The organism is Nocardia pseudovaccinii (assembly GCF_050942345.1).
In the GTDB taxonomy this organism is placed as follows: Bacteria; Actinomycetota; Actinomycetes; order Mycobacteriales; family Mycobacteriaceae; genus Nocardia; species Nocardia pseudovaccinii.
In genome coordinates this window covers 2,120,262-2,177,932 of record NZ_CP192074.1, presented here as the reverse complement: position 1 = coordinate 2,177,932, position 57,671 = coordinate 2,120,262, and the positions used below count along the sequence as shown (strand labels likewise).

Genomic DNA, 57,671 nt, shown 5'->3' with positions numbered 1-57,671 from the left:
TCCGTCGCGCGTGAATCCGCGGCATGCTCGCTCGACTTCGGAGTACCGGCAGGCTTTCGTGGGCGCTTGGCGTGCGGGGACAGGCCGCCGAACAGTGAAGCCAGCAGGATCCGCTGAGCGTGACCGGTGTCCTGGTATTCGTCGAGCAGGACCAGGCGGAAGCGGGTGCGTTCGGCGGCGGCGACCTCGGGATGTTCAGTGGCGAGGCGGGCGGCCAGCGACATCTGGGCCCCGAAATCCAGTGCGCCGCGGCGGCGCAAGGCCTCGGCGAGCTGTTTGACCAGCGGAAGCAAGGCGACGCGTTCGCGCTGCACCTGGACGATGTTCTGCAGGGCCTGACTCGGTCCGCCGCGTTGACGCGGGCCTGCGGGCAGGGTGTGGACCAGTTTTTCGAGTTCGGTGTGGGCCTCGGCGAGTTGTTCGGGTTCCACCAGATGTTCGGCGAGTTGGCCGGACAGCGCGAGCACCGCCTCGGTCACCGAGACCGGGGTGCGATCGGTATCGAGGTCACCGTCCCAGTTGCGGACCACCTGGTGAGCGAGCTGCCAGAGCTGGGTTTCGGTCAGCAGCGTCGCGGCGGGTTCCACGGGCAGCAGCAGACCGTGCTGGGTGAGCAGGCGGCCCGCGTAGGAGTGGTAGGTGCTGATCTCGGGTTCGGCGCCGGAGAGTTGGGCGCGCAGCTCACCGCCGGTATCGAGGTCGCGCAGCAGCGGTGAACCGGCCAGCCGGGCCAGCCGGGTGCGGATGCGGGAGGTCAACTGCTGGGCGGCTTTTCGGGTGAAGGTCAGGCCGAGTACCTCGTCGGGCAGGACGAGACGATTCGCGACCATCCACACCACGCGGGCGGCCATCGTTTCGGTTTTGCCCGCGCCCGCGCCTGCGACGACCAGGGTCGGTCCGGGTGGTGCCGCGATCACCGCGGCCTGCTCCTCGGTGGGTGGTGGCAGGCCCAGCGCCTCCGCGAGCCGGTTCGGCGATACGGCGCCGCTCATGCCCGCGCCTCGCTGCCGCCCGGCTCCGGCATGCGCGGTGCGCGCTGGCATATGGTTCGCTCACTGCGTTCGCTCACTCGTCGGTCACCTGCCTTCCGGTGTCCTGGACGGGGCAGCTGCCCGCGACCGAACAGTGCCTGCAGCCATCGTTGCGCATGGCGAGGTAGCTCGGGCCCTGGGTCGCGGCCGCGGCATCATGAATCGTGCCACGCCATTTGTCGAGTGCCTCGGCGTCGAGCGCGGGCTGCATGCGCTGAGTGGCGCCTTCTTTGCTGCTCGGCTTGGCGACATAGACCAGTCGTGCGCCGCCGGGTTCGGGTGAGCCGGATTCCCCTGTGGCGGGGTCGGTATCGTCCACGGTGATGTCGAGCGCGCCCGCGGCGGCCGCTACCTGGTAGGTGGCGAGCTGGGCGTGGTCGACGGCGGCCTGCTTGGTGACCGGCGACTTCCCGGTCTTCACATCGACGATGACGAACCGGCCGAAGGCATCGCGCTCCAGTCGGTCGACCCGGCCGCGAATCCGCACGGCGGGTTCGTCTTCCGAGCGCGGCGGCAGTACACAGTCGACCGGGACCTCCACACCCGCCTGGGTCAATTCACCGCGGGTATTTTGCACCCAGGCCATGAAGGTCTCCAGCATGGCCTCGGTGCGACGCAGTTCCTGACGGGAATGCCAGCCGGTGCCGGGATCGATGGCCTGCCATGCCTTGTCCAGCGCGGCGCGGACCTGCGATTCCGGCACCTTGCCCGCCAGTGCCTGGACGAGGGTGTGCACCAGATTGCCCTTGACGGCATGGGGGTTGTCGCCGTCGGTGCCGCCGTGGCGTTCCAGCGCCCAGCGCAGCGGGCAGGTGCGCAGCAGCTCGACGGTGGACGGAGACAGGGCAACCGCCGTCTCGTCGTCCTCCCAGAGGGAACGCGACGAGCTGAGATCGGCTGTGCCGTACCACTCGTCGGGATGTGTACCCGGCACCCCGGCCTTGGCCAGCCGGGCGAGTTCGTGGGCAGCGCGACGTCTGCGCTCCGGTTCGGCCTCGGAATCGCAGACGACACCGCGCAATTCGGCCACCAGCGCATGCATGACCAGGGCGCGGCCCGGGTCGGCGACCGGGAGTGCGCCGGGTTCGCTGTCGTCGTCGTGGCCGAGGAGTTCGGCGAGGAATCGTGAGGGTACGAGATCGCGTTCGCCCGATACCGATTCCACCGCAGTGACCAGCAGCGAGCGCCGCGCCCGGCTGCACGCGACCAGCAGCAGTCTGCGTTCCTCGGCCATGATCGGGGCCGCGCCGCTCACCACCGCACCCGCGTCGACGATGCCCGCGGTGAGGTCGACCAGATCCTCGGTCTGCAGCAGGGTGCCGCGCGGGCGCGGATTCGGCCAAATACCTTCCTGCACAGCGGCAACCGCGACCACATCCCACTCCCGGCCCGCGGACGCGTGCGCGCTGAGCAACGCGACCGCCTCCCCCGCCGCGGTCAGCGATCTGGTGTCGTGCGGAATCTCCTGCTGCACAAGAAATTCGACAAAGCCCTCGATGCTCGCGCGGGGCAGCCGATCCACGTAAGCCGCTGCGGCATCGAATAATCCGACAGCGGCATCGAGATCGCGATCGGCCTGCATACCCGCCGCCCCGCCGCGCTCGGACTGCGCCACCCACCGCCGCTCCAGCCGCGACCCGGTCCACAGCGCCCACAGCACATCCTCGAGACCGGTGCCGCGCCGCCGAGTCTTTATGGCCCGGTCGAGCGCGCCGAAAACCCGCTTCAGCGGCGCCGCCTCGACATCGGTGAGCCGCTCCATGATTCGACGATCCGCGCGGCCGACCAGCAGGTCACGCAGTACCTCCGCGGAGGATTTGTCGACATAGGCGCGCCATGGGGAATCGCTGTCGTCCGGTTCTGTGGCCGACGAGTCCCCATCGGGATCCCCATCGCCCCGCTCGGAAGCATCCGCGCGCCCTTGGTCGGTTCGCAGTGAGTTCCGCTGGGCCTCGCCTGCGCCCCGCTCGACGCCATCCGCGCGCCGCCCGGCTTCATCGGCGGCGTCCGACTCGGCGCCATCCACCCGCCGCCGCGCTTCGTCGGCGGCCCGCTCCGAGGCATTTGCGCCCAGTTCGGCCTGGTCTGTGCCCCGTTCAGTGTCACCGACGCCTCGCACGGCGTCGTCATCCGCGCTCCCTTCAGCGCCATCTGCGCGTTGAGGTGTCGCACCACCGTGTTCAGGGTCATTGATATCCGGCTCGGAATCGTCGAATTCCGATTCGGGCCGATCGCTCTGCCATTCCAAATCTCGGCTGCTGAAGTCCGGTTCGATGCCATACCAATCGGCATCGTCGGTGATCCGCTCGACTTGGCTGATATTCCGTTCGGCCGTCGTGACATTCCGTTCGGAGCTGTGCGCCCCGGACGCGAAGTCTTCGTCTTCCGGCGCGAACGCCTCCTCATCGGGAGGCAAACCGGCCCAATCGGTCTCATCGCCCGATACGGAACTCGCACGTGCCCGTGCGGCCTTGATTTCGCCGCGTGCGGACTCCAGCACACCGCGGCGAATACCGCGGCGCAACCGGCGCAGAGTGATCTGATCGGCGCCCCCGAGCGGTCCGGCAAGCAGATCCAATGCGTCTTCCGCCGAGAACATCGCCTCGGCCGAACGCCCGCGCCCGCCCCGCTGCGCATCCTCGGCGAGCACCGCGCGCAGTGCGAGCAGCATCCAGGCCGCGCCGCGCCGACGGGCCAGTGGCGCGTCGAGTGCGGGCTGTTGTACGGGCACTCCGGCCGCCAATAGGGCGCGGCGCAGCGGAGCCAGTGACAACGGCACCGAGCGGACGATCACCGCCATGCGCGACCACGGCACACCATCGGTGAGATGGGCGCGGCGCAAATGGTCGGCGATCAGGGCGGCTTCCTTCGCCGGAGTCGCCAGTACCCGCACGCGCACCTCGGTGTCGTCGGCCTTCGGTGCCGCCGCGTGCTCGGGTGCCGAAAAACGTTGTGGCGCACTGCCGGGCAACTTGGCCGCGATCCGCGCGACGGCCAGTTCCACCGCGCCGCCGGATCGATGGTTGTCCCGCAGGATGATTCGCTGTCCATCCGCTGCGGCGAGTTCGGCGACAAAGCGCGAATCCGCACCGCGGAAGGCGAATACGCCCTGATCCGGATCGCCCGCCACGACCGCCGTATGCGCTGCCGTACCCATCACCCGCACCAGCAGCGCGGCCTGCGGATCCAGATGCTGGGCATCGTCGACCAGCAGGTATCGGATCCGATTCCGTTCCGCGGCAAGCAGATCGGCATCTCCGGCCAGCGCGTCCAGCGCGGCTCCGACGAGTTCGGCCGCGTCCAGCGCCGGTGCGGTCGCCTCGGGCGCTTCCACCCCGACCGACCAGCGCAGCAGCATCGACTGCTCGTAGCGGACCGCGAATTTACCCGCCGCCACCCACTCCGGCCGACCGTGCTCGCGGCCGAGCCGTACCAGATCCTCGGGTCCGAGGCCGCGTTCGGTGGCCCGCAGCATGAGATCGCGCAACTGCTCGGCGAATCCGCCGAGCCCCAGTGCTGGTTGCAGCCGCTCCGGCCACAGACCGCTCGCACCGGCCGCGATATCGATCAGATCGCCGCGCAGCAATTCACGCAGCACGGCATCCTGCTCGGCACCGGTCAGCAAACGCGGCGGCGGATTACCGTGTGCGCTCGCATGTCTGCGCAGCACCGAGAACGCGTAGGAGTGCAGTGTGCGCACCAGCGGTTCCCTGGTGGCACCGGGCACCCCGCCCTCAGTGGAATCGGGATCGGTCAGCCGGGCGGTAATGGCGTCGCGCAGCGTGCTCGCCGCCTGCTTCGAATGGGTCAGTACCAGCACCGATTCCGGATCGGCTCCCGCGGCGATACGCTCGGCGGCCAGATCGATCAGCAGTGCGGTCTTGCCGGTTCCCGGTCCGCCGAGCACCTGCCACGGCCGCCAGTCCGGCCGGATCGGGCCGACCGTCGCCGCGGCTTCGAACAGCGCGCGGACATCGGCACCCCAGGTCCGAGCCGGGGGTGCCGCCACATTCCGGCGAACAAGTCGCACCGCGCTATCCGATCGCACCACGCGGGCTATTGCAACAGACACCTCCGACACGCCACGCGGGCGATTCACCGATCGGTGAGGTCCGACACACGCCTGGATCTGCGACGGATTTCCAGATGCGTCAATATGAGACTTGTGTCGCCTCTCCATGTGTATCGATTCGGCCCCGCCGACGGGCCGAAAGTCCTGGCCCTACACGGTGTCACCGGCCACGGCAAACGCTGGGAGGAACTGGCCACCCGACATCTGCCCGAGGTCCGGCTCATCGCCCCCGACCTGCGCGGACACGGTCGCTCGACCTCATTGCCGCCGTGGAACTTCGAGACCATCGTCGATGATCTGGTCGAACTGCTCAACGCGGAAACCGACGAGAGGGTGGTGGTCGTCGCGCACTCCTTCGGCGGCGCCTGTGCGCTGCACCTGGTGCAGCGGCATCCAGACCTGGTGCGCAAGCTGATCCTGCTCGATTCGGCGATCGCGCTGGAGCCCGAGCGCCTGATGGATATCGCGTTGTCCAGCCTGGCCTCACCGGACTACGACACCGTCGAGCACGCCCGCCAGGACAAAATCGCGACCGGCTGGGGCGAGGTCGAGCCGCGCCTGCTCGATGCCGAACTCACCGAACATCTGATGCCCACCGCCGACGGCCGGGTGGGCTGGCGAATCAGTCTGCCCGCTGTCAACTCCTACTGGGGTCAGCTGGCCCGGCACTATGTGCTGCCGCCCGTTGACCTGCCGACGATCCTGGTGCAGGCCATGAAGGTGGTGCCGCCCTTCGTCACCCCGGAGTTCCGGGCCGCCCTCACCGCGCGCCTGGGCGAGAATCTGACCGTGCTCGAATGGGACTGCGACCATATGGTCGCCCAGGCGCGGCCGGCCGAGACCGCGGCGCTGATCCGATCGGTGCTGTAGTCGGATGGCCACCACCGATGCCGAGGTCGAGCGGGTGCGCGCGCTGGTCGCGACCGTGCCGCCGGGCCGCGTCGTCACCTACGGCGATATCGCCGCGGCGGCCGGATTGTCCACCCCCCGCACGGTCGGCTGGATCATGCGCACCGACTCCGCCGATCTGCCATGGCATCGGGTGATCGGCGCGGGCGGCAAGCCCGCCGCGCATCTGGCCGATCGCCAGTTGCGCCTGCTGGCCGCCGAGGGCGTACCGATCCGCGACGGTCGAGTCGACCTGCGCGCCGCGCGTTTTCCGCTCCCGTAAACGCCCCGCCGCCGTCGATCGGCGGTTAACGTTGAAGCATGTCCACCCGCCTGGCGTGTGTCGTCTTCGATGCCGACCGGCCCCGGTTCGTCGCGGATTTCTGGGCCGAGTTGCTCGGCTGGACGGTGACGATCGATCGTTCCGATCAGGTCGATGTGGCGGCCCCCGATCCGGACGGCCTCGAGCTGGCCCTGACCTTCCGGCCCGAGGCGCGCGCCAAGGACTGTAAGAACCGGATGCATCTGGATCTGGCCAGTCGCTCGCTCGATCATCAGCGGGCGCAGGTGGAACGCGCACTGGCGCTGGGCGCCCGGCACGTCGATATCGGCCAGGGCGCGGTGCCGTGGGTGGTGCTGGCCGATCCGGAGGGCAACGAGTTCTGCGTGCTGGAGCCGCGCGAGGAGTACGTGGATACCGGTGCGGTCGCCGCCATCGTGATCGATACGCACGATCCGGCGCGGCTGGCCGAGTTCTGGTCCACCGCCTCCGGGTGGCCGATCGCCTACGGCGGCGCGCGGGTGGCCGGGCTCCGCTCGGCGACGGGGCTCGGAGCCTGGTTGGAGTTCGTCCAGACGCCGGATGTGAAGAGCGACCGCAATCGACTGCGTCTGGATCTGCTGTCTTTCCCCACCGACGATCCGGCCGCCGAGGTGGCCCGACTGCGCGCGGCGGGCGCGACCCGGCTCGCTGCCGACGGCACACCCGGGGTGCTGCTCGCCGATCCGGAGACGAACGAGTTCTGCCTGCACCGACCGGCGTCGGACTATTCGACGGTCTAGGCCCTGCGACCGCTGGAACCGGACCGCCCTCCCCGGATCTGTACAGCCGACGAATTAGCATGTCGGCCATGCCCTCTCTCGCGCCAGGCGCTGACCGGTGACCACCGCCGACGCGATCGTGCTCGCGGGCGGACGCGCCAGCCGCATGGGGGGCGTCGATAAGCCCGCCATCATCATCGGCGGTCGATCCATGCTCGATGCGGCCCTGGCCGCGGTGGCGCCGTGTGCGCAAACCGTGGTGGTCGGACCGCATCGGCCCGAATTGGACGTGCGGATCGCCCAGGTGCGCGAGGTGCCCCCGGGTTCGGGTCCGGTCGCGGCGGTGGGCGCCGGATTGCGCGCGCTCGGGCCGACCGCCGCGCCGCTGGTGGTGGTGCTCGCGGCGGATCTGCCGTTCCTGTCGCAGACGACGGTGACGGAACTGATCCGGCGCGGCACCGAATCCGGCGCCGACGCGGTCTTCGCAGCCGACGAGTCCGGTCGGCCGCAGTATCTGATCGGCGTCTGGCGACGGACGGCGCTGGCGGAAGCGCTGGCGCGGCTGGATTCGCTGATCAATCAGCCGATGAAGGCGCTGATCCCGGCCGATACGATTACCGTCGCCATGCCCGGTATCGCCGATTGCGATACCGAGGAGCAGGTGCGAAGCGCCAGGATGGCTTGGGACGCCGTCGGTGGGCCTCGTCCCGCACCGGCGGCCGCGGTTCCCGCAACGCCGCTGCTACTCGACGAGGCGCGGGATAGCCTGCGTACCAACATCTCTCGACTCACCGAGTATCGTGCCGAACTGGCTTCCGTGCGCGGTGCAACCCTCGCCGCGCCGCTGACGGCCGTCGGAGCACTGCCGCGCTTCGACGTCTCCGCCATGGATGGATACGCGGTCGCCGGTGACGGACCATGGCGGTTGCGGCGCGATATCGGGTTCGCGGGCGGTCGGCGGCCGGTCGGACTGCTACCCGGTGAGGCGGTGCGGATCGCCACCGGCGCACATGTGCCGGATGGCACCACGCGGGTGCTCCGTGACGAATACGCGCGGCTCGAAAACGACGAAATGCTGTACCAGCACGAGGATTCCCCGCTGCGCAACGATATTCGCCGTCGCGGCGAGGACCGAGCCCCCGGCGATCTCGTTGCGCCCGAGGGCACACCGGTCACGGCCGGGCTGATCTCCGCCGCGGCCAGTGTGGAGGTGACCGAGTCGATGGTGCGCGGCCCGGTGCGCGCCCGCATCATCATGACCGGCGACGAGATCCGCAGCACCGGGCCACTGCAGACCGGTCAGACCCGCGACTCGATCGGCCCGATTCTGCCGGATGTGCTGTCCTGGTATGGAATTCGCGCGATCGACCGGGTACACCTGCGCGATACCCCGCACGGCTTCGACGAGGTGCTCGGCGCGGCGGACGCTTGCGATCTGCTGATCATCGTCGGTGCGACCGGTGGCGGTGCCGCGGACCAGCTGCGTGGGGCGATCGCCCGTGCCCAAGCTCGAATTCTGGTGCACCGCTTGAAATTGCGTCCGGGCGGATCCGCAGTGGTCGCCGAATTATCCAGCGGCACAACCATTCTCGGCCTACCGGGAAATCCATTCGCGGCCTTGGCCATACTGATGGCCCTGTCCCCCGCGGTCGTCGAGGGCCGAACCGGCGGCCATCCGCGGCGACCGCTGATCGGGCCCCTGCGCAATGCGAGCGCGATCTCCGGACCCGTTACCCGCATCGTCCCGGCTCGGCTCGCCCCATACGGCGGTTGGCTCGGCGATCCGCAGATCCGTACCACCCATCTGGGCGGCCTGGTCGACCGTGACGGCCTGGTCGTCGTCCCCGCCGAGGCCGCCGACGACGACCTCGTCGAATTCCTCCCGCTCCACGCGTAAATAATCGATATTCTTCTTCCACTGATGATGTCCGCTCGCTATTGTGTGGTGGTTAGGCGAATACAACATCACTTCGGAAAGGACCGAGTGGAGATGGCTGAAAAGTCGAAGAAAGCGCCTAAGAAAATGCCCAAGCAGATGGAACGGCAGCAGCAACAGCAGCGCCAGGACCAGGGCATGAACCGATCCGGATCGCTGAGCGATCGCGACCGTGACGAGCAGCGGCGGGAGCCGAGCTCGGAACGGCGAGGCGCTGAGCAGCGCCGACCCGGACAGCACTGATCTGAAACGGGCCGCCGGTTCCGCCACGTGAGCCGGCGGCCCGCTTGTGCGCGGGCCGGTTCGTCGCGCGCGGCCGCCGGGTTCGCGAGCCGTTGGGAAACTATTCACGGCAATACATTCCAGCCGATCATTCATAAAGCTTGACGCGCCCTTTCGAACGCGTCACACACGATTCGAATTACACCGCCGATGGCCACGCCCGGCGAGTTACCTTTTGCCGCAGATAATTCTGCGTGCGCATCGAAGCGAGTCGAATGGCGACTACCGTCCACAAGTGATCATTTCGACTCGCCCGTTGGCGAACTGCTTCCAGGAGGTCGCGTGTGTAGTCGGCGCGGGGGGATGCGAATACCTCGGCGACGGGTCCGGTTTCGACGGCGGCACCCTCGCGTAGGACCACAACGCGGTCGGCGATCTGGTGGCGGACCACCGCGAGGTCGTGGCTGATGCGCGTGGAATGCGCGGCGGACTTCGTCGCGGAATGAGCCGGGTGCACATGCGGTGCGGATTTCCGGCGGCATCGCCTGTCCGATACCGTTGACCAGGGACAACACCCCGCTCCGCCCGACCGAAGGATGCACCTGATGAACGACAGTTCCCTGATCTGGGACGACGGTGCGCTGGTCACCATCGACCAGCGCGAACTGCCGCACCAGGTGCGCGAGCTGCGGCTCAGCACGGTCGACCAGGTGATCGATGCCATCAAGACACTGGCCATCCGCGGTGCGCCCGCGATCGGCATCGCCGGTGCGTTCGGCGTGGTCATCGCCACCGCCGCGCACACCACCGACGGTGTCGTCGATGTGGCGCGGGCCGAGGCGGATGCCGCGCGGATCGCGGATGCCCGGCCCACCGCGGTCAATCTGGCTTGGGCGGTGCGGCGGGTACTGACCAAGGTGCCGCTCGGCACGGATGCGGTACTCGCCGAAACCCTCGTTATGCTGGCCGAGGACGGCCGGGTCAACCGGACCGCCGCGACCCATGCCGCCGATCTCGTGCAACGGCTCTGCCCGGACCGGCCACTGCGGGTGCTCACGCACTGCAATACCGGGCGGCTGGCGACCAGCGCCTTCGGCACCGCGATCGGGGCGATGCGGGTGCTGTCGGAGCGCGGCGCGATCGAGAATGTCCTGGTCGACGAGACGCGGCCGCTATTGCAGGGCGCTCGGCTGACGGCCTGGGAGCTGGCCGAGGCGGGCATACCCCATCGGCTCACCATCGATTCCGCCGCCGCGTGGGCGATGGCTACCGGTCAGGTGGACTGCGTGCTGGTCGGCGCGGACCGGGTGACCGCCAACGGCGATGTCGCGAACAAGATCGGCACCTATGGCCTCGCCATCGCAGCCCACCACCACGGCATTCCGTTCATCGTGGTGGCTCCGGAGTCGACGCGTGATCCGAAGACGGCGACCGGTGCGGATATCGTCGTCGAACAGCGGGCCACCGCCGAGGTGACCGGATTCGGCGGTGTCACAACGGCTCCCGTCGATACCGAGGCCTTCAATCCGGCCTTCGATGTGACGCCCGCGGAGTTGGTCACCGCGGTCGTCACCGAACTGGGTGTCGTATACGGCGCGAATGCCGAAGGTGCGGCCATCGCCGATATCGCACGCGAGATGTACGGGCGGGGCTGGATGCCGGGCACCGCGGGCAATATCTCGGTGCGCACCGGCGCTACCGCGGTGATCACCGGCAGCGGTCTGTCCAAGGGCGAACTGACCGACGCGGATATGGTGACCGTCCGCATTGCCGACTCCGCGCCGACACCGGATCAGCGGCGAAAGCCTTCGGCGGAGACCACAATTCACACGGCGGTGTACCGAACCACCGGTGCCGCAGCCGTTGTCCACATTCATCCGCCCTACGCGACGGCCGCCGCGACCCGCTCCGGGTCCCCCGACGCATTGACCGCCCTGCGGATCACCGACTACGAACTCATCAAGGGTCTGGTGGCCAAGGAGCCGGACGGTACCTATCCGGCCGTCCTCGACCTGCCCGTCTTCCCGAACTGGCCCGACGTCGCGCGCATCGGCGCGGATATCGAGGCCTACCTGCTCGAAAATCCCACCGCCGCACCGGTATTGGCCATCGCGGGACATGGGATCACGACGTGGGGAGACAATCTTTCCCAGGCACGCGACCGCGCCGAATGCCTCGAAGCCCTGTGTGAGCTGGTGTCCCGCACCGGCCGTCGGCAGGCCTTCGCCGCGCGCAATCCGAACGAGACCCTCGAGATTGGACTGACATCATGACGCTGTTGCAGGTTATGGCCGCCGACGATGCCGGCAAGGTACTGCTGCGCACCAGCGACGATGCGGTGATCGGCGCCGAATTGGCCGCCCGCGGTATCACTTTCGACCGCTGGCCGGTGCTGGACAACGCCACCGAGACCGCCTCGGACGAACTGCTCGCCGAATACGACGACCGCGTGGCCGAACTCAATGCCTCCGGGCGCTACAAGCATATCGATATCGCCCGCATCCATCCCGACGACGCGAATCCGGAGTGGCCGCAGATCGCCGAGGGCGCGCGCGAGAAGTTCCTGAACGAGCATCGGCACGCCGAGGACGAGGTGCGGTTCTTCGCGGCCGGCCGCGGCTGCTTCTATCTGCATCTGGGTGACGAGGTCGTGGCGGCGGTATGCGAAGGCGGGGATCTGCTTTCGGTCCCGGCGGGCACACTGCACTGGTTCGATATGGGCAGCCGGCCCGACTTCATCGCCATCCGCTTTTTCGAAGAGGCAGACGGGTGGGTCGGCGATTTCACCGGTGACCCCATCAGCGCGGGTTTTCCGACCCTCGATCAGCTGCTGACGGCCCCGTGATCACCACCGTAGTCATCGATATCGAGGGCACCACGAGCCCGACCAGTTCGGTACGCGAGGATCTCTACGGCTACACCCGCGCCCGCCTGCCCGAATGGCTGGCCGAAAACCGCACGGCCGCGGCCGCTCCCATTATCGCGGCCACCCGCGAACTCGCCGGCCGTCCGGACGCCGACACCGACGAGATCGCCGCGATCCTGCGCGACTGGCTCGGCTCCGATGTGAAGGCCGAACCGCTCAAGGCCGCACAGGGCATCATCTGCGCCGAGGGCTTCCGCAACGGCGCACTGCACGGGGAATTCTTTCCGGACGTCCCGCCCGCCCTCGCCGCCTGGCACGCCGCCGGTCTGCGGCTCTATGTCTATTCCTCGGGATCGGTACGCAACCAACAGGATTGGTTCACCTTCGCCCGCGGCGGCGAGCTGGCCGCAGTGATCAGCGGCTACTTCGACCTGTCCAGCGCGGGCCCGAAACGCGAGGCCGCCTCCTACGAAAAGATCGCGAGCGCCATCGGCACCTCCGCCGATCGCATCCTGTTCTTGTCCGACCATCCCGACGAACTCGATGCCGCCGTCACCGCGGGCTGGTCGGTGACCGGTGTGCACCGTCCCGGTGAACCGAATCCTCCACGTCCCCCACATCACTGGATCTCCTCGTTCGCGGAACTGAGCCTCGCCTGAGCCACCGCGGGAGCATCAGGCGCCGGAGATGCCGATCGACGGGCGGACCGTGCCAAGGCGGCCGGGCTCAACGGTCGCGAAGATGCGCCGCGCGTGTACCGCCGCCGGATTGATGGACCAGGGGGCCAGGGCGGTGGTGAACATGAGTTCACACCAGGACAGCGCGGGCACATCACCCGCGGCCAGGGTTGCGATAAGTGACATTTCGCTGTCTCGGCCCGACCAGGCGGCGAGCAGCCAGGCGGCGTCGAGGCGGCCGAGGAATTCCTCGGCGTCCTCGGGTGCGCCGTGCGGGGTGTCAACGGCCAAATGAACCACAGCGGCGATAGCGTGGCGCATTTTGGCATCCAATCCGACGGCGTCGTGCAGCAGCAGCGCTTCCAGTGCGGAGCGCAACTCGACGCCGGGATCGACGGCCGTTTGGGCGGTGCCACGAGCATTGCGGATCATGGAATGCCTCCCGTTTTCGATTTTCCGATGACCGGATCAAATACGTTCGGTATGGCGCTGTCCCGATAATTGTGACATCCGGCGCACCCCAGAAGGTATCTCCACTGGTCAGTGGCTGGCACATAGGCTCCGAATGCCGAGGAAGAATTGAATTCTACCCGGATGATTGCCCGAATCTACCCGGAACAGTTGGGCATCGAGCCGATAACACGCCCCGGAGCCGAGATCGCGCACATGCATGGGCCGATCCCGGCCGTAGGTGGTACCGCCCGCCGCCCACATTCTTCGAAATTCCGGATACGCGCCGAGTTCGCCGAGGAATTCGGTGGACCAGGCGGTATCGCCGGACTGACCGATCAGTCCGCGCAGCCAGTCGACGGTGAGCGCGGCCTCGCGCTCCCATTCGACCATGACCTGTTTGGACAGCTCGTTGCCGAAGAACCAGCGCAGCACATTCACATCGTCGACCAGACCGGGAAAGGCGGCGGCGTAGGAATCATTACAGGACAGGACATTCCAGCGGGTATCGACATAGCCCGCCGCATTCGGCTCGTGCAGGCGCAGTCCGTCGCGCATATCCGCGCCGATCTCATCGCGCAGTTCGAGTACGGAGGGAAATCCGTCCACGCCCAATCCGGCCAGATCGAAAAACAGTCTGCGTTCGGCATCGGTGAGCGGCGCGATCCGATCCAGATATCCGAACAGCGCACTCACCACCGTTCGAGTGGGATGTTCGCGATCGCCGCCCTCGAGGTGGGTGATATAGCTGGCGCTCACGCCCGCGGCGAATGCCAGCTTTTCGCGCGAAATACGTCGATCGTCGCGCAGTCTGCGCAACTCACCCCCGAACGTGGGCGGGCGCACTGGAGCCCCGTCACCGCCATCGGTCGACCTGCTTGGCACAGCAATCCACTCCTATGAAGCTGTAGGTGTATCGACAAAGTCGGGTAGTTCTGCACAGAGGCGAGCCGATCCGATATTAAACGAAGGGTTTGCTCTAATTTCCGACCAACACCCGCGTGTCGGGGCCGCCACGCGGACATCTGGTACGCGTTCGAATGTGCTGAAGCAGCAATAATATTCGCGCCGAGCGGCCGGTAGAACACCTTGCCGCGGCGACCACCTTCTCGATGCGGCGGGTCCGCGGCTCTGGACGCTTCGCCGCGTCAACCCCCGCGACGAGTTCGCGGCGGGTCGAAAACGACAACGCATCGATGCCCCCGCGTACCCCGGCGCCCCGGCCGGATCCGCCAGGACATCGACGGTCGGCAAACCGACAGCGAATGGATCGGCGGCCCGCAGAACGGCTTCGCGCGGGACGGTTCGACCACCGCGCACGAGTGTGGAATCAGCCCCCCGAGCCCTCACCGGACGTGTTAACAAATGTAAACCGCCTGAGAACCGGCGGTTTCCAAAGCATCACCGGCTAGCCCCCGAAACACCATCCGCGAGCCGTATTTCGGCCGGTCAGAGCGGATCCTCCCTGGTCACATCGATGTCTTCGGCATTTCGCGGCAATCGCGCGGTGACCGCCACGTTGCGTCGACCTCACACCTCACGGTCACGGCGTGCGGGCTGTGAGAGATTCGTTTGGACGTGCGTCGCGACCTCCTTACAGTCGGTGCAACAGCCCGATTTCACAGCTCGAAGGGGGCGTCGTGGTTAATTCGCGCACTCAGGCTTCCGCGTCCTCCGATTCGGCCGATCGGCAATCTACCGACGCAAGTGACGCACTGCTGCGTCTCGGCAAATATTTTCACCGGGGCGAGGTCTCGGCGGACCAGCGCAGCCTGCATCAGGTGGGCGGGCGCAGTGCCGACGAGTTCTATCGGGACCGCTGGTCGCACGACAAGGTGGTGCGCTCCACGCACGGGGTCAACTGCACCGGGTCCTGCTCCTGGAAGATCTACGTCAAGGACGGCGTGATCACCTGGGAGTCGCAGCAGACGGACTATCCCTCGGTCGGCGCGGACAAACCCGAATACGAACCACGCGGCTGCCCGCGCGGCGCGTCCTTCTCCTGGTACACCTACTCCCCCGCGCGCGTGCGTTACCCGTATGTGCGCGGCGTGCTGCTGGAGCTGTATCGCGAGGCGAAGGAGCGGCTCAAGGATCCGGTGCTGGCCTGGGGATCCATTGTGGAGGATCCGGAAAAGGCCAAGCGCTACAAGTCTTCTCGCGGCAAGGGCGGATTCGTCCGCGCGGAATGGTGGGAGGCCGCCGAAATCGCCGCCGCCGCGCACGTCCACACGATCAAGAAGTACGGGCCCGACCGGGTGGCCGGGTTCTCCCCCATTCCGGCTATGTCGATGGTCAGCCATGCCGTGGGCGCACGGTTCATTTCGATGCTCGGCGGCTCGATGCTGTCGTTCTACGACTGGTACGCGGACCTGCCGGTGGCCTCCCCGCAGGTGTTCGGGGACCAGACCGATGTGCCGGAATCGGCCGACTGGTTCGATGCGGGTTACCTCATCATGTGGGGTTCGAACGTCCCGGTGACCCGGACCCCGGACGCGCACTACATGACCGAGGCGCGCTACCGCGGTCAGAAGGTCGTCGTGGTCTCACCCGACTATGCGGACAACACCAAATTCGCCGATGAATGGGTGCCCGCGCGACCGGGAACCGATGCGGCCCTTGCCATGTCGATGGGCCATGTGATCCTCAAGGAATTCTTCGTCGAGCGCGGCACGCCACGGTTCCTCGACTACGTCAAGCGCTACACCGACCTGCCGTTCCTGGTGTGCCTCGACGATCCGGAGGGCTGGGACGCCAATGGCAACTACCACCACGACGGCGCGCTGCCCGGCAAATTCCTCACCGCCGCCGACCTCGGCCACACCGACGAGACCGCCGAGCACAAGATGGTGCTGCTCGATGCCGAGGGCAATCCGGTGGTGCCCAACGGTTCGCTCGGCCATCGCTTCACCGCGGGTGATGCGGGCAAGTGGAACCTGGATCTCGAGGGCGTCGATCCGCTGCTGACCCTGCACGACCGCGCCGACCAGCACCCGGTCGCGGTGCAGTTGCCGCGCTTCGATACCGATACCGCGGGCGTGCTGGTACGCGGCGTACCGACGATCACTGTCGCGGGTAAGCGGGTCACCACAGTGTTCGATCTGCTGCTCGCGCAGTACGGCGTGGGACGCGACGGGCTGCCCGGCACCTGGCCGACCGGCTACGACGATGCCGCCGAGCCCTACACCCCGGCCTGGCAGGAAGCCATTACCGGCGTACCCGCCGCACAGGCGCAGCGGATCGCCCGCGAATTCGCCGATAACGCCGATAAATCCGGCGGCCGCTCGATGATCCTGATGGGCGCGGGCACCAACCACTGGTTCCACTCCGACCAGATCTACCGCTCCTTCTTCACGCTGACGCTGCTCACCGGCTGTCAGGGCGTGAACGGCGGCGGCTGGGCGCATTACGTCGGCCAGGAGAAGTGCCGTCCGGTAACCGGCTGGTCCACCCTGGCTTTCGGCTTGGACTGGCAGCGACCACCGCGTCAGATGCAGGGCACGGTGTTCTGGTACCTCAGCAATGACCAGTGGCGCTACGACCCGTTCACCGCCCAGTCCTTCGCTTCCCCGCTGGGCACCGGGAAATTCGCGGGCCGCACCGCTGCGGACAATATCGCGCTGGCCAGTCGCCTCGGCTGGATGCCGAGTTATCCGACGTTCGACCGCAATCCGCTGGATCTGGTGGACGAGGCCGAGGCCGCGGGCAAGACCGCGCCCGAACACGTGGTGGACGGGCTGAAATCCGGCGACCTGCGCTTCGCCTGCGAAGATCCCGATGCGCCGGAGAACTTTCCGCGCTGCCTGACCGTGTGGCGGGCGAATCTGCTCGGCTCCTCCGGCAAGGGCAACGAGTACTTCCACAAGCACCTGCTCGGCGCGGACTCCAATCTGCAGACCACCGACGCCGCGGGTGTGCGGCCGCAGGAGCTGGTCTGGCGCGAGGAAGCGCCGAGCGGGAAGCTGGATCTGCTGCTTTCGCTGGACTTCCGGATGACCAGCACCACGCTGTTCTCCGATATCGTGCTGCCCGCGGCCACCTGGTACGAGAAGCACGATCTGTCCTCCACCGATATGCACCCGTTCGTGCACGCCTTCTCCCCCGCCATCTCCCCGCCGTGGGAGGCCAAGACGGACTTCGAGGCCTTCCACCGGATCGCGCGCGGATTCTCCTGGATGGCCGAGAAGCATCTGGGCAAGCGCAAAGATATCGTCGCGGTACCGCTGCAGCACGATTCGCCGGATGCGCTGGCGCAGGCCGGTGGGCGCGTACTGGACTGGAAAGCCGGTGAGTGCGAACCGATTCCGGGTAAGACCATGCCCAAGCTGGTCGTGGTCGAGCGGGACTACCCGAAGCTCGCGGAGAAGATGGCCGCACTCGGACCGCTGATCGATACGCTCGGCGTCACCACCAAGGGCGTCACCACGCATCCGGACGAAGAGGTGGCCTACCTCGCCGGGGTGAACGGCACCGTGGTTTCCGGTGTGGCCCAGGGACGTCCGTCGCTGGCCAAGGACACCCACGCGGCCGAGGCGATCCTCGCGCTGTCCGGCACCACCAACGGCAGGCTCGCGGTCGAGGGCTTCCATGCACTGGAGCGGCGTACCGGTACCGAGCTGGCCGATCTCGCCGCCGAGCACGAGGGCAAGCGAATCACCTTCGCGGACACCCAATCCCGACCGGTGCCGGTGATCACCTCGCCGGAGTGGTCGGGCAGTGAGACCGGCGGACGGCGGTATTCGCCGTTCACCATCAATACCGAACGACTCAAGCCATGGCACACCCTGACCGGGCGCCAGCACTTCTACCTCGATCACGACTGGATGGCCGAACTCGGCGAGCAGCTGCCGGTATTCCGGCCGCCGCTCGATATGAGCGCGCTGTTCAGCGAGCCAGGGGTGGGGTCCGTCGGTGACAACGGCGTCACCGTTCGGTACCTGACCCCGCATTCCAAGTGGTCCATCCACTCGGCGTACCAGGACAATCTGCACATGCTGACGCTCTCGCGCGGCGGGCAGTCGATCTGGATGTCGGATCGGGACGCCGCGAAAATCGGTGTGTCGGACAATGATTGGATCGAGGCGGTCAACCGCAACGGTGTGGTTGTCGCGCGAGCCATCGTCAGCCACCGGATGCCCGAGGGCACGGTGTTCATGTACCACGCCCAGGACCGGGCGGTCGATGTGCCACGCATCGAGGGTGCGCCGGGCGGATTCGATTGGGGCGCACCGGATAAGCAGCCCGGCAAGGGTAAGCGCGGCGGCATCCACAACGCGCTGACCCGCATCATGATCAAGCCATCGCATCTCATCGGCGGTTATGCGCAGCAGTCCTTCGCGCTGAATTACCACGGCCCCACCGGAAATCAGCGCGACGAGGTCACGACGATTCGCCGACGCTCGCAGGAAGTGGAGTACTGACATGAGCGCGACGAGGTCACACTGCGTCATTGGCCGACGCTCACAGGAAGTGGAGTACTGACATGAGCGCGACGAGGTCACACTGCGTCATTGGCCGACGCTCGCAGGAAGTGGAGTACTGACATGCGTGTCATGGCACAAATGGCCATGGTGATGAACCTGGACAAATGCATCGGGTGTCACACCTGCAGCGTCACCTGCAAGCAGGCGTGGACCAACCGCGGCGGCACCGAGTACATGTGGTTCAACAATGTGGAAACCCGTCCCGGACAGGGTTATCCACGGCAGTACCAGGACCAGGAGAAGTGGAAGGGCGGCTGGACGCTCAACAAACGCGGCAAGCTGACCCTCAAGTCGGGCTCGCGACTGAAGCGGCTGCTCAATATCTTCGCCAATCCGGATCTGCCCACGGTCTCGGACTACTACGAGCCGTGGAGCTACGACTACGACAATCTGCTGTCCGCGCCCGCGATGGACACCAGTCCGGTCGCGCGGCCGAAATCGCTGATCACCGGCCAGGATACGAAGATCACCTGGGGCGCCAACTGGGATGACGACCTGGGCTCCGGACCGGAGCAGGTCGGTAAGGACCCGCTGCTGGCCAAGCTGTCGGATCAGGTGAAGCTGGAGTTCGAACAGACCTTCATGTTCTACCTGCCGCGGATCTGCGAGCACTGCCTCAATCCGTCGTGTGTGGCCTCGTGCCCGTCGGGTGCGATCTACAAGCGGTCCGAGGACGGCATTGTGCTTGTCGACCAGGACAAATGCCGTGGCTGGCGACAGTGCGTCAGCGGCTGCCCGTACAAGAAGATCTACTTCAACCACAAGACGGGCAAGGCGGAGAAGTGCACGTTCTGCTACCCGCGCGTGGAAGTCGGTATTCCGACGGTCTGTTCGGAGACATGCGTCGGTCGGCTCCGCTACATCGGCGTCATGCTGTACGACGCGGATGCCGTGCAGGCGGCAGCCTCGGTCACCGAAACCAAGGATCTGTACCCCTCACAACTCGGAGTGTTCCTCAATCCGCATGATCCGCGGGTGATCGCGGAGGCCGAGCGGGCCGGGATCTCGCCGGAGTGGATCGAGGCCGCGCAGAATTCGCCGGTCTACAAATTGATCGTCGATTACCAGATCGCGCTGCCGCTGCATCCGGAATACCGCACCATGCCGATGGTTTGGTACGTGCCGCCGCTGTCGCCGGTGGTGGATGTGCTCTCCGAGACCGGACACGATGCCGAGGACGCGTCGAATCTGTTCGGCGCCATCGATGCACTGCGCATTCCGGTCGAGTACCTGGCCGAGCTTTTCACCGCCGGTGAGATCGGGCCGGTGCGCGCGTCGCTGCAGCGGCTGGCGGCCATGCGGTCGTTCATGCGCTCGGTGAACCTCGGTATGGAGCCGGATCCGTCGATCGCACCCTCGGTGCGGTTGGAGCCGGAGGAGATCGAGGCGATGTACCGGCTGCTGGCCATCGCGAAGTACGAACACCGGTACGTGATTCCGCAGGGCGCGACATCACAGGCGCACGAACTGGATTCGCTGGCGACCGGATGCAGCTTGGATACCGACGGCGGACCGGGTATGACGGCATTCGACACGATGGTGGAGAAGTTCCATCTGACCGACACCAATGGCGCTGCGCCGGACGAGAAGTCGAATCGGATCAATTTGCTGAACTGGGATGGGCGCAGTACCGACGGACTGCTGCCGACCGCGCGCAACGGCAATGGGGCCAATGGGCACGGCGCGAACGAGACCGATGGCTCGGCGAAAAACGGTGCGGCCACGAATGGCTCGACCAACGGTTCGGTCACCCCGACGCCGACCGGAGCGACGAAATGAATCCGCTGACACCCGGAGGCGCATGATGGCACTGCTGAAGGTGCGCCGCAGGCCCGAGCCCGTCGCTCAGCTGTCCGAGCGCGATTGCCGCCTGGTGTGGCGGATCGCCGCGCTGCTGCTCGACTATCCGAGCGAGCGGATGCTGGCGACCATCGACCAGATCGACGACGCCGCAACGCAATTGCCGGACGTGGTAGGCGCGCCGCTGCTGGAATTCATTCACCACCTGCGTGCCACGCCGCCGATCACGCTGGCCCAGCAATACGTCGAAACCTTCGATATGCGCCGCCGCTCGAGCATGCATCTGACGTTCTACGCCTACGGTGACACCCGCAAACGTGGTATGGCGTTGTTGCGGTTCAAGCACGCCTACCGGCACGCCGGTGTCGAACTCGGTGACGAGGAATTGCCCGACCACCTGCCGGTGCTGCTGGAATTCGCCGCGACCGTCGACCCGATCGGCGGTGAGCGTCTGCTGGGCGAACACGTTCCGGTGATCGAACTCCTGCGACTTTCACTGGTAGACAACGGCTCCCCGTACGCCGGAGTGCTGGCGGCCGTCGTCGCCACGCTGCCGCCGCTGACCACTGCGGACCGGCGTCGCATAGCCGAACTCGCCGCCCAGGGACCGCCGGAGGAAGAGGTCGGTCTCGACCCCTTCGCCATGGACCCATCGCTGTTCGACGGATCGGAAGCCCGCCGATGACCACCGCCTTCTGGATGACGCTGCCCTACGTGGCCTTCACCTCGTTCGTGCTCGGCCACCTGTGGCGCTATCGCAACGACCAATTCGGTTGGACCACACGGTCTTCCCAGAGCTACGAGAGCCGTCTGCTGCGGCTGGGCAGCCCGCTGTTCCACTTCGGCATGCTCGGGGTCATCGGCGGGCACGTGCTCGGCGTGCTGATCCCGGAATCCTGGACCGACGCCGTCGGCATCTCCGAGCACACCTACCATGTGGTCGCGGTCGCGGCGGGTTCGGTCGCCGGACTCGCGGTGATCCTCGGCGTCGGCATCCTGCTCTACCGCCGCATCACCGTCCCCGCCGTCCGCAAGGCCACCACGCGCAATGACCAGCTCATGTATGTGCTGCTGGCCGCCGCGCTGATCACCGGTCTGCTCAATACCTGGGGCAGCAATCTGCTGTGGGGCACCTACAACTATCGCGAGACCGTATCCCCGTGGTTCCGTAGCCTTTTCACGGTCCATCCGGAACCCGAGCTGATGGTCGGCACGCCGTGGACCTTCCAGCTGCACGGTCTCGTCGTGCTGACGCTCATCGCCATCTGGCCCTACACCCGTCTGGTCCACATGTTCAGTGCGCCGGTCGGCTACCTGACCCGGCCGTACATCGTGTACCGCGCAAAGGAATCCAACGCCCCGGACAAGCGTCGCTACGCGCGTGCCTGGGATGCCCCGGTCACGCCCGAAACCTGGCGCTGACCCCCGAGTTCGGGTCCTCTCACCCGATGCCCCGCAGCCCCGTCCTCCCTGATCAGGAGGGCGGGGCTGTGCGCTTTCCCGGCAAACACGCTCGTCGAATCCCGAGGACATGCTCACGGCCGTGATAGGAATTCGACCCATGTACCGGCTAGTGCGATGCCTGGTTTTCCTGTTGGCGGTCTGCGCCGCGACCATTCCCGTAACCGCCGGAGCCGATCCCGGCTCCCGGATCCTCGATGTCCGGCCGCTCGGCGGGCGAGAGTTCGAGGTCGTGGTCCATTCGGCGGCGATGAATCGGCCCATCACACTGTGGATGTCGCATCCCGGTACAGGTGCGCCCGCACTCTATCTTCTCAATGCGATCGACGGCGGCGAGGACGGCGGACCGTGGACGCGCCGCACGGATGTCGCGGATTTCTTCGCGGATAAGAACGTCAATGTGATCGTGCCGATGAGTGGGCGCGCGAGTTACTACACCGATTGGCTCGACGACGATCCGGTCCTGGGCCGCAACAAGTGGACGACGTTCCTGACCCAGGAGCTGCCGCCGCTGCTGGGTTCGCGTTTCGGTATGACCGGGCGCAATGCCGTTGCGGGCCTGTCGATGTCGGCGACCTCGGCACTGAATCTGGCCATCGGCGCACCCGGCATGTATCAGGCCGTGGGTGCCTACAGCGGCTGCCCGCGCACCAGTGACCCCGCCGCCATCGCCTATCTGCACTCCCAGCTCGCGGTCTTCGGCGCGAATGCGGGCAACATGTGGGGCGCCCCGGACAATCCGGCCTGGGCCGAGCACGATCCGATGCTGCACGTGGACCGGCTGCGCGGCTTGGCGCTCTACGTCTCGTCGGGCAACGGCGCACCGGGCGTGCACGAAACCCTCGGCGATGTCGGCATCGATGGCAATCCGGTCCGGCTGCTCGACCGCATGCTGGTCGGCGGTGTCATGGAGACCGTCATCGATGGCTGCACCGGCCCCTTCGTGGACCGGCTGGCCGAGGCAGGCATACCCGCCACCGTGAATCTCCGTCCGGCGGGCACGCACGCCTGGTCGTACTGGCAGGACGACCTCCACCAGTCCTGGCCGCTGTTCGCCGCCGCGCTGGGCGCATAGCCGACACTTGTCGGTGCCCTGGTCGACAATGCGGTATGGCCTATGACAAAGTGCTCGCCGATCGGATCCGGGAGCTGATCGACCCGACACCCGACGTGAGCGAAAAGAAGATGTTCGGCGGTCTCGCCTTCCTGATCAACGGCAATATGGCGGTGGCGGCGAGCCGGACGGGCGGTCTACTCGTCCGCGTCGACCCGCAGGAGAGCACCACCCTGCTCGCCCGCGAATACGTCGGCACGATGGTGATGGGCGGTCGCGAAATGCACAACTGGCTGCGGGTCGACGGCGTGGCCGTCGCCGATGACGAAGCGCTCGATGAATGGGTCGACCGCGGTGTCAGTTATGCGCGTTCGCTGCCGCCGAAGGAGAAATAGCGGCTCAGTGGACCAGGCGGCGGAAGGTGAGTTTGTCGAATTCCCGACCGTATTCGTCCACCGCGACCACATCCATTTCGCTGGCGAAGATGCCGGGGCGGACATCGACGCGCAGGAACGAGTAGTTGCGGAACCGCACTCGCGACCAGGAAGCCGCTTCGTCCTGTTTGCCGCCGGACGCGGTCCACACATAGCTGTTCGGGACCGTCGTGTCCGGTAATTCGTGGCCGCGGAACGTTTCCTGCGAACCGGGTTGGAAGTCGTAGCGTGGGCGGCCACCACCGCCGACGGTGTAGTAGACCGTGCCGTCCGTATCCGGGTAGACGATCGAATTGTCCGCGGCGATCCTGGTCGCGGCGCCGGCGCGGATCGGATCCGTGCGTTCGTAGACGTGATTGTGGCCCTGCAGCACCAGATCCACCTGATACCGGTCGAACAATCCGGCCCACGCATCGCGCACGCCGCCGTCGCTGGCATGGGCGTCGGTGGTCGAGTACGCGCAGTGGTGGAAGAAGCACACCAGGAAGTCGATATTCGGGTCCGCGCGGTAGGCGGCGAGAGTACGCTCCACCCAACTCGTCTGCGCCCCACCGGAATACCCGGTATTGGCCTTGATCTCATAGCTGACGTCATTGGCGTCGAGCGAGAGTACCGCGACATTGCCATAGGTGAACGAATACGCCGACGGGCAGCCCGCGGGGCCGTTGCCGGGGAAGTCCAGCCGCGCCAGATGTCCGCCGTAGCCGTGCTGGCCGTAGGTCGCTTCCATATCGTGGTTGCCGGTGGCGAACATCCACGGCGTCTCGGCGGCACTGCGTTCGATGGCCCCGAAGTAGACATCCCACACGTAGGGGTTGTACTTGTCGAACCCGGATTCGAGCTTCGCGCCGCTGGCGACGAATTCGTTCGGCTTGCCCCCGCCGGACGGGTCGGCATAGGCGATATCACCGGCGAGAATGTGGAAATCCGGTTTGGCGGCCGCGATTTGGCGCAGCACATTGCTCGCGTGCGGCGCGTTCGGATCGTTATCGGCCTTGTAGTACTTATCGTCGTAGTCGCCGGGCACGGTGCCCTGCGGCAGCGCCGGAGTCTCGTCGGTGCCCTGATCGCCCATCATCGTGAACCGGAACGGCAGGATCGCGCTACGCGCGCTCGGCATCGCGGGTGCGGCGGCACGGATATCGCCGGTGAAGCCGTCGGAGGTGCGCCAACGATAGAAATGCGGCACACGTCCGGGTAGTCCGTCGACGGGGGCGTGCACGTAGAACTGTTCGGCCGCCAGGACACCGCCGTCGGCGGAGGGGACCTGGGTCAGCAGATTACGAACCTCGGCCTCGATGGTGCCGCCGAGCGCCGGCGTCGGGCCGTGGTCCAGGAAGACCTTGGTACCGGCCGGTGGCCGGGAGAGCTGACCGGCGAACCGGAGCTGACTCGTCGCATCCGCTCCGTATCCGACACGTCGACCGCCGACCGCGAGCTGCGCATCCTCGGCGTAGGCGCGCCTGCCGAACGGTGAGGTGCCGATGGCCGCGACCGCGGCGGCCGCCGCGGCACCGCGCAGCACATTGCGCCGGGAGACCGGGTGCCGACGTAGGTAGTTCCGATGCCACTCGTGCTGCTCGTCCATGGTCATATGGGCGGCGTTGGCAGCGGGAATTCCGGTATCCGGAAGATCGCCAGCGGGGTTCATCGGATTCGACGGCACGGCACCGATGCTCTACGGCCCCATCGCATCACGCAACTCGACACCGCTTCCCAGGCACGAACAATCAGTGAACTCTGGTCCGCGCGACTCAATAGCTTCGCAAATCGCCCAAAACGAACGAATGCCCCAGCGGCAGTGGCGATCTCACCCCTTTTTCGGCGGCGCCTTCCGGACTAGGCTGCGGCGATGACGTCATTTACGCGTGCGGCGGCCGTGGCGGTCGTCCTGGGCGGTTCCGTATTCGGTGCCGCGACCGCACATGCGACGCCCGGTACCGACATCACCGCGGTCACCCTCGCCCAAGCGCAGATTCCCGCGGGCCTTCTCCCGTTCGTCGCGGGCACCGATCTCGTCGTCCGCGAAATCGCCATCGCGCCAGGCGGTTCCACCGGCTGGCACTATCACTACGGTCCGGTCTTCGGCTTCGTCCGCTCGGGCACCCTCACTCATCCGGGCCCCGACTGCGTGGCCCCGGTCTTCCACACCGGCGATTTCATCTACGAACCCGAGGGCGCCTGGAACGTGCACATCGGCCGCAATCTCGGCCCCGACCCGCTCGTCCTCGACGTCGTCTACGCGCCGCCCACCGGTAAGCCGCTCTTCGAAGACGCCGACGCCCCCGACTGCGCGTAGTCAGCCCGGCGTCCGCTGCCGCACCAGCGGCAGGTACACCTCGTCGACGATTTCGATCACCACCTCATCGGGTGCGGTGGGGACCCCGCGCAGCACGAATTCGTTGCGCAACAAGACGATTGCCACCGTGGCGACCCGTGGATGTAGCGCCTCGGGTGCGGCCTCACCGCGGGCGACCGCACGGCCGAGAATGGTCAGCCAGGTGGCGGCACCGGAGTCCGTGGAGTGCTCGGGTAGCTGCGCGAGCAGTTCCGCCGCGCCACCGGCCGCTGCCAATAAGTCGCGCATGACCCCACCGAGGGGTGAGCTCCAGTGTCGGTTGGCGCGGCGGAGCATCTCGAGTACGTCCTCGCGCAGGTTGCCGGTATCGGGGGGCTGAACGGCGGTCGTCAGCTGCCGGTAGGCGGCGACGCCGAGTGCGAGGCGATTCGGCCAGCGGCGGTAGATGGCGTTCTTATTGGTGCCCGCGCGGATCGCGACTCTGTCCATGGTCAGTCCGGCGTATCCGGATTCGGTCAGCTCATCTGCGGCAGCGCGCAGGATCGCCTCCTCGAGCGCTGGACCACGCCGCCGCGTTCGCCCGGGTTGTTCCACGCCTGCCACCTTTCGCCAATCGAAACTCATCGTACCTTCCAACAAGAGCGTGACGCCTGTGCACTGAGGAGTTAAGGTACGTGAAGTACCTTAATTTTGTTCGATCGAAGGAATGCACCATGCGCGCAAAAGGCATCAGTTACAGCACCGGCTTCCTCGGAAAAGGCGGGCTGTCCCGGCAGCCGTTCGACGCGACGGAGGTCGAGCGGGAGCTCCGCATCATCCGAGATGACCTGCACTGCAACGCAATACGCGTAATGGGCGGCGATCCGGATCGGATCGAGCTCGCCGCGACCTACGCCGCCGAACTCGGCCTCGAGGTCTGGTTCTCGCCCTATCCGCTGGAGCTCGAACCCGAGGACGCGCTCGCGCTGTTCGCCGACTGCGCCGAGCGCGCGGAACGGCTGAGACAGCATGGAGCCGAGGTTGTCTTCGTGACCGGCGCGGAACTGAGCCTGATGAACCACGGATTCCTGCCCGGCCGCGATATCGACGAGCGGCTCGAGCTACTGCTGCGACCGGATCGGCCGCGCGAGCAGATCGGCGAGGTCAGCGCGCGGGTCAATGAATTCCTCGGCAAGGCGGTCGCGGTGGTCCGGGAACATTTCGGAGGCAAAATCACCTATGCCGCGGTGCCGCTCGAACGCGTGGACTGGGAGCCCTTCGACATTGCCTCGGTAGATCTGTATCGGTCCGCCGAGATCGCCGACCGGTTCGCCGATGGCGTCGGAACCCTTGTCGCCCAAGGCAAGCCGCTCGCGATCACGGAGTTCGGCGCGGCCACCTTCCACGGCGCGGGCGATCGCGGCGCACTCGGCCTGGAGATCGTCGAACACGATCCGGATACCGGCGCGCCACTGCGCGTGAACGGCGACTACCGCCGCGACGAGGCAGGCCAGGCCGCTTACATCCGCGAGCTACTGGAGATCTTCGATACCAAGGGCGTGGACAGCACCTTCGTCTTCACCCTCGCCCTGCACGACCACCCACACCGCCCCGACGGCGCCCCGCGCGACGACCTGGACCTGGCAAGTTACGGCATCGTCAAAGTCTTCGAAAACCGACAGGGCGACACCTATCCGGACCTGCCATGGGAACCGAAGGCCGCATTCCACACCCTCGCCGACTACTACCGAGAGCACTGAATCGAATGGCCCGTATCCCCAACCGCAAGGTAGACTCGAACATAAGTTCGAATCGAGGGGTTCTGGATGCGGGCGTTACGTCGAGCCGAGATTGCCGGGTTGCTGGCCAGCGATATCGTCGCGCACCTGGCCACCATCGACGCGGCCGGATATCCGCATGTCACACCGATGTGGTTTCTGTGGGATCAGCAGGCATTCCGGCTGACCAGTTGGGCGGGGCGGCCGCATTTGCGGCGGATTCTGGCGAATCCGCGGGTCGGGTTGGTAATCGATCGGGAAGTGGTGGGCTCGCGGGACGGCGGGCAGCGACCGAATCGGCAGGTGCGGGTGATCGGAGATGCCGAACTGACCATCGATGCGGATGGTGTGTGGACCCAGCGCATCTGGGAGAAGTACGGCAGCGGGCCGGTACTGGGTGAGGTGGAGCGCGCGCGGGTGCTGATCACGATCACTCCCGACCGCTTCATCGCCGTCGCGAGCGTCTGACCTGCACGAAAAATTTCTTCAGAAATTTCGCGGAGATATGTCGAAGACGTCGGGACAGCTCCGACCGAAGGGTGACAGCAGGTCATAACCTACCCAGGGAGCCCACCATGTCGGTCAACACTTTCCTCTGGTTCGACAACGACGCCGAGGAAGCCGCCACCCGCTACACCGCGCTGATTCCCAACTCTCGCATCGTGGATGTCAATCGACACCCCGATGGCTCGGCGTTCATCGTCTCGATCGAACTCGACGGTCACCCGTACATCCTGATGAACGGCGGTCCCGGGCATCCGTTCACGGATGCCGCATCGATCCAGGTGATCGTGGATACCCAGGCCGAGGTCGATCGCCTGTGGGACGCCCTGATCGATGGCGGTGAACCCGGGCCGTGCGGCTGGCTCACCGACCGCTACGGCCTGTCCTGGCAGGTCGTCCCGGCGACCCTGCTCACCCTCATGCACGGTGCGAACCCCACCAAGACCGCCGCCACCGCCGCGACGCTGCGGTCCATGTCCAAGCTCGATATCAAGGTTCTGCAGGACGCGTACGACAACGCCTGAGACCGGGGGGCACCCCGTCTGATAGCCGGGCACCCAGCACACAGGGTGCCCGGCTACGACAAGGGGTGCGGTGTGCAGAGCCCGCGCACTCAGTAGTTGGCGAGCTCCGCTCGGGCGACAGCCCAGCGCACCAGCACGGATTCGAGTGAGCGCGGTAGGGTTACCGCCACGGAATCGCCCGGTCCGCACCGCCGCCCATCCACTCACCCCACCCAGAACGTCGCGCCCTTACAGGAGACGCGTCGGCGCACGTACAATAAGTCGTACGACTATCGTGTGAGGTGCGAGAGATGACCAAAGCACTACCCATATCGACCGTGCGCCAGAATCTGTTCGGACTGGTGCAGCAGGTCAACGACGACCACGATACTGTGACCGTCGTGTCCAAGAGCGGCGAGAACGCCGTACTCATGGCCGAAAGCGATTACAACTCGCTCATGGAAACGCTATACGTTCTGCGCACCCATGGCGGCGTGAAGCTACTCCAGTCCGCCGAGGATGCCCGCGCAGGACGCACCGAGGCACACGCGCTCATCGACCCCGGCCAGGACTGAGCCTATGGCCGACCGGAAACTCACGTTCACCGCGCAAGGCTGGAAGTCCTACACGGACTGGCTGACCACCAACCGGGCCGTGCTGAAAGGCGCGAACAAAATCATCGACGCCACACTCCGCGACCCGTTCGAGGGGATCGGCAAACCCGAGCCGCTACGCCACCACCTTGCTGGGCACTGGTCACGGCGAATTACCCAAGAGCATCGGTTGATCTACTACGTGACGGACACCGAAATCGTTGTGGTACAAGTCGGTTCACACTACGAAGACTGACGGCTGAACAACAAGGCTCCGGAGCCCGCGTCATTCAACGCACTCCGGAATGTCGCCGCCGACCGCCGTCGTGTGCCCGATCAGGACGGCGAAACCACCTCCGCGAAGACACCGTCGAGGTTGCTCGCGGTGAGTCCGAAGGTGTCCCGGGTGGTGGTGTCGTCGACGGTGAACTCACGATGCGACATGTGGTAGGTCTCGAACAATTCGGCCCAGAACGGGTCCGTGTGGCCGAGCAGGGTCAGTTCGCGGTCCGTCATCACCTCGAGCCGGGGCTTCGGGGCATCCGCTGTCGCGGCGAAGCGCTCGGCGGCCGCACGCACGGTGCTGGTGATGGTCGGGGCGAGCCAGGCACGCCCCCAAGCGTTTTCACTGCGTGCGACCGCGACGAGCGCGGCGGCCGCGTCACCGATCGCGGTGTAGGAGTGTGGCAGATCCAAATCCTGCGGAACCAGAGCCAGTTGGCCCGCAACCACTTTCGGCTGCACCAGCAGCGAGAACAGCGATACCGCACCGCGGCCGAGGAATTGGCCCGCCCTGACCTCGGTGACCCGCACCCGGCCCGCATCGTGCGCCGCCTTGGCATCGAGCCACATCCGCGCGCGCACTCGCCCCTTGGGGCCGGTGGCAGCCAGCGGTGTGTCGTCGGCGACCGCACCGTCCACCGGGCCGTAGCCGTACAGATTGCCGAGCATCACGTAATTCGCACCGGACTGCTCCGCGGCCGACAGTATGGCTCCGAACAGTGGCGGTACCGCCTCCGGCCAGGTGTGATAGGCCGGCATCGCGGTATTGAATACGGTGTCCGCGCCCTTGACGAGCTCGGTGAGCGCGGTCGCGTCCACCGCATCGGTTGCGATCAGCTCGATATCGGGATGCTGCGGGCCGGTCCCGCTGCGACTGACCATCCGCACCCGGTCGCCGGATTCGGCCAACCGGACCGCGGTTGCCGAGGCGGTGGCGCCCCGGCCGATGATGACATGCGAAGGCATGCGACTTCCCTTCTGAGACAAGATGATTCACGCAATCGAGGCAATCTGCCGATCGCGTGCCGTCAACATTGCCCGGTGCGGGAGCGCTACACTAGTGGCCGGTTAGCCATCTATCCCCAGGATCCAGCCATGAAGACCGTGGCCGTTGTCGCCGTCGCGCCGGTGAAGCCCTTCGAACTCGCCATGCCCGGAACCATGCTCGGTTCGGTGACGGTGGACGGCGAGCCGTGTTACCGGATGGTGGTGTGCACCGCCGAACCCGGCATTGTTCCGGGTGCGCTGGGCGGTTTCGATGTGGTGGTGCCGCGCGGACTGGATGCGCTCGACGAAGCGGATACCGTCATCGTGCCGAGCACCGGCAGTCGAGGGACCGCGGACGCGGCCACCATCGCGGCACTGCGCCGGGCCGTCGATCAAGGCAAGCGCGTCACCTCGATCTGCAGTGGCGCATTCGTATTGGCCCAGGCCGGGCTGCTGTTCGGGCGCACCGCGACCACACACTGGGGTCTGGCCGACGAACTCGCCGAGATGTTTCCCGAGGTGACCGTTCGCACCGACGCACTGTTCATCGAGGACGGACCGGTGACCACGGCCGCCGGTGCCGCTGCCGGAATCGACCTGTGCCTGCACCTGATTCGCACCGACTACGGTGCGACGGTCGCCAATGCGGCGGCCCGCGCCGCTGTGGTGACACCGGTACGCCCCGGCGGCCAAGCCCAATTCGTCGACTCACCACTGCCGCCGGAGAACGGCCGCACCCTCTCGGCCACCCGCACCTGGGCCCTGGAACGCCTCGACACTCCCCTATCCCTGGACGATCTGGCCACCCACGCCCGCACCAGCGTGCGCACCCTCACCCGCCGCTTCCACGAGGAAACCGGCCTCAGCCCACAGAAATGGCTACTGCACCAACGCATTCAGCGCGCCCGCGAACTCCTCGAATCCACCACCCTGCCCATGGACCAGGTGGCCCGCCACAGCGGCATCGGCTCCGCGGAATCCCTGCGCCAACACATGATCCGCCACGTCGGCCTACCCCCGAGCGCCTACCGCGCCTCCTTCACCCGCACTCCGTCATCGACGGGCTGATCCCGCAATCCGGCATCAGCCAACCAACTCTCGATGGCACATCATCAGTTCGATCCGACGTGGTTGGCGGAGGATACGGTTGTCTCGCAAATCCGCATGACGCCATGGCGGTTCGGATGAATCAATCTGAATATTCAGATTCCGCTGCTCGTTTGGGGTGCTCCGGATCGGGTTCGGGTGGAGCTGGGGGCCTCGCCCGTATGCCTGCGGTAGATGCGGCGGAACGCGGCCGGATCGGCGTAACCGACGGCGGCGGCGATGGCGTCGACGGGGTCCCGGGTGGCGGCGAGGAGGGTGGCCGCGTGGCGGACGCGGAGGCGGTGGACAAACTCCATGGGCGATATGCCGAGGCGCGCACGGATGCGTCGCGCGAGAGTTCGCTCGGAAACCGATGCGGCACAGGCCAGTTCGGTCAGGGTCAGCTGGCGGTCGAGATTGGCGGTGACATACCGTTCGACGGCGCGCACGGTAGGGTCGGTGGACCGTAGGTGCTCCAGCACCATATAGCGCGACTGCGACATGCGGGCGTCGAGCACGAGGTAGCGAGCGACACGGTGGGCGAGTTCCGCGCCTTGTAGGCGGGCAACCAACGCCAGCATGAGGTCGGCGTGGGCGAAGGCGGCGCCCGCGGTGAGAACTTTTCCACTCTCGATGACCATGCGGTCGGCTTGTACTTCGACGTCCGGGAAGCGTCGAGAGAGCAGCGGTGCCAGCCACCAGGTCGTCGTTGCTTGCCGTCCCGACAGGAGCCCCGAGGCGGCGAGGACGAAGGTGGCCGAGCACGATGCGGCCACCGTCGCACCGCCGGCAGCCGCATGCCGAATCAGCTCCACCGCTCGTAGCGTGTCGGGTCGGATCAGAAGTTGATCGATGCGACCTTCGTCCGCCGCGGAAGGACCCGCGATCACCAATACGTCGTCGGGACCGAATTCTTTGGGGCTCATCGGAACCCCGGTCGATACCGAGATCAATCGTCCGCTGCCCGATCGAACAGGTTCTCCGTCCAATGACACGACGCGTTGAAAGAGCAGCCGCGGCGGCGTCCGACCGGCGACCGCGGCGGCGGTGTCAACGATGTCGATCCCGATACCGAGCGCACCCTCGAGCACCCCGTCCAGCGCGAGGTGGGTAATCACGTGGCAAGAATAGACCGAATAGTGGCAAATAGGTCAATGGTGATGCCGCATAGCCTCCGGCATCGTTTCCACTGTGCAGAATTCTTTCTCGGAAGTTCCATGCGATGATCCCCTCGACGACTTCACCCGCCGACCGGTCACGTTCGACGGTACGACCCGCACCGTGTACGTCGGCGGCGACGGGCCGGCGGTCATCGTGATGGCGGAGATGCCAGGCATCAGCCCGGACGTGGCGCGATTCGCCAGGTGGGTCCGTGATGCGGGGCTCACGGTCTACCTGCCGTCGCTGTTCGGCCGGGACGGCGCCTATCCGCATGCCGACCACGGTGCGACAGTTTTCAAACGCGCATGCGTCAGCGCCGAATTCCGAGCGTTCGGAGCCGGCCGGTCCAGTCCCGTCACCCGATGGCTGCGGGCGCTGGCCGTCATCGCGCACCGTGAATGTGGCGGTCGCGGTGTGGGCGCGCTCGGCATGTGCTTCACGGGGAACTTCGCACTCACCATGATGCTCGAACCAGCAGTGCTGGCGCCCGTACTATGTCAGCCCTCCCTGCCGTTGGACGATCCTGGCGCGCTGGAGATTTCGGCCACGGAGCTGTCGGCGGTCCGCGAACGCATCGACCGTGAGGACCTCGTCGTGCGCGCCTACCGATTCGAAGGCGACCGCTTCTGCACCGCGCAACGTTTCGCCGCCTACGCGGCAGCCCTCGGCCCGCGCTTCGAGCCACGGGTGCTACCCGCATCGGCGGCAAACCCGGCGCCACCACCGTTCTTCGAACAGCATGTCGGGTGCGCCCACAGCGTCGTCACTGCCCACCTCATCGACGCCGCCGGTGAACCTACCGCCCAGGCACGTGACGATATCATCGCGTTTTTCGTCGACCGGCTGCATTCCCGGTAAACAGACCAGCTCGAGCCGCCTACTGGTCCCAGTACCAGCGCCCGTACTGCGCTACGCTCCTCTGATTTGCACAGGGAACGTGTTGGCCCGCATCAGTTCCCGGGCGGCGGCACGGTATCGGTCGGCGATCAGACGGACGACCGCAGGGTGAACACCGATCGGCTCGGCAACACCATCGGCTCCAGCATCGTGCAAGCGCTGCTGGAACAGACCGTGGGCCAGCAGATACGAGGCGATGAAGACGCGCCGCGCACCCGAATCACGAAGTTCGGCAACGACTTCCGGGATGCGCGGGGCTCCGGTGGCGACATAGCCGATGCGAACCGGCACACCGAGATGTTCGGCCAGCATGCCTGCCGCGCGCCGAACATCCTGGCGCGCACGGGCATCCGAGGATCCGGCTGCCGCGAAGACCACCGCGTCACCGGGACGCCAGCCTGCGGCACGCAGCCGCATGGCCATGATTCGGGCCAATGCCGGGTCCGGTCCCATCGCGGGGGTGACCGCGACCTCGGGGTGACCGCTCTCGGTCACCTCGCGCGGCACGTCCTGATAGACGTGGTATCCGGAGGCGAGGAAGGCCGGGACCACTACGGCGGGAACCGATTCCCCTTGGGCGTCGGTGAGATCACGCAGCACCTCGGACGGAGATGGACCGAGCACGTCCACGAAAGCGGTACGCACCCAGGGGTTCTCGGTGGTCTCCAGCCCGTGAGCAACAGCGGGACGTTCACAAACCGGAGCGGCGGAAGTATCGGCGTCGCGCCCCGAAATCGCGACGCCGTACTCACCCACCCCGAGCTCTCGGGTCACCGCCTCGGCGAGCGCGGCGATCATCTGCACACCCCTGGTACTCCTGGTGCCGTGTGCGACCAGGACCAGGGCCGGAGCCGTCACCAGCTCCCCGCAGGCTGTGCGTACCTCGGCGCCCGCGCCGGGGTGCCGATGCCCGCTACCGGCGCACGGCCGTTGGCGACGGTGCGCGGAAAGTCATCGGCGCAATCCGCGGCGTCCAGCGCCAGTCGGTAGCCCCGCTTGACTACGGTCTGAATGGCTTTCGGCGTGCCGAGCCCGGCGCGCAGCCGCGCGATCGCGGTCTCCACGGCGTGGGTGTCGTCACCGCCGCCGGGCAGCGCGGCGAGCAGATCCTCCCGGGAAACCACCCGGCCGGGCTGCCGCGCCAGCGATCGCATCAGTGCCATCGGCGCGGGCGCGAGCTGACGCACCGAACCGTCGACCACGACGCACGCACCGCGCACGCTGATGGTGTGTCCGGCGGCCTGAATTCGATTGGCGCGCCGCGGCAATTCCTCGGCGACGTGCCGAGCCAGCGCACCGAGGCGCGCCCGTCCCGGCATCGAGGTCGCCACACCCAGCTCCTCCAGCGGAGCCGCGGTGATCGGTCCGACGCAGGCGGGCAGCACCCGTCCGCGCAGCGCGTGCAGCACACCCTCGAGCAGCCCGGTCTCCTTGGCGCGCATCAACATCGACGCCACTGCGGGCGCACTGGTGAAGGTCACGCAGTCCAGGCTGGAGGTGATGATGGCCTCGATCAGGTTGTCCATCGGACCCTGATCATCCGGCGGCACCCAGCGGTATACCGGCACCGCGACGACATCGGCCCCGGCACAACGCAATACCTCGCAGAAGTCGGGGACCGGCTCCCATTCGGTTGTCGCGCCGTGCAATTGGACCGCGATCCGCACACCCTCCACGCCCTCGGCGAGCAGGTGGTCGAGCACCTCGGCGGAAGATTCCGACGCGGGCGACCATTCCTCGCGCAGTTCGGCGGCGCGGATGGCGCCCTTGGCCTTCGGCCCACGCGCCAGCATCCTGGTGGACGACAGCGTCAGCCGCAGATCCTCGGCAATGCCCCAGCCCTCGGCCGCTTCCATCCAGCCGCGGAAGCCGATGCCGGTGGTGGCCACCACGATCTGCGGCGGATCGGCGACGATCTCGCGGGTCACCCGCTCCAGTTCGTTGTCGTCGGCCAGCGGGATGATGCGGATGGCGGGAGCGGCGACGATACCGGCGCCCCGTCGGGTGAGCAGCGTGGCGAACTCATCGGCCCGCCGGGCGGCCGTGACACCGACCGTGAAACCGGCCAGACAGGCGCCCGTATCGATAGTTGTCATGCCTATCCACCGTCCGTGGCGACGAGCCCGGCATCGACCGGCTCATTGGAAACCGAAACGATGCCGTCCTCGACGCGCACCGCGTAAACCGGCAGCGTCGCCGAATCGTCGTCCAGGCAGTGCCCGTCCAGGAGCGAGAACGCCTGCTTCAGCAGCGGCGAGGCCACAACCGGAATACCGGCGCGGTCACCGACGATCCCGCGCGACATCACTGCCGCGCGGCCGATCGGATCGATATTGCCGACGGCGGCGAGCGTGCCGTCGGTCATCAGGAACAGAGCGGCCTGGCGGCCACCTTTCAGCAACACCGCGACGCCGCGGCCGGGAATCAGGTAGTCGAGTCGGCACGCCTGCGTCCAACCCGTGGTGGTAGCTGTGGCAATGCCGGGGGTATCCATCACGGTCATCGGTGTCATCCTCCAAACGCCTTACCCATTGGTACCGGCGTCCTGTTTCTTCGGGGTTAAGCGGCTATTGCCCGCGTGTGGCAACCGGGATTTCCGGCATGCCGAGCAACACCGGCACCTTCCGTTCCCCGGTCTCGTCGAATGAAATGGTCGGATCAGCCTCTTCCGGGGCGTTGACGAAGGACACGAAACGCGACAGTTTCTCCTCGTCCTCGAGCACCGCGGCCCATTCGTCGCGGTAACCGGCGACATGCTGGGCCATGGCGGCCTCCAGATCCTCGGCGATTCCGAGGCTGTCCTCGCACACGACCTGCTTGAGGTAATCGATGCCACCCTCCAGCGCCTCCTGCCACGGCGCGGTGCGCTGCAGCCGGTCGGCGGTGCGGATGTAGAACATCAGATACCGGTCGATGTACTTGATCAGCGTCTCGTCGTCGAGATCACCGGCGAGCAGCACCGCGTGCTTCGGGGTCAGACCACCGTTACCACCGACATAGAGGTTCCAGCCGTGTTCGGTGGCGATCACACCGACGTCCTTACCGCGGGCCTCGGCACATTCCCGGGCGCACCCGGAGACGGCCAGCTTCAGCTTGTGCGGCGAACGCAGGCCGCGGTAGCGCTTCTCCAGCAGCACGGCCATACCGACCGAATCCTGCTGACCGTAGCGGCACCAGGTGGAGCCGACGCAGCTCTTCACCGTGCGCAGCGACTTGCCGTACGCGTGCCCGGACTCCATGCCGACGTCGACCAGGCGCTGCCAGATCTGCGGCAGCTGTTCGACGCGGGCGCCGAACAGGTCGATGCGCTGACCGCCGGTGACCTTGACGTAGAGATCGAATTCCTTGGCGATCTGACCGATGGTGATCAGCTGATCCGGGGTGACCTCACCGCCGGGCATCCGCGGCACCACCGAGTAGGTGCCGTTCTTCTGCAGATTCGCCAGGAAGTGGTCGTTGGTGTCCTGCAGCGCGGCCTGTTCACCGTCGAGGATGTGATCGCTCGAAGTGGAGGCCAGGATGGAGGCGACCGTCGGCTTGCAGATATCGCAGCCGGTGCCCGTGCCGTGCTTGGCGATCAGGGCGGAGAAGGTGCGAATGCCGGTGACCTGGACGATCTGGAACAACTCGGCCCGCGACTGCGAGAAGTGCTCGCAGAGCGCCTTGGACATCTCCACGCCGGACTGCTCGAGCAGCTTCTTGAGCATGGGAACGCAACCGCCGCAGGAGGTTCCGGCGGACGTGCACTTCTTGACGCTCGCGATATCGCAGGCGCCCTCTTCGATGGCCCCGCAGATCGCACCCTTGGAAACGTTGTTGCAGGAGCAGATCTGGGCATCGTCGGGCAGCGAATCGGCACCGAGTTCGGCGCCTGCGGGCGAGATCAGCGCGGCCGGTTCGGCGGGCAGCGGACGCCCGACCAGCGGACGCAGCGCCGAGTACGCGGTCGCGTCGCCGACCAGGATGCCGCCGAGCAGGATCTGCGCGTCATCGGAGACGACGAGTTTCGCGTAGGTGCCCTTGGCGGCGTCGTGCAGTACGACCGATAGCGCGCCCTCGGTGGTGCCGTGCGCATCACCGAAGCTGGCGACGTCGACGCCGAGCAGCTTGAGCTTGGTCGACATATCCGCGCCGGGGAATTCGCCTGCGCCACCGAGCAATCGGTCCGCGACGATCTCGGCCGTGGTGTAGCCGGGGGCGACCAAGCCGTAGCAAACACCTTCCACCGCAGCGCATTCGCCGATCGCGTAGATGTTCGGATCGGAGGTCTGCAGACCGAGGTCGGTGATGATGCCACCGCGCGGACCGACCTCGATGCCGCTGTCGCGGGCGATCTGGTCGCGCGGGCGGACACCGGCGGAGAAGACCACCAGTCCGGCGTCGATCACCGTCTCGTCGGAGAGCGTAACCTTCAGGCGCTCAGCCGATTCCGCATCCTCGACGGTTTCGATCGACGCGGTACCGACACCGGTGTGCACCTGCAGCCCGAGATCGACGACCAGCTTCTCCAGGATGGCGCCACCACCCTCGTCGACCTGGGCGGGCATCAGGCGGGGGTTGAACTCCACAACATGCGGCGTCATGCCGAGCAGGCGCAGCGCGTTGGCCGCCTCCAGACCGAGCAGACCACCACCGACCACCACACCGGCCGCACCGGGTCCGGCCGCGGCGGCTGCCGCGCGGATGCCGTCCAGGTCATCGATGGTCCGGTAGACGAAGCACTCCGGCAGATCGTGACCCGGCACCGGCGGCACGAACGGGTACGAACCGGTCGCCAGCACCAGCGCGTCGTAGGCGATGGTGTCGCCCGCCGACGTGGTGACCTTGCGCGCCTCGCGGTCGATGGACTGCGCGGTCTGGCCGAGGCGCAGTTCGACCAGGGCGTCACCCGCGTATTCGTTACCGGGCAGCGCCAGCGCGGCTGCATCCCAGTTACCGACGTACGACGAGAGTCCGACGCGGTCGTAGGCGGGCAACTGCTCCTCGCTGAGGATGACGACCTGCCACTGACCTGCCTCGTCCCGGGACCGCAGCGCCTCCACGAACCGGTGCCCGACCATGCCGTGGCCGACGACCACGACGGTCTTGCGCTGGGTGGGGTCGACTGTCGAGTTCATGACTGTCCTCCGTTGATGATTCGGCGTCAGGCTCGGGCCGACGTGCTGGTGGACTGGGACGGGTTGCCTGCCTCGGCTTCGAGAACGAGCGCCTCGGCCTCCGTGACGACCTCGGAGTCGACGACGCCGCGCGGGCGGCGCAGGAACACCAGATAGGTCACCGCGGCGCAGGCCACGTAGAAGGCCATGAAGACCCAGAACGCGGTGGTCGCCGATTTGGTGGAGGCGTAGGAGGAGCGCAGGACGAGGTTGATCGCGACACCGCCGAGCGCACCGATCGCGCCGACGAAACCGATGAGCGCACCGGAGGTGTTCTGCGACCAGGCGGCCTGGGTGGCCGGGCTCGCGTCCAGGCTCTTGGATTTGGCGTCGAAGACCGAGGGGATGATCTTGGTGACCGCACCGTTGCCGATACCCGATACGACGAACAGTGCGATGAATCCGACCACCAGCGCGACCATCGCCGCACCGCTCGGCACGCCGCCCCGGTGGTCACCCGCGGTGCTCGCCACCGCGACCAGCACCGCGGCCGCGGTCATCGCGGCGAAGGTGTACAGGGCGACGCGGCTGCCACCGATCCGGTCGGCCCACTTGCCGCCGTAGGGGCGGGCCAGCGAGCCGAGCAGCGGACCGATGAACGCGATTTGCGCGGCGTGCAGCGTGGCCTGGGCGACCGTGTCGCCACCGGCCTTGAAGCTGATCTGCAGCACCTGACCGAAGGCGAAGCTGTAGCCGATGAACGAACCGAAGGTGCCGATATAGAGGAAGGCGATCGCCCAGGACTGCGGCACCTTGAGCGCCGTGATCATGTAGGAGAGATCGGCCTTCTGGTTTTTCAGGTTGTCCATGTAGAGCGCGGCACCGACACCCGCCAGCGCCACGAGCACGAGGTAGATCGCGCAGATCAGCGAGGCATGGGTGTTACCGACGGTGGCGATGACCAGCAGACCGACCAGCTGGATGACCGGCACGCCGATATTTCCGCCGCCCGCGTTCAGCCCGAGCGCCCACCCCTTGAGCCGCTGCGGGTAGAAGGCATTGATATTGGTCATCGAGGAGGCGAAGTTGCCGCCACCGAATCCGGCGAATGCCGCCACCACCAGGAAGGTCGTATACGAGGTGCCCGGCTGATTGATGAAGTACAGCGTGAGCAGCGTCGGGATCAGCAGCAGCGTGGCACTGAAGATCGTCCAGTTGCGACCGCCGAAACGCGCGGTGGCCACGGTGTACGGAATGCGCAGAAAGGCACCGACCAGCGTCGGCATGGCGACCAGGAAGAACTTGCCCGCCGGATCGATGCCGAACTTATCGGTGGGCATGAACAGCACCATGACCGACCAGATGGACCACACCGAGAACCCGACGTGCTCGGCGAAGACCGACCAGATCAGATTCCGCTTGGCGACGTCTTTGCCACCGGCCTCCCAGGCCGCGACATCCTCGGCATCCCAATGCTCGATGTTGTGGTTACGCGTCAGCGTGCTCAACAGGGGCCTCCCAAAATCGGTTAGCCCCACGGTAGGAAACGGGTATTGCCGAAATGCTGCCCCAAATGACCGTCAAATCAACGGTTGCTCACGATTACCGGGAAAGCCGGGTGAGTTTCAACGAAATGTTTCGGGCAGGTGACACACCGGTTTCCACACGTCACAAACAGCCGATCTTCGAATTACCGGCCCGTGAGGTGTGACGCGCATAGCATGCGCGCGGTCACACGACCTCGCAACTCGAAAGCGGGATCAATTCCAGGTGTCTTCGAGCATGCGCGGCTTGCAGGCCTGCCAGGCTCCGGTGAGCAACACCAGCACCGCGACGACAAGCATCGCGAACGGCGCGGCCCAGCCCGCGGTCGCGCTGTGCAACATGCCGAACAGGACCGGACCGATGCAGGCCACCGCATATCCGACGCCCTGGGTGAAGCCCGACAGCGCGGCCGAACCCTGCGGGGTCCTGGTGCGCATATTGATCAGCGTCAGTGCCATCGGGAAGGTACTCGGGCCGAGGCCCAACAGCACGACCCACAGCAACGGCACAGTCATCGGCGCGATCAGCAGTCCGGCGAATGCGGTGAAAAAGAAGACGGCACAACCCACTACGAACGGGAACGGATTGCGGAACCGCGCGACCACCGTCGGTGCGGTGAACGCCGACACCAGACCGACCAGCGCGAACACTCCGACCATGGTTCCGCCGAACCCGGCACTCGCGCCCGCCTCGGACAGGATCTTGGGCAGCCAGGTGAACATGGCGTAGGTGGTCAGCGAGGTCATGCCGAACATGCCCGCCATGCCCCAGGCCACCGGCGAACGCCATACCTTGCCCTTGGGCTCCTGGGTCCGTGACGGCAGCGCCGTGCTGTCCACCCGATCGTGGCCGCGGCGATCGCGCAGCACACCGAGCCACGGCAGCGCGGCCGCGAAGCCGAGAATCGCCCACAGCCCCAGCGAGATCCGCCAGCCGTGCGCATCGGCAACCGGCACCGCGATCAGCGCGGGCACCACGGTGCCGAGCTGGACCATGGTGATGTACAGCGAGCTGACCACTGCGAGCCGGTCCGGGAAATACCGCTTGACCAGCGGCGGAATCACCACATTGCCGATGCCCATACCGCCGAGCGCCAGTGCGGAGAAGATCAGCAGCTCGGCCGTGCCGCCGACCACCGCCCGGATCAGCATGCCGAGTCCGGCCATCAGCATCGCGACGAGTGCGGTGCGCTCCAGCCCGATTCGGCGCACGAAAAGCGGGGTGAGCAGACCGGAAACCGCGAACATCAGAGTCGGGATCATGCCGAAGACACCGACGACGGCCGTCGAGTAACCGATATCGGCGCCGATGCGCTCTGCCAGCGGCGAGAAAGCGGTGACGGCGACCCGGAGGGTGAGCGCGGACATCACGATGGCGGCGAGGACGAGCAGCCGACCTTCCGTCAGTGCACGTTTGCGCCGCTCGACCCGGACGGATTCCAGGCGAGTCATGGTTTCCGGGAGAGTTGCAGTCACCGCGAAATCATAGGATGACCCGATGATAGGAGGCAAGGATTTGTGACGGGCGGTACTCTGATGCCGTGCAACCCGTCCGGCGGACCAGCCTCATTGCCCAGGTAACCGAGCAGCTGCGTGCCGAAATTCGTTCCGGCCGTTGGGCTATCGGCTCCCGAATCCCCACCGAACCCGAGCTCACCGAGCTCACCGGAACCGGGAGAAATACGGTACGCGAGGCGGTGCAGGCTCTCGTCCACTCCGGGATGCTGGAGCGTCGCCAAGGCTCGGGCACCTATGTCATAGCGGCCTCGGAGGTCGGCGGCACCCTCGCGAAGTACTTCGCCGACGCGGAGGAACGCGATGTGCTGGAGCTGCGCATGGCCTTGGACACCAATGCCGCGGCCTTGGCCGCGCGCCGACGCGACGAGACCGATATCGCCAATCTGCGGCGGCTGCTCGAGGAACGCAGCCAGCAGCACTGGGATGAACAGAATCTCGCGGCCATCGAGGCCGATGTGGAACTGCACCGCGCGATCGTCGTCGCCAGCCACAACGCGGTATATCTGGAGTTCTACGATTCGCTGCTGCCGATTATCGAACAGGTGATCCGGGCGCGGACCGCGAAATCCGACGATGCCTACGACGCGGAGCACAATGAATTGGTGCAGGCCGTCATCGATGGCGATCCGGAACGCGCGGCCCAGGCCGCGCGGTGCTTCCTCGCCTCGCTGATCGCCGAATATCCGGACCGCTAGACTTCTGGTCAACCGACCGAAAACTCGTGCGCCCAACAGGTAACCAAGAGGTCACCGACCAGCTCGCCACCATGTGAGTCGGATTTGCCTGGAACGTCACTTCAGGCCATTCACACGCAACAACCGGCTTTTACCTTTGTCTCGACCGCAGCTCGGCGAACCCACCGAGCCAGATCGAGAGGAAGCCGATGACTGCCGCAGTAGCTGCCACCGGCCAGCAGTCGGACACCCCAACATTCACGCACCAGAAAAAGGGGCGCTGGCTGGATCACTGGGAACCGGACAACACCGAATTCTGGGAATCGGGCGGCAAACTCACCGCCCGCAAGAACCTGATCTTCTCCGTCTTCGCCGAGAATCTCGGCTTCAGCGTCTGGGTCATCTGGGGCACCGTGGTGACCAGCATGGGCCTGGCGGGCTTCGACTTCCTGGCCGGACTCGGCAAGGGCAACCCGACCGCGGTGAGCAATGCCCTGCTGCTGACCTCGACCCCGACGCTTGTCGGTGCGGCACTGCGCATTCCGTACACCTTCGCCATTCCGAAATTCGGCGGACGCGCGTTCACGGCGTTCAGTGCGGCCATGCTGCTCATCCCCACGCTGGGCCTCGCCTACTTCGTGAACCAGCCCGGCACCTCCATGTGGGTGTTCATGGTGCTTGCCGCACTCGCCGGCTTCGGCGGCGGCAACTTCTCGTCCTCGATGGCCAATATCTCGTTCTTCTTCCCGGAAGGGAAAAAGGGTGCGGCCCTTGGCATCAACGCCGCGGGCGGCAATCTCGGTGTGGCGCAGACCCAGTTGGTGCTGCCGCTGCTGATCACCCTCGGCACGCACATCATGGCCAAGGACGCGGCGGGCTACCGCTTCGGCATCACGCTGTCGGTGCTGGTCTGGGTGCCGTTCATCCTGATCGCCATGTTCGGCGCACTTCGGTACATGGACAGCATCAGCACGGCCAAGGCCGACGGCAAGTCCTACAAGCTGGCGCTGACCAATAAGCACACGTGGGTGATGTCGTTCCTCTACATCGGCACCTTCGGTTCGTTCATCGGCTTCTCCTTCGCCTTCCCGACGCTGATCAAGGCCAACTTCCCGGATCTGGCCAAGATCGGCTGGATCACCACGCTCGGTAACCTCGCCTTCCTCGGCGCGCTGGTCGGTTCGTTCAGCCGTCCGTTCGGCGGCTGGATCTCCGACAAGGTCGGCGGCGCCAAGATGACCATCTTTGTCTTCGGCGGTATGGCGATCGCATGTGTGCTGATCATGGCCGGACTGCAGGCAAAGAGCTTCCCGCTCTACCTGGTTGCCTTCCTGCTGCTGTTCGTGCTGACCGGAATCGGCAACGGTTCGACCTACCGGATGATCCCGTCCATCTTCAGCGCCGAGGCCAAGAAGTACGCATCCGAACACGGACTCGACCTCACCGACGCCGCCGCCTCGGCCAAGCGCCAAGCAGGTGCCGCGATCGGTGTCATCGGCGCGATCGGCGCCTCCGGCGGCTACCTGCTCCAGCAGGCACTTCGCCTGTCCAACATCAACTTCCACAGCATGAACCCGGCCTTCTGGGCCTACGCCGTCGCCTTCCTGGTGATGGCCACGGTCACCTGGTTCTTCTACCTGCGCTCCTCGTTCGCCGTGGCCCGCGTCCCCTCACTGGCCTACGCCAACGTATAACCACATCACCCGCTAGACCCGAATGCCGCGCTGGACGAGGTCCCCAGCGCGGCATTCGGCCGTCCATCCGCAGCACCACCCGCGACTGAGTAGGGATCGCATTTGGCGGTCTCGGTCCGTCAACTGCGCCAGCACTTTACGCTGGAAAGCAGCCTCACACCGGGAGGGTGGGCATTGGATAATTCCGAGGGGGCGGGGGAACCGGTGTTCCGGACCGCACGATTGGCGGATCTCGACGATATCGCCGCGCTGGAGCGAGAACATTTCGGCGACCTGTGCTACCCGTATGTGACGCTGCGGCAGCTGTTCGACCTGCACGGACCCGATTGGGTGGTGGCCGAAATCGGCGGCAGAGTGCGCGGCTACGCACTCGTCGGCGTCGGCACCCGGCGGCGCGGCTGGGTGATGGGTCTCGCGGTCGCACCGAACTACCGCAATCGCGGCCTCGGCCGCGCGCTGCTGGACCGGGCCGTGACGAGTTGCCGCACCGCACAGGCGGATTCGGTATACCTCACGGTGCGACCGACGGACCAGCGCACGGTCAAGCTGTACAAGAACGCGGGATTCCGTTGGGCCGGATACGAACAGCGCTACTTCGGCGCGGACGAACCGCGAGATGTGCTGGTACACCGCATCGATCGCTGGCCTACCACCTCGCAGTTCCCCGGGCCGAGCGACAAGCGATGGCTCAAGGGCGGTCGCGCACCGGATTGATAGTCGAATCGCGTTGGTATGGTGGTTATCACGTCGAACGCGACGGCTGCACCCGGGGGAATACACGATGACCGAATACGCGGGCCTATCCCAACTGTCACCTGCCACCGCCGAGAAGGCGGTCAATTCGATGACCATGCTGATCGATCGACATGCCGACCGGTACGCCGGTGAGATCGCCGAATACTTCCAACAGGCCGGAGCGGGAGCCGAACAGCGACTCCTCGACTCCTTCAACACCCATGTCGAGACATTGGAACTCGATTACGACCCGGTGAAGATTTCCCAGCCCGGCGACAGCCTGGTCTTCTCCCACATCTACACGGCGGCACGGGAACCCGCCGCGGACGGCGACGGCCGTCTGCGCGCTTTGACGGCGCTGCTCGCCGCCGAGGTCGAATTCCGCGGACCACGACGGCTGAGCCGCACCCAGAACACCCGGATCGCCGAAATCTATGAGCATCTCGGCCGCGCGCTGGTCGCCGCCGACCTGCCCCACCATGCCGTGCTGGCCTTCAAACGCGCGGTGGGACTGCACCGTGTCGAGGAGGACTTCGACGCACAAGACCGCTGCGGGCACGCCTTGGCGCAAGCGCGTTGCCGCGCTGTCGATCAGGTCTGGAAGCGGATCCCGCACTGGACCCTGGAAGTGCTGTGCGGCTATGGTTTTCGGCCGTTCCGGCTGCTCTGCTGGATCGCCGCCGTACTGCTCATCGGCACCGTCGTGCTGTGGGCCACCGACGGCCAGCCGATCCCGACCGCACTGCACATGTGCCTGATCAACTACCTCAATCCACTCGGCCTCGGCGATCTCGAGGAGATCAGGGGCTCCGGGCGGACACTGCTGGTCATCGAGGCCTACGCCGGACTCGTGCTCAATTCGCTGTTCTTCGCACTGCTGGTCCGGCGATGGTTCCGGATCTGATCGCGCCGCGGCGGCTAATCCGCACTGTAGTCCTCGGTGCCGATTCTGGTGTGCCGCATCGCATCCAGTGTCGCCACCAGCACCCGATTGTGCAGCTGATCGATCAATGCGCGCCGTCCCGCGGTGAAATCCGGATCGGTATTCAGCTGCGTCCACAGCCCGCGCAGCGCCGGTGGCGTATGCGCGCCGGGCACCCACAGATGTGCCAGATGGTGCAACACCGGGGCCAGCACCCCCACCGACTCCGCACTGCCCTGCGGGTAACCATCGGACTGCTCCAGCGCCGCGGCGGTGACCGACAGCAGCCAATCGTGCACCGCGAGATCCTCACAGAACCGCTGCACATCGGCCAGTTCCGCCTCGGTGCGAACGGTGATCAACGCGGTGCGGACCGTATCGTTCTGCAACCTGAACCACACCACCGGCTGCGCCGGATCACCGATCCGCGCCGCCCAGCGCAGCCTGGTCGTCCCCGATTGCACCGGTGTGTTCTGATCGAGGCGGTGATCCATCCGAATGCGGCCGAGCAGCCGATTGGCGATCGACGCGAGATCGAGGGTGCCCACCGGCGGCGGGCCCGCGGCCAGGAAGCCCTCGGCCAGCCGGGCGCCGGTTTCGGCGGTGACCTTGGTGATCACCTCGGACACCCCGACCTGGCTCAGATAATGCGACCACGTCCGGCGCTGATCGCCTGCGGCGCGCACGACTCTGGTCTGCGCCGAACTCTGCAGCACCCGTCCGCCGACCACGACCGCGTGCGTTGCCACCGTGCCGATCGCCCGCACATCGGGATGCGAAGGGGCAGCCAACCGGCAATCCACGCCCTCGGCGGTGGTCGGCGAGACCGCGAGCGACATCGGGCGCTCCCGCCACAGCATCGGACGGCCCGGCACGAGCTCGAGCAGTTGCTCGAGATCACCGCGCGGCAGCGGCGCCGCCGCGGGCAGCAGGCAGGTGTCCACCTCACCGAACACGATCAGTGGGCCGGCGGGTGTCCTGGTCTGTGCCGCACCAGCGCGCACCAGCAGGCGCACGGCGCGGCCACGACGCAGCTGCCTCAGATGCGGCGTCGAGCGGGCCGTGCGCATCCGGCGCGCGGCCGAATCGTTCGGTTCGTTCACGTCAGGATCCGTCCAGCAGGAAATGGGTGAGGCGTTCGGTCACCTTGCGCGATACGTCGATACCCTCCTCGTTGCCCCTGGCGACGATCTGATCCACCACTTCGTCGTCGAGTTGGATGTGATCGAGTATTACGCGCACCGCGTGCTCGATACCCAGATATCGCTGCGGCAGCAGCGAAAGTGACCGATATGCGGCAAAAGGTTTTGCCCGCGGATTCAGCTGGACCACCGCGGGCATCTCCCACCAACTGCTCGGCCACGGCATACCCGCCTCCCACGGCTGCGGCTCGACCACCGGCATACCGTCGAAACGCAGCATGCCCAGTCGCAGCAACTGCCAGATGGAGGCCAGATACGGGCAGGACCATTTGGTGAAGACTTCCTTGCGCCCGTTCACCTTCCGGGTCTGTTTGCTCCACATTTCGACATCGAGGAAAATCGAATGCTCGCGCCGCCCGAACTCCTCGGCCGGTTCGTACGGCTCGTCGTGCATGGCCTGTTCCGAGGGATCATCGGAGGCGCGTCGGCCATTGCACAGCCAGCCGGATTCCGCGGTGGGTGGTCTGCGTCCGTTCGCGCCCTCGGGCGGTTCGGCCACGATGCGGGCGCGGACCAACTCGGCCAGCTCGATACGCGGCGCGCTCACCGCGCCGTATTCGGCGGCCGGAACCTCCCAGCAGCCCGCCTCGCGCGCCAAATAGTCGATGCTCAAACCACATTCGTCGGCATTGCGCAGCAATTTGTCGAGGATTTCGCCGGGATTGGTGTCGGACCGGAAATAGTCGTCGACCAGAAAGCAGGTGCTCACCCTGGCGCGCGGACCGAATTCGATTTTCGCGGCCTCGGTGAATGCCGTGACCAGCGGCACGATCCGACGAAACTGCGTGCGAATCTTCTCCTCGCCATTGGCCAGATCGTGCATATAGAAATGTCCGACCTCGATCGACACATGGGACAGCGGCACCTTGGCGACGCGCGGATGCTCGGTGGCCTCGCTGTAGCCTGCGGCATGCTCCATATGCTCGAAATCCCTTTCCAGGATGGTGTTCTCGAGTTCGGTCGATTCAGATCCGGCGCCAGGTCGCGGGATCGAGCACGCGATCGGCGAGCGTGTCGAAGGCCTCGACGGTTGCCTTGTTGGCAATTTCCTTCTGCACGTCGATATCCAGAATCAGCTGTTCGCGCCATTGCAATACCGGCTCGACCGGGGTCTCGCCGAGCATCGCGCTCGCACCGACCTTGTTCGTCGATGCCAGCCGTTTCAACATGGAGTCCTGCTGGTGTAACCAAGCCGCCTGCGGCCCAGGGGATTCGGTCGCCTCGTTCAATTGCGGCACCGCGGTGCGCACGTACCTGATGTTGTCCAGCAGTACCTCGGGGTCGTGGCCCGCGCCCGCACCGCAATCGAGGATCCCGTACTGTCCGCGCACCAGACCGTGTGCGGCGATGATGTGCTGCCGGGTCCAGCGATGAAATACCAACCAGCGCACCGTTCGCGCGGCCAGCTGCGGCAAAGCCGTTGCCTTGAGCGCGATTTCCATCGCCACCGAGCGTCCCGCGCTGAGATCGACAATGCACACGTCGAAGTCCTGATCGAGTTCGAGCAGCAACTGGGCGCAGTTGTCGAGGGTACGGTCATCGATCTTGGTGAACTCCGCGCCACCGGCATCGCCGGGCAACAGGAACAGCTTGCCGGTTCGCGTACGCATCTTGCGTAATTCGCGACGATCGGTATTGTCCCGCACGTCGATTCGAGTGGCGACGCCGCGGCCGAGCAAATAGGAATGCAGGCCGTCGCCACCGGTGATGCCTCGCTCCACACCGCTGATCTCGAAAAGCGCACCCGCGGTAGGGGAACCGAAATCGAAATCCAGATAGGCGACCCGCTTACCCCGCACACACATCCGATAGGCGAGATTGCAGCTGGTCACCGAGCGGCCGGTGCCGCCCTTGTCGGAGGTCGCGAACACGATCATGCGCTAGGGGTTCCTTGTCGCGTCGCGGCGGGCGGCGGCCAGTCGGTCGAGTTGGCGCAGCGCGTCGAGGGCGTGCACGAAGGTGGTCGCGGAATCCTCGCGCACCAACCGCCTGGCCTGATCGATATGGTCCTCCACGCGATCGAGCGCGGCCCGGTTGCCCGAGGTGTCGTCGATGCTCACACCGAGCATCTCCTGATCGAATCGATGCTCGGCGGTATTCAGCATGACCCGCGCGACGTCCTGCAGATCCGGCCAGTTGGGCGGCGGTTCACGGTAGGTGCGGTCCGCCGCCACCAGACATTCGACGACGCGTTCGGTCATGTACCAGGACGGCCGGGTGACCTCGGCATCGCCGTTCTCCCCGAACGCGCCCGCCGGGTCGTCCCACAGTCCGGGCGCACCGGCCCGCAGCATGCGCCGATCCAGATGCTCCATCACCGATTTGGCCAATTCCATCAGCTTGTCGCGGGCCGCGACATTGTTGGACAGCCTGGCCGCCTGCAACATTCGCTTGAGCAGCACCGCCGAGAAGTCCGAAACCTCCCACTGCAGTGTCGGTCCGTCCTCGACACCCTCACTGCCGCGCAGGGTCAGTCGCACGCCGGGAGTGTGCAACGCGACGGCGGGGTCTTCGCGCATGGTCCGGCGAATGATCCGGCCTCGGCCCGCCAATTCGTCGAAAATGGCTACGGCCCTTGTCAAGTCGTCATCGGAGGCGGTGCGCGCGACCAGATCCTGGATCAATACCGCGGAAACGATGAGACTGAAGTAGTCCGACTGCTCGCCGTCGGAGGTGCGCCACGGAATATCCTCCAGCGGCCAGCTGCCCGAGCCGAACCGCGCGACCGTCGACCAGTAGCGCTGGGTCAACTCCCAGCGGGTACGCAGGGCCTGGGCCAGCCGGTGCTGTTTCTCGTCGAGCAGACCGAGTTCACCGGTGCGCGGGGAGACCAGGTCGTTGATGCCGTCCAGCGCGACGACCGTGAAATAGAGATACGGGCGCGGATCGGCGATGCCCTTCTCACTCGCGATCTGCGCCTCGACGAAGTCGACCTCGGTGGCATCGCGCGCCACACCCCAACTCCACCCGCATTCGAACAGCAGATTCTCGTCCTCGAGCTCCTTGACCGATTCCTCCTGGCCCAGGGTGACATCACTGCGCAACCGCGCCCGTACCCGTTCCAGACTGCGCCGCACACCGTCGACCATGCCCTGCTCGGGCTCGCCGGTCTGATTCAGCATCCCCAGAATCGCCTGTCCCTCAGGGGATTTCGGCTTGACGGTATTGACGACGAAACTGCGGACCAGTCCGGTCATCGCCGCGGTGAGCCGCGCACTGAGTTGCCCGGACAGGATATCGATCCGCTGTGTCAGTTCCCCTGGTCGCGCCCAACCGCGGAAGGCGCGCAAGAAGCGCAGGCCTGCCATACAGACGGTCAGCGACATCGAGTACGAGTCGACGACCTCGATACCACGCTGCGCCGTATTGGGTTCGCGCTCATCGGCGGAGCGCAGATAGCTGCCCGCGGAGAAGTCCGGCTGCCCGTCGTCACGGGTGTTCTGCTCGATGTAGCGCTCGAGCAGCCAGACCACGAAGCTACCGATCTGCTTCGGACCGCCGAGCGGTTCGAGGACCGAACTGACGTCGTCCTCCATGCGATCCGGATTGTCCAGTGCGAAGATATCGATCTCGGTGGCCGGATACAGCAGGCAGAGCAACTGTTCGGAATCGCTGATAGAGTTGGCGTCCATCCGACCGCCCCAGCGCCAGTCCGTGCCATCCCAGCACGCGGCGAGCATGGCGCGCCACACATCCAGAATCTGTTGCCTCGGTTGGATTCTCACCTGCTGCCGTCCTCACCCCAAGTCGCAGGCGCGCCGCTCCTCACCGCGTCCACGAACGTCAAATTAGCACGGGCACAACGCTTACGCTGCTCCACGAGGGTCCGATCCGGTTCCATTCCGGCATCATCTGAACCGGTCGCGGGGCCGTTCGAGCACGGGCAACCACACAGCATCCGGTGGCCCGAAAAGCGGGTAATACGACGCCGCCTGATGGCGGTTGTCCGAGCATAGAGCAACCGATGCAGCGCACGGCGCAGATCGGGTAACCGGGCGATCGCGCGGTTGGGACCGAACTCAGAGCATGAGGCGAACCATGTCGGCGGTCCGCGCCAATCCGGGAAACGCCTCGGGGGTCGAACGGGGGTGCAGCGCATGTACAGCAAGCCGAAACATGACCGCTCGCAACAACATCTGCGGCCACTCCGGTAAATCGGACCAGCGGTCGAGCAGGCCGTCGTCGGCGCCGCCCCAGGCGAGTGCGTCGACGACGATGACACCGGCGGCCCATGGCGCCGGACGCCAGTACGGCGTGATGTCTGTGAGGCCGGGTGTGAAGACTCCGGCGAAAAGTACCGTGCCGAACAGGTCTCCGTGCACCAGTTGCGCAGGTGTTTGGACCGGTTTGCGGAGTGTGGCGAGTTGGCCGATCAGTTCCATGCTGCGTTGGCCGTCGGGGGAGGTTGCCGGGGTGATGCCACCGGCGCGCAGACTTCGCAGCGGTACCGCCTCCCAGGCGGCGCGGTCGGCGGCGACGAAGACGTCGACATCGACCCAGGGGGCGACCGGCGGCTGGACCAGGAACCGTGGTCGTTCGAGCTCCGCCGTGGCCTTGTGTAGTCGCAGTGATACCGAGACGACCTCGTCGTAACGTGGCTCGGGTACACCCTCCAAATAGGTATCGGCGCGCCAGCCGGACACCACATAGCGGCCGTCGGTGGCGCGCACGGGGCGGGCCAGGCGCAGGCCGTCCACCTTCAGGGTTTCGCGGACCTTCGCCGACCATGCCGCCCTGGCATGATCGGCGATCGGGCTGAGCACCACGTCACCGAGCCGCCAGCCGCCGTCCCAGTCTCCCAGCGAAACCGGGGTCACTTCGCGCAGACCGAACGTGGCGCGCACGTGCTCGGGGGGTTCCACAGAAGTCACGGCCGTACGGTACCTGTGTTGAATTTGGCACGCCTGCGGCGCGCCGTGCGCTCTACCTTTGGCCGCGCCTTCGGCGCGGCGTGTTCGCGGCCCCCGGGTGTCTCGCGTCCGAGCCGTCGAGACTCGCGCCTACGGCGCATGCGCTTCGACGACCCGGACGCGAGACGGGCCGCGAACGGGTCGCTCGTAAGACTCGCTCCGTGGTGGTTACGCCGCGAAGCAACCTCTCGGCATGAGTACCCGGTCTAGTAAACCGGCGGCGACACGAGGACCTGGCCTAGTAGACCGGCAGTGACTTGTCGACCTGATTCGCCCAGGCGACGATGCCACCCTGCACGTGCGAGGCGTCGGAGAAACCGGCGTTCTTCAGGACCGCGAGCACCTCCGCCGAGCGGATACCGGTCTTGCAGTGCAAGACGATCGGGCGGTTCTGCGGCAGATCCGACAGCGCCTCACCGGAGAGGAATCGATCCTTCGGGATGAGCTTGGCGCCCTCGATGTGCACGATGTCCCATTCGACCGGCTCGCGCACGTCGATGAGCTCGATTTCCTTGCCCGCGTCGAGCAGTTCCTTGAGCTCGCGCGCGGTAATCGTCGAACCCGCGGCCGCGGCTTGGCCCTCCTCGGACACCACACCGCAGAACGCCTCGTAGTCGATCAGTTCGGTGATCGGCTGACGCTCCGGATCGCGGCGCAGCTTGATGGTCCGGTAGTTCATATCCAATGCGTCGTAGACCATGAGACGACCGAGCAGCGGTTCGCCGATGCCGGTGATCAGCTTGATCGCCTCGGTCACCATGATCGAGCCGATGGAGGCGCACAGCACGCCGAGGACACCGCCCTCGGCGCAGGAGGGGACCATGCCGGGCGGCGGGGCCTCTGGGTAGAGATCGCGGTAGTTGATACCGCGGCCGTCCGGTGCGTCCTCCCAGAAGACCGACACCTGGCCCTCGAAGCGGTAGATGGAACCCCAGACATACGGCTTGCCCGCCAGCACCGCGGCGTCGTTGACCAGGTAGCGGGTGGCGAAGTTATCGGTGCCGTCGACGATCAGGTCGTATTCGGCGAACAGTTCGACGGCGTTCTCCGGCTCCAGGCGGATCTTGTGCAGCCGGACCTCGATGCCGGAGTTGATCTCGAGGATGGAATCGCGCGCACTGTCGGCCTTCGGGCGGCCGATGTCGGATTCGCCGTGGATGATCTGGCGCTGCAGATTGGACGCGTCGACCTCATCGAACTCGACAATGCCGAGCGTGCCGACACCGGCGGCCGCCAGATACAGCAGCGCGGGCGAGCCGAGCCCGCCGGCGCCGATTACCAGCACCTTGGCGTTCTTCAGCCGTTTCTGCCCATCCACACCCAGGTCCGGGATGATCAGATGACGGCTGTAGCGGGCGATCTCGTCCTTGGTCAGCTCCGCGGCCGGTTCGACCAGCGGCGGCAGGGACTTCGGTGATGACACGTCCAGGGCTCCTCGAATCAATTGGCCGATCGCACTGTGGTGGCTCAGCGCTTTATTAGTCAACACCGACAACCGGGCCGTTCTTCCCGACCATGGTCTCGCACCGCCAACCCGAGCCGCTGAGCGGGTACACCCGGCACCTACCCACCCACCCACTCGACAACCACGGAGCGAGTCCCACAAGCAACCATCCGCAGCCCACCTCGCACCACCAACCCAAGCCCCTGAACGAGTACACCCAGCACCTACCCACCCACCCACTCGACAACCACAGAGCGAGTCTTACGAGCGAGGAGTTCGCGGCCCGTCTCGCGGCCGAGTCGTCGAAGCGCATGCGACGAAGTCGCGAGTCTCGACGGCGCCGCTAGCGACTGCTTGCAGGTCGCTCGAAAGGGTCTGCCGCGAGACACCAGGGGGCCGCGAACACGCAGCGCCGCAGGCGCGGCCAATAATTCAGCCGCGGGGATAGGGCCAGGGATTGAAGCGGCAGCGCTTACCGTCCATCGGGACCACACCGTCCGGATCGAGGGCGGCGATGTCGTTGTTCTTGGTGCCGAAGGTCTGCTGCATCATCACCGGGGCGAGCCCGCCGTCGGTCTCGCACGGCTGATGCTGGTGGTAGCCGATGGCATGGCCGACCTCATGGTTGACCTGGTACTGCCGATAGGAACCGATATCGCCCTCGAAGGCCAGCGCACCGCGCACCCAGCGCACCTCCGAAAGCACCACCCGCCGCAGATCGGCATTGAAGCAGGAGGAGTCGATCGGAATATCGAAACCGCATGCCTTGCGCGAGGATTCGCGGGAGGCGAGCGAAATGCGGAAGTCCGGTTCGCCACGATCGATGCGCCGGAAGGCGAATTTGGTGTCGTGCGCCCAACTCTTGGGATTGCCCAGGGTGCTGTCGACCAACTTGGCCACGGATTCGTCTCCGCCGAATCCGGAAGTGTCCACGCCGTCCTCGATTTCGACGGTGTACTTGAACTGGAACTCCGATCCGGTGCCCACCTGCGCGGTGGTCCCCGGCACCACACGCCATGTGCCCGTACCGGTTTCGGTGAACGGTCCGCCGTCGGGCAGCGCGCCGGTCGGCAGATTCGTCGGGAAGTGGCCGTCGCCGGGCGGTGCGCCGATGATTCCCGCGGATGCCGCACGCGGGCTCAATCGTCCGAATCCCGGTGCCCCGCCTGGCATATTCGCCGGATCGGTGCCCCCGCGCACCGCGTCCACGATCACCAACACGGTCACCACGAAAAGTACGGGAAGTGCGTAAGCACGCCAACCATAGGTGCGGATGAAGCGACCGACCGCGCTCTGTTTCTTGGTATCGCGCTCGGGTCTCGGTGCGCGGGAACGACTCTCGTCGGGTGCGGTGGGATCCCAGCGGGCCCGCAGGGGTTGATAGGAACGGTCGACCATTGGTTCGTGCGAACCGAGCGGGTCATAGACCTCGACACCATTCGCATCCTGCGGTGGCGAACCGGATCTCCATTCGATCTCACCCTCGGCGCCGTCCTGGGCAGCTGCACCGTTTCGGGTGGCTGCCCCCGTACGCACCTCGGGGCCTGGCCTTTCCACAGAGCCCGAGACTACGGAACCGGACGCGGTGGAGCCAGCCCGGCGATACGCACTGCGTCCGGCGCCGGAGGGTCTTTCCGGTCGGTCGGTCACGTCAACCAGCGTCTCACAGGGCGCAATACCCCCGACCCGAGCACACTTCCCGCCAGGTGCCGACCCTTTCGAGCGACCTGCAAGCAGTCGCCAGCGGTGCGACATATCTCACCGAGTGGACTGCATCTGCGGCCCCGATCGGCAGACGAGATACAAACGGGTATCGTTCATGGGATACCCGGTGTACACCCCAATTTGCCGGGGCATCGACTGGGAGAGCCGAAAAATGACTGACCTCGTGGACCGGATGACGTCCCGCAAAACGTCCTCCGATGCCATGGCGCCGACCAAGCGCGGTACCCGGCTTCCGCGCGACGAGCGTCGTCAACAGCTACTCGCGGCCGCCAGTGAGGTGTTCGTCCAGCGCGGCTACCACGCCGCGGGTATGGACGAGATCTCGCAGTGCGCAGGAGTGAGCAAGCCGGTGCTCTATCAGCACTTCGCCAGCAAGCTCGAGCTCTACTTGGCGGTGCTGCAGAACTACGTCGACATGCTGGTGTCGAGTGTGCGCCAGGCGCTGCGTTCGACCACCGACAACCGGCAGCGCGTGCGCGCCGCGGTACAGGCCTATTTCGATTTCGTCGACAACGAGATGCAGGGCTTCCGACTGGTTTTCGAATCCGATCTGATCAGCGAGCCGCAGGTGCAGCGCCGGGTCGAGCAGGCCACCGAGGCCTGTGTGGACGCGGTCTTCGACCTGGTCGCCCACGATTCCGGTTTGGACCCCTACCGGGCCAGGATCCTCGCGGTCGGACTGGTCGGCACCAGCCAGTTCACCGCACGGTACTGGCTGGAGGCGGATCGGCCGATTCCGAAGGAAGAGGCGGTCGACACCACCGTCGCGCTGGCCTGGGGCGGTCTGTCACACGTGCCGCTGCATCCGATCCACTGATCGAAGCATCGAGGCAGCAGAGCCCCCGCACTCACCCGAGTGCGGGGGCTCTCGTCTGTTGCGTCGCGGTTCGGCTCAGACCGCCGCGAAGCCGACACGACCGCCGGTGGCGGCGCCGATCTCGACATAGGCGACCTTCGAGGCCTGGATCAGGAACTTGCGGCCCTTCTCGTCGGTGAGCACGACAACGCCGCCGTCGCCGCCCAGCGCACCGGACACCAGCGCCTCGACCTCGTCCGGGGTCTGCCCGCTGTTGATCACGAGCTCGCGCGGGCTATCCGAAATACCGATCTTGACCTCCACGGCCAACCTCCGAACCTAGAGTCCTGTGTGCTGTCGAAATCAAGGCTAATGCAGCACCCCGGAGCCGGTATCACGCCCGCCTGCGCTGACAGCGAACAAACGCTACTTGGGCTCGATGAGCTGGATTTCCAGCTCGACCTTGACGGTATCGCTGAGCATGCCGGGCAGCGGGCCGCCGACGCCGAAATCGGTGCGCTTGATGGTGCCGCTCGCGGAGAAGCCCGCATGCCGGTCGCCGGTTCCGGCGAATACCTGGACACCGCCCCACTCGACATCGAGGGTGACCGGCTTGGTGATCCCGCCGAGCGTGGCCTCGCCCTCGACCTCGAACGATTCGGTGATCTGAACCGGCTCGACGGCGCGGAAGCTCAGGGTGGGGCGGTTGGCGACATCGAGGAAGTCGGCGGTGCGGACGTGGTTGTCGCGATCGGCATTACCGGTGTCGAAGGAGTCGAGGTAGATGGTGGCGCCGAGGGTGGCGAAACCGTTGTCGTCGACGACGAACTCGGTCTCGAACTTGTTGAAGCGGCCGCGGACCTTGGAGATGCCGAGGTGGCGGATGGTGAACTCGACCTGGGAATGCATCGCGTCCAGGGCCCAGGAGCCCGGGGTGAGTGTGGTGGTGGATTCAGCGGAAGATGTCATGCCATAAACCATGACCGGACCGTGGTCCGCTAGCCAGACCGCCGTTATCCTGGACCCGTCAGGGCGCGGATAACCATCCCAGGACGGGGCACGATGAAACGTATGGCACCCAATCCCTTCGCGGAATACCTCATCGCACGCCGCGCCCAATTGCGGCCTGCGGATGTGGGACTTCCCGAGGGCGGCCGCCGCCGTACCCCGGGGCTGCGCCGCGAAGAGGTCGCGGTGCGCGCCGGGGTGAGCGCCGACTATCTGGCCCGGCTCGAACAGGGCCGCGATACCAATCCGTCGCCCGCGGTCATCGACGCGCTCGCGCAGGCGCTGCTCATCGAGGGTAAGGACCGCCACCACTTCGGTTGGCTCGCCGTCACCTCGACCAACGAATCCCGCTGTCCCACAACCGAAGCCGTCGAAGAGCAGCCGACGCCCGCGATCGAGACCATCCTGCGCGCACTGCATCCCACCCCGGCCTTCGTGATCGGGCGGCGGCTCAATGTGCTCGGCTGGAATCCGGCCTGGGAAGACATCGCGAAACCCGTTGGACTGCTCGACAATCCAGAGGTCGTGAATCTGGCCTGGTTCACCTTCGCGCATCCGCGCGCCAAGCAGGTGCTGCGGAACTGGGACGAGGTAGCCGATATTTTCTCGGCCGCACTGCGCCGCGCGACGATCCGCTGGCCGGGCGAGGACCGCCTACTCGGGCTGATCGACGCGCTGCTCGCCTATCCGGAGTTCGAAAGCCGTTGGCAGCCACAGCATATCGACGACCTGGTCTCGGGCACGATGCGGTTCGACCACCCGGAGTACGGCCATATCGATATCCCGTTCGAGGCACTGAACGCCGATAAGGATCAGTGCGTCGTCGTCTGGCTCACCGACCAGGCGCAGGCGCAATCGCCCGGCCTGCGACTGGTCCGCGCGGTCAACGAGTAATCAGATTCCCAGGACGGCCATGCGT

The 57,671-nt window shown here is 66.3% G+C and carries 52 protein-coding genes (2 of these 52 cut by a window edge); 27 read left to right on the top strand and 25 right to left on the bottom strand.

Annotated features, from left to right (window positions below; genetic code table 11):
- Nucleotides 1–992: the 5' portion of a UvrD-helicase domain-containing protein gene (locus tag ACQPZ2_RS09835; RefSeq protein WP_433527380.1), read on the bottom strand. The gene continues 3,013 nt to the left of window position 1, outside the view; 992 of the gene's 4,005 nt are visible here — the first part of the coding sequence; the start codon lies at nucleotides 990–992; its stop codon lies off the left edge, out of view.
- 73 nt (nucleotides 993–1,065) lie between these two features.
- Complete coding sequence (locus ACQPZ2_RS09830) at nucleotides 1,066–5,103, bottom strand: PD-(D/E)XK nuclease family protein (protein WP_433525257.1); 4,038 nt, start codon at nucleotides 5,101–5,103, stop codon at nucleotides 1,066–1,068.
- Between the two features lie 84 nt (nucleotides 5,104–5,187).
- On the opposite strand from ACQPZ2_RS09830, the gene ACQPZ2_RS09825 reads away from it, so the two are divergent.
- The 7 genes from ACQPZ2_RS09825 to mtnC all read left to right on the top strand — a co-directional run bounded on the left by ACQPZ2_RS09825 (nucleotide 5,188) and on the right by mtnC (nucleotide 12,715).
- Nucleotides 5,188–5,973 carry an alpha/beta fold hydrolase gene (locus ACQPZ2_RS09825; RefSeq protein ID WP_433525256.1) on the top strand — a complete coding sequence of 262 codons (786 nt, stop codon included), beginning with the start codon at nucleotides 5,188–5,190 and terminating at the stop codon, nucleotides 5,971–5,973.
- 4 nt (nucleotides 5,974–5,977) lie between these two features.
- Nucleotides 5,978–6,274 carry an MGMT family protein gene (locus tag ACQPZ2_RS09820; RefSeq protein WP_364394497.1) on the top strand — a complete coding sequence of 99 codons (297 nt, stop codon included), beginning with the start codon at nucleotides 5,978–5,980 and terminating at the stop codon, nucleotides 6,272–6,274.
- A gap of 38 nt (nucleotides 6,275–6,312) precedes the next feature.
- Complete coding sequence (locus tag ACQPZ2_RS09815) at nucleotides 6,313–7,053, top strand: VOC family protein (RefSeq protein WP_433525255.1); 741 nt, start codon at nucleotides 6,313–6,315, stop codon at nucleotides 7,051–7,053.
- Nucleotides 7,054–7,150: 97 nt separating this feature from the next.
- A complete protein-coding gene (locus tag ACQPZ2_RS09810; protein ID WP_433525254.1) occupies nucleotides 7,151–8,929 on the top strand; it encodes an NTP transferase domain-containing protein in 1,779 nt (592 codons plus the stop codon).
- 866 nt (nucleotides 8,930–9,795) lie between these two features.
- Nucleotides 9,796–11,463, top strand: coding sequence for an S-methyl-5-thioribose-1-phosphate isomerase (gene mtnA / locus ACQPZ2_RS09805; RefSeq protein WP_433525253.1), 1,668 nt, complete (start codon nucleotides 9,796–9,798; stop codon nucleotides 11,461–11,463).
- Nucleotides 11,460–12,035, top strand: coding sequence for a 1,2-dihydroxy-3-keto-5-methylthiopentene dioxygenase (locus ACQPZ2_RS09800; RefSeq protein WP_433525252.1), 576 nt, complete (start codon nucleotides 11,460–11,462; stop codon nucleotides 12,033–12,035). Before mtnA ends, ACQPZ2_RS09800 begins: the two co-directional genes overlap by 4 nt.
- Complete coding sequence (gene mtnC / locus ACQPZ2_RS09795) at nucleotides 12,032–12,715, top strand: acireductone synthase (RefSeq protein WP_433525251.1); 684 nt, start codon at nucleotides 12,032–12,034, stop codon at nucleotides 12,713–12,715. Before ACQPZ2_RS09800 ends, mtnC begins: the two co-directional genes overlap by 4 nt.
- 15 nt (nucleotides 12,716–12,730) lie before the next feature.
- On the opposite strand, the gene ACQPZ2_RS09790 is transcribed toward mtnC, so the two are convergent.
- The 3 genes from ACQPZ2_RS09790 to ACQPZ2_RS09780 all read right to left on the bottom strand — a co-directional run bounded on the left by ACQPZ2_RS09790 (nucleotide 12,731) and on the right by ACQPZ2_RS09780 (nucleotide 14,372).
- On the bottom strand, nucleotides 12,731–13,165 hold the full coding sequence (locus tag ACQPZ2_RS09790; RefSeq protein ID WP_433525250.1) for a hypothetical protein: 435 nt from the start codon (nucleotides 13,163–13,165) through the stop codon (nucleotides 12,731–12,733).
- Nucleotides 13,166–13,273: 108 nt separating this feature from the next.
- Nucleotides 13,274–14,068: a helix-turn-helix transcriptional regulator gene (locus ACQPZ2_RS09785; protein ID WP_433525249.1), complete on the bottom strand. Its 795-nt coding sequence runs from the start codon at nucleotides 14,066–14,068 to the stop codon at nucleotides 13,274–13,276.
- Nucleotides 14,069–14,162: 94 nt separating this feature from the next.
- Complete coding sequence (locus ACQPZ2_RS09780; protein ID WP_433525248.1) at nucleotides 14,163–14,372, bottom strand: YdeI/OmpD-associated family protein; 210 nt, start codon at nucleotides 14,370–14,372, stop codon at nucleotides 14,163–14,165.
- Nucleotides 14,373–14,823: 451 nt separating this feature from the next.
- On the opposite strand from ACQPZ2_RS09780, the gene ACQPZ2_RS09775 reads away from it, so the two are divergent.
- From ACQPZ2_RS09775 to ACQPZ2_RS09750, 6 genes are all read left to right on the top strand, one after another.
- A complete protein-coding gene (locus ACQPZ2_RS09775) occupies nucleotides 14,824–18,603 on the top strand; it encodes a nitrate reductase subunit alpha (protein ID WP_433525247.1) in 3,780 nt (1,259 codons plus the stop codon).
- Between the two features lie 123 nt (nucleotides 18,604–18,726).
- Nucleotides 18,727–20,445 carry a nitrate reductase subunit beta gene (narH, locus tag ACQPZ2_RS09770; RefSeq protein ID WP_433525246.1) on the top strand — a complete coding sequence of 573 codons (1,719 nt, stop codon included), beginning with the start codon at nucleotides 18,727–18,729 and terminating at the stop codon, nucleotides 20,443–20,445.
- 25 nt (nucleotides 20,446–20,470) lie between these two features.
- Nucleotides 20,471–21,151 (top strand): nitrate reductase molybdenum cofactor assembly chaperone, encoded by a 681-nt coding sequence (gene narJ / locus ACQPZ2_RS09765; protein WP_433527379.1) that lies wholly within the window; start codon nucleotides 20,471–20,473, stop codon nucleotides 21,149–21,151.
- A complete protein-coding gene (narI, locus tag ACQPZ2_RS09760) occupies nucleotides 21,148–21,888 on the top strand; it encodes a respiratory nitrate reductase subunit gamma (RefSeq protein WP_433525245.1) in 741 nt (246 codons plus the stop codon). The genes narJ and narI overlap by 4 nt, the downstream gene beginning before the upstream one ends.
- 139 nt (nucleotides 21,889–22,027) lie before the next feature.
- The gene (locus ACQPZ2_RS09755) at nucleotides 22,028–23,002 is read left to right on the top strand and encodes an alpha/beta hydrolase (protein ID WP_433525244.1); all 975 of its coding nucleotides are present in this window, start codon (nucleotides 22,028–22,030) and stop codon (nucleotides 23,000–23,002) included.
- A gap of 35 nt (nucleotides 23,003–23,037) precedes the next feature.
- On the top strand, nucleotides 23,038–23,376 hold the full coding sequence (locus tag ACQPZ2_RS09750) for a TfoX/Sxy family protein (protein ID WP_433525243.1): 339 nt from the start codon (nucleotides 23,038–23,040) through the stop codon (nucleotides 23,374–23,376).
- A 4-nt stretch (nucleotides 23,377–23,380) separates the two neighbouring features.
- Here ACQPZ2_RS09750 and ACQPZ2_RS09745 read toward each other — a convergent pair whose 3' ends face one another.
- Entirely contained in the window at nucleotides 23,381–25,081 is a 1,701-nt protein-coding gene (locus ACQPZ2_RS09745) for a metallophosphoesterase (protein WP_433525242.1), read from the bottom strand.
- Nucleotides 25,082–25,267: 186 nt separating this feature from the next.
- Here ACQPZ2_RS09745 and ACQPZ2_RS09740 point away from each other — a divergent pair, with 186 nt between their 5' ends.
- Nucleotides 25,268–25,714, top strand: a complete 447-nt coding sequence (locus ACQPZ2_RS09740) for a cupin domain-containing protein (protein WP_433525241.1) — start codon at nucleotides 25,268–25,270, stop codon at nucleotides 25,712–25,714.
- Here ACQPZ2_RS09740 and ACQPZ2_RS09735 read toward each other — a convergent pair whose 3' ends face one another.
- Nucleotides 25,715–26,308, bottom strand: coding sequence for a TetR/AcrR family transcriptional regulator (locus ACQPZ2_RS09735; protein WP_433525240.1), 594 nt, complete (start codon nucleotides 26,306–26,308; stop codon nucleotides 25,715–25,717). It lies immediately after the preceding gene.
- Nucleotides 26,309–26,427: 119 nt separating this feature from the next.
- Between ACQPZ2_RS09735 and ACQPZ2_RS09730 the strand changes: the two genes are divergently transcribed.
- The 5 genes from ACQPZ2_RS09730 to ACQPZ2_RS09710 all read left to right on the top strand — a co-directional run bounded on the left by ACQPZ2_RS09730 (nucleotide 26,428) and on the right by ACQPZ2_RS09710 (nucleotide 29,327).
- Nucleotides 26,428–27,453, top strand: a complete 1,026-nt coding sequence (locus tag ACQPZ2_RS09730; protein ID WP_433525239.1) for a hypothetical protein — start codon at nucleotides 26,428–26,430, stop codon at nucleotides 27,451–27,453.
- 66 nt (nucleotides 27,454–27,519) lie between these two features.
- Nucleotides 27,520–27,939, top strand: coding sequence for a pyridoxamine 5'-phosphate oxidase family protein (locus ACQPZ2_RS09725; RefSeq protein WP_433525238.1), 420 nt, complete (start codon nucleotides 27,520–27,522; stop codon nucleotides 27,937–27,939).
- A gap of 107 nt (nucleotides 27,940–28,046) precedes the next feature.
- Complete coding sequence (locus ACQPZ2_RS09720; protein WP_433525237.1) at nucleotides 28,047–28,499, top strand: VOC family protein; 453 nt, start codon at nucleotides 28,047–28,049, stop codon at nucleotides 28,497–28,499.
- Nucleotides 28,500–28,789: 290 nt separating this feature from the next.
- Entirely contained in the window at nucleotides 28,790–29,053 is a 264-nt protein-coding gene (locus tag ACQPZ2_RS09715) for a type II toxin-antitoxin system Phd/YefM family antitoxin (RefSeq protein WP_433525236.1), read from the top strand.
- Between the two features lie 4 nt (nucleotides 29,054–29,057).
- Nucleotides 29,058–29,327 (top strand): Txe/YoeB family addiction module toxin, encoded by a 270-nt coding sequence (locus ACQPZ2_RS09710; RefSeq protein WP_433525235.1) that lies wholly within the window; start codon nucleotides 29,058–29,060, stop codon nucleotides 29,325–29,327.
- A gap of 80 nt (nucleotides 29,328–29,407) precedes the next feature.
- Here the strand turns inward: ACQPZ2_RS09710 and ACQPZ2_RS09705 are convergent, their stop codons facing one another.
- A complete protein-coding gene (locus tag ACQPZ2_RS09705; RefSeq protein ID WP_433525234.1) occupies nucleotides 29,408–30,319 on the bottom strand; it encodes an NAD-dependent epimerase/dehydratase family protein in 912 nt (303 codons plus the stop codon).
- A gap of 129 nt (nucleotides 30,320–30,448) precedes the next feature.
- Between ACQPZ2_RS09705 and ACQPZ2_RS09700 the strand changes: the two genes are divergently transcribed.
- Nucleotides 30,449–31,408, top strand: a complete 960-nt coding sequence (locus ACQPZ2_RS09700; RefSeq protein WP_433525233.1) for a GlxA family transcriptional regulator — start codon at nucleotides 30,449–30,451, stop codon at nucleotides 31,406–31,408.
- A gap of 134 nt (nucleotides 31,409–31,542) precedes the next feature.
- Here ACQPZ2_RS09700 and ACQPZ2_RS09695 read toward each other — a convergent pair whose 3' ends face one another.
- Nucleotides 31,543–32,544 (bottom strand): GlxA family transcriptional regulator, encoded by a 1,002-nt coding sequence (locus tag ACQPZ2_RS09695; RefSeq protein WP_433525232.1) that lies wholly within the window; start codon nucleotides 32,542–32,544, stop codon nucleotides 31,543–31,545.
- A 73-nt stretch (nucleotides 32,545–32,617) separates the two neighbouring features.
- Between ACQPZ2_RS09695 and ACQPZ2_RS09690 the strand changes: the two genes are divergently transcribed.
- Entirely contained in the window at nucleotides 32,618–33,445 is an 828-nt protein-coding gene (locus tag ACQPZ2_RS09690; RefSeq protein ID WP_433525231.1) for a dienelactone hydrolase family protein, read from the top strand.
- A gap of 51 nt (nucleotides 33,446–33,496) precedes the next feature.
- On the opposite strand, the gene ACQPZ2_RS09685 is transcribed toward ACQPZ2_RS09690, so the two are convergent.
- The 6 genes from ACQPZ2_RS09685 to ACQPZ2_RS09660 all read right to left on the bottom strand — a co-directional run bounded on the left by ACQPZ2_RS09685 (nucleotide 33,497) and on the right by ACQPZ2_RS09660 (nucleotide 41,600).
- A complete protein-coding gene (locus ACQPZ2_RS09685; RefSeq protein ID WP_433525230.1) occupies nucleotides 33,497–34,342 on the bottom strand; it encodes a sirohydrochlorin chelatase in 846 nt (281 codons plus the stop codon).
- On the bottom strand, nucleotides 34,339–35,580 hold the full coding sequence (locus ACQPZ2_RS09680) for a uroporphyrinogen-III synthase (RefSeq protein WP_433525229.1): 1,242 nt from the start codon (nucleotides 35,578–35,580) through the stop codon (nucleotides 34,339–34,341). Before ACQPZ2_RS09680 ends, ACQPZ2_RS09685 begins: the two co-directional genes overlap by 4 nt.
- 2 nt (nucleotides 35,581–35,582) lie before the next feature.
- Nucleotides 35,583–35,987 (bottom strand): nitrite reductase small subunit NirD, encoded by a 405-nt coding sequence (gene nirD / locus ACQPZ2_RS09675; RefSeq protein WP_433525228.1) that lies wholly within the window; start codon nucleotides 35,985–35,987, stop codon nucleotides 35,583–35,585.
- A 64-nt stretch (nucleotides 35,988–36,051) separates the two neighbouring features.
- Nucleotides 36,052–38,601: a nitrite reductase large subunit NirB gene (nirB, locus tag ACQPZ2_RS09670; protein WP_433525227.1), complete on the bottom strand. Its 2,550-nt coding sequence runs from the start codon at nucleotides 38,599–38,601 to the stop codon at nucleotides 36,052–36,054.
- A 26-nt stretch (nucleotides 38,602–38,627) separates the two neighbouring features.
- The gene (locus ACQPZ2_RS09665) at nucleotides 38,628–40,091 is read right to left on the bottom strand and encodes a nitrate/nitrite transporter (protein ID WP_433527378.1); all 1,464 of its coding nucleotides are present in this window, start codon (nucleotides 40,089–40,091) and stop codon (nucleotides 38,628–38,630) included.
- Nucleotides 40,092–40,340: 249 nt separating this feature from the next.
- Nucleotides 40,341–41,600: a CynX/NimT family MFS transporter gene (locus tag ACQPZ2_RS09660; protein ID WP_433525226.1), complete on the bottom strand. Its 1,260-nt coding sequence runs from the start codon at nucleotides 41,598–41,600 to the stop codon at nucleotides 40,341–40,343.
- Between the two features lie 65 nt (nucleotides 41,601–41,665).
- On the opposite strand from ACQPZ2_RS09660, the gene ACQPZ2_RS09655 reads away from it, so the two are divergent.
- From ACQPZ2_RS09655 to ACQPZ2_RS09640, 4 genes are all read left to right on the top strand, one after another.
- The gene (locus ACQPZ2_RS09655; protein WP_387290001.1) at nucleotides 41,666–42,337 is read left to right on the top strand and encodes a FadR/GntR family transcriptional regulator; all 672 of its coding nucleotides are present in this window, start codon (nucleotides 41,666–41,668) and stop codon (nucleotides 42,335–42,337) included.
- 188 nt (nucleotides 42,338–42,525) lie between these two features.
- Nucleotides 42,526–44,010, top strand: coding sequence for an MFS transporter (locus ACQPZ2_RS09650; protein WP_433525225.1), 1,485 nt, complete (start codon nucleotides 42,526–42,528; stop codon nucleotides 44,008–44,010).
- 174 nt (nucleotides 44,011–44,184) lie between these two features.
- On the top strand, nucleotides 44,185–44,724 hold the full coding sequence (locus ACQPZ2_RS09645) for a GNAT family N-acetyltransferase (protein ID WP_433525224.1): 540 nt from the start codon (nucleotides 44,185–44,187) through the stop codon (nucleotides 44,722–44,724).
- 67 nt (nucleotides 44,725–44,791) lie between these two features.
- Nucleotides 44,792–45,649 (top strand): hypothetical protein, encoded by an 858-nt coding sequence (locus ACQPZ2_RS09640; protein ID WP_433525223.1) that lies wholly within the window; start codon nucleotides 44,792–44,794, stop codon nucleotides 45,647–45,649.
- Between the two features lie 14 nt (nucleotides 45,650–45,663).
- Here the strand turns inward: ACQPZ2_RS09640 and ACQPZ2_RS09635 are convergent, their stop codons facing one another.
- The 7 genes from ACQPZ2_RS09635 to ACQPZ2_RS09605 all read right to left on the bottom strand — a co-directional run bounded on the left by ACQPZ2_RS09635 (nucleotide 45,664) and on the right by ACQPZ2_RS09605 (nucleotide 54,780).
- Nucleotides 45,664–46,770: an SCO2521 family protein gene (locus ACQPZ2_RS09635; protein WP_433525222.1), complete on the bottom strand. Its 1,107-nt coding sequence runs from the start codon at nucleotides 46,768–46,770 to the stop codon at nucleotides 45,664–45,666.
- 1 nt (nucleotide 46,771) lies between these two features.
- Entirely contained in the window at nucleotides 46,772–47,788 is a 1,017-nt protein-coding gene (locus ACQPZ2_RS09630) for an SCO2522 family protein (protein ID WP_040694812.1), read from the bottom strand.
- A gap of 46 nt (nucleotides 47,789–47,834) precedes the next feature.
- A complete protein-coding gene (locus ACQPZ2_RS09625) occupies nucleotides 47,835–48,746 on the bottom strand; it encodes an SCO2523 family variant P-loop protein (RefSeq protein WP_433525221.1) in 912 nt (303 codons plus the stop codon).
- A 3-nt stretch (nucleotides 48,747–48,749) separates the two neighbouring features.
- Entirely contained in the window at nucleotides 48,750–50,594 is a 1,845-nt protein-coding gene (locus tag ACQPZ2_RS09620) for an SCO2524 family protein (RefSeq protein ID WP_433525220.1), read from the bottom strand.
- A gap of 294 nt (nucleotides 50,595–50,888) precedes the next feature.
- Nucleotides 50,889–51,740: a TIGR02569 family protein gene (locus tag ACQPZ2_RS09615; protein ID WP_040694815.1), complete on the bottom strand. Its 852-nt coding sequence runs from the start codon at nucleotides 51,738–51,740 to the stop codon at nucleotides 50,889–50,891.
- A 277-nt stretch (nucleotides 51,741–52,017) separates the two neighbouring features.
- Entirely contained in the window at nucleotides 52,018–53,202 is a 1,185-nt protein-coding gene (moeZ, locus tag ACQPZ2_RS09610) for an adenylyltransferase/sulfurtransferase MoeZ (RefSeq protein WP_040694816.1), read from the bottom strand.
- A 453-nt stretch (nucleotides 53,203–53,655) separates the two neighbouring features.
- Nucleotides 53,656–54,780, bottom strand: coding sequence for a DUF3152 domain-containing protein (locus ACQPZ2_RS09605; RefSeq protein ID WP_433525219.1), 1,125 nt, complete (start codon nucleotides 54,778–54,780; stop codon nucleotides 53,656–53,658).
- A gap of 319 nt (nucleotides 54,781–55,099) precedes the next feature.
- Between ACQPZ2_RS09605 and ACQPZ2_RS09600 the strand changes: the two genes are divergently transcribed.
- Nucleotides 55,100–55,765, top strand: a complete 666-nt coding sequence (locus ACQPZ2_RS09600; protein ID WP_063041158.1) for a TetR/AcrR family transcriptional regulator — start codon at nucleotides 55,100–55,102, stop codon at nucleotides 55,763–55,765.
- Nucleotides 55,766–55,840: 75 nt separating this feature from the next.
- On the opposite strand, the gene ACQPZ2_RS09595 is transcribed toward ACQPZ2_RS09600, so the two are convergent.
- Together ACQPZ2_RS09595 and ACQPZ2_RS09590 are read right to left on the bottom strand one after the other, a co-directional pair.
- Entirely contained in the window at nucleotides 55,841–56,068 is a 228-nt protein-coding gene (locus ACQPZ2_RS09595; protein ID WP_063041156.1) for a DUF3107 domain-containing protein, read from the bottom strand.
- Between the two features lie 102 nt (nucleotides 56,069–56,170).
- Complete coding sequence (locus ACQPZ2_RS09590; protein ID WP_063041154.1) at nucleotides 56,171–56,713, bottom strand: YceI family protein; 543 nt, start codon at nucleotides 56,711–56,713, stop codon at nucleotides 56,171–56,173.
- A 102-nt stretch (nucleotides 56,714–56,815) separates the two neighbouring features.
- On the opposite strand from ACQPZ2_RS09590, the gene ACQPZ2_RS09585 reads away from it, so the two are divergent.
- Complete coding sequence (locus ACQPZ2_RS09585; protein WP_433525218.1) at nucleotides 56,816–57,646, top strand: helix-turn-helix transcriptional regulator; 831 nt, start codon at nucleotides 56,816–56,818, stop codon at nucleotides 57,644–57,646.
- Here the strand turns inward: ACQPZ2_RS09585 and ACQPZ2_RS09580 are convergent, their stop codons facing one another.
- Nucleotides 57,647–57,671, bottom strand: the 3' end of a protein-coding gene (locus ACQPZ2_RS09580) for a ferritin-like fold-containing protein (protein WP_433525217.1). 668 nt of this gene lie beyond the right edge of the window; only the last 25 of its 693 coding nucleotides appear in the window; its start codon lies off the right edge, out of view; it ends in the stop codon at nucleotides 57,647–57,649. It lies immediately after the preceding gene.

Coding starts and splice junctions, on each gene's coding strand:
- ACQPZ2_RS09825 (WP_433525256.1), top strand. CDS start 5,188: ATGAGACTTGTGTCGCCTCTCCATGTGTATCGATTCGGCCCCGCCGAC.
- ACQPZ2_RS09820 (WP_364394497.1), top strand. CDS start 5,978: ATGGCCACCACCGATGCCGAGGTCGAGCGGGTGCGCGCGCTGGTCGCG.
- ACQPZ2_RS09815 (WP_433525255.1), top strand. CDS start 6,313: ATGTCCACCCGCCTGGCGTGTGTCGTCTTCGATGCCGACCGGCCCCGG.
- mtnA (WP_433525253.1), top strand. CDS start 9,796: ATGAACGACAGTTCCCTGATCTGGGACGACGGTGCGCTGGTCACCATC.
- ACQPZ2_RS09800 (WP_433525252.1), top strand. CDS start 11,460: ATGACGCTGTTGCAGGTTATGGCCGCCGACGATGCCGGCAAGGTACTG.
- ACQPZ2_RS09790 (WP_433525250.1), bottom strand. CDS start 13,165: ATGATCCGCAATGCTCGTGGCACCGCCCAAACGGCCGTCGATCCCGGC.
- narH (WP_433525246.1), top strand. CDS start 18,727: ATGCGTGTCATGGCACAAATGGCCATGGTGATGAACCTGGACAAATGC.
- narJ (WP_433527379.1), top strand. CDS start 20,471: ATGGCACTGCTGAAGGTGCGCCGCAGGCCCGAGCCCGTCGCTCAGCTG.
- narI (WP_433525245.1), top strand. CDS start 21,148: ATGACCACCGCCTTCTGGATGACGCTGCCCTACGTGGCCTTCACCTCG.
- ACQPZ2_RS09755 (WP_433525244.1), top strand. CDS start 22,028: ATGTACCGGCTAGTGCGATGCCTGGTTTTCCTGTTGGCGGTCTGCGCC.
- ACQPZ2_RS09750 (WP_433525243.1), top strand. CDS start 23,038: ATGGCCTATGACAAAGTGCTCGCCGATCGGATCCGGGAGCTGATCGAC.
- ACQPZ2_RS09740 (WP_433525241.1), top strand. CDS start 25,268: ATGACGTCATTTACGCGTGCGGCGGCCGTGGCGGTCGTCCTGGGCGGT.
- ACQPZ2_RS09730 (WP_433525239.1), top strand. CDS start 26,428: ATGCGCGCAAAAGGCATCAGTTACAGCACCGGCTTCCTCGGAAAAGGC.
- ACQPZ2_RS09725 (WP_433525238.1), top strand. CDS start 27,520: ATGCGGGCGTTACGTCGAGCCGAGATTGCCGGGTTGCTGGCCAGCGAT.
- ACQPZ2_RS09720 (WP_433525237.1), top strand. CDS start 28,047: ATGTCGGTCAACACTTTCCTCTGGTTCGACAACGACGCCGAGGAAGCC.
- ACQPZ2_RS09715 (WP_433525236.1), top strand. CDS start 28,790: ATGACCAAAGCACTACCCATATCGACCGTGCGCCAGAATCTGTTCGGA.
- ACQPZ2_RS09710 (WP_433525235.1), top strand. CDS start 29,058: ATGGCCGACCGGAAACTCACGTTCACCGCGCAAGGCTGGAAGTCCTAC.
- ACQPZ2_RS09705 (WP_433525234.1), bottom strand. CDS start 30,319: ATGCCTTCGCATGTCATCATCGGCCGGGGCGCCACCGCCTCGGCAACC.
- ACQPZ2_RS09700 (WP_433525233.1), top strand. CDS start 30,449: ATGAAGACCGTGGCCGTTGTCGCCGTCGCGCCGGTGAAGCCCTTCGAA.
- ACQPZ2_RS09680 (WP_433525229.1), bottom strand. CDS start 35,580: ATGACAACTATCGATACGGGCGCCTGTCTGGCCGGTTTCACGGTCGGT.
- nirD (WP_433525228.1), bottom strand. CDS start 35,987: ATGACCGTGATGGATACCCCCGGCATTGCCACAGCTACCACCACGGGT.
- nirB (WP_433525227.1), bottom strand. CDS start 38,601: ATGAACTCGACAGTCGACCCCACCCAGCGCAAGACCGTCGTGGTCGTC.
- ACQPZ2_RS09650 (WP_433525225.1), top strand. CDS start 42,526: ATGACTGCCGCAGTAGCTGCCACCGGCCAGCAGTCGGACACCCCAACA.
- ACQPZ2_RS09640 (WP_433525223.1), top strand. CDS start 44,792: ATGACCGAATACGCGGGCCTATCCCAACTGTCACCTGCCACCGCCGAG.
- ACQPZ2_RS09630 (WP_040694812.1), bottom strand. CDS start 47,788: ATGGAGCATGCCGCAGGCTACAGCGAGGCCACCGAGCATCCGCGCGTC.
- ACQPZ2_RS09625 (WP_433525221.1), bottom strand. CDS start 48,746: ATGATCGTGTTCGCGACCTCCGACAAGGGCGGCACCGGCCGCTCGGTG.
- ACQPZ2_RS09600 (WP_063041158.1), top strand. CDS start 55,100: ATGACTGACCTCGTGGACCGGATGACGTCCCGCAAAACGTCCTCCGAT.
- ACQPZ2_RS09590 (WP_063041154.1), bottom strand. CDS start 56,713: ATGACATCTTCCGCTGAATCCACCACCACACTCACCCCGGGCTCCTGG.
- ACQPZ2_RS09585 (WP_433525218.1), top strand. CDS start 56,816: ATGGCACCCAATCCCTTCGCGGAATACCTCATCGCACGCCGCGCCCAA.